Genomic DNA, 57,671 nt, shown 5'->3' with positions numbered 1-57,671 from the left:
TGAGGTTAAACCTTTCAGTCTGTATTTCGTGATGCCCGGCCAGATCCACAGCTGGGCGCTTACAGAGATTCCCAAAGGTTTTGTGATCATGCTGCAAAAAGATTTCCTGCTCAACCAGCCTTTCTACAACTCTCTTTTCCAAAGCTTTCCACCCATTTTTAAAAATGGATATGAGCTGGAACATGTGGATAAGAAGATTTGCGAGCTATTCGAAAACATAGAAACTGAATACCAGGAGCAGCAGGAAAATTATCTCGCGGTGATCCAGACTTACCTGCAATTATTATTCAATCTGTTAAAAAGGGAAACCGATACGCCGCAGCCGCAGGTTTTACCTGATCAGCTGACAGCCTTTTTCGGCCTGGTCGATGCACATTATAAAACCAATCATGAAGTAGGTTTTTATGCAGACAGCCTGCATGTTACTACCAAAACACTCAACAATACCTGCCGGAAGGTCCTGGACAAAACGGCGGGCGAGCTGATCAATGCCAGACTGAACCTGGAAGCCAAAAAGCGGCTGCTCTATTCGGAGGATACATTGTCCGAGATTGCCTATGAACTGGGCTTTACCGATCCGTCACACTTCAACAAGTTTTTTAAAAGGCAGGTGGGTGTGCTGCCCGGCATTTACAGGAAAGGAATTTCCTGAATGTACCAGTTTTTGGACTTATACTACCAAGTCTACCAGGTTACAGGGTATAATTTTGCCTGATCAACAACTCCGATCCGGCGAAATTTACTTTTGATGAAACTCTTTACATTGCTGTTTTTAGGGCTGTGCAGCTTTCTCAATGCATCAGCGCAAATTACTTTTGGTATATCCGGAAAAGTGACCGACCAGCAAACCGGCCTGCCACTTTCATTCAGCTCGGTTACATTGTACAAAAGCAGCGACTCGACACTCGTCAACGGCGTGGTCGCGAACGAGCAGGGGGCTTACCAGTTCAGCGATATCGCGCCAGGGACTTACTACATTCAGGCGCAGTATATCGGCTACTATAATCAGCAGCAGACTTTGCTGGAAACCGGCGGCAACCAGGTCGTCAACATCGCCTTGCGTGCCGACTCCCGAATGCTGGAAGAGGTGCGTGTGCGTGGCACGCAGGGAGTTGTGGAGAATAAAGTCGACAGGCAGGTATACAAGGCAGGCAGTTTCCTGAACAGCAAAGGCGGCACCGCAGTGGACGTTTTACGAAACACGCCATCTGTGACCGTGAACAGTGAAGGTGCGATTACATTAAGAGGATCTTCGGGCTTTCTGGTGCTGATCAATGGAAAGCCGGTACAATCCGACCCTGCGCAGGTATTGAGCCAGCTACCAGCCAATCTCATCGAAAATGTGGAGGTAATTACTTCTCCTTCGGCCAGGTTTGATCCCGACGGCAAAGGCGGGATCATCAATATTGTGACGAAGGCTGCTGTGGCCGGAGAGCGCTATTTTTCTGCCAATGTAATGGGCGGACTGCCCGCTGTGTTCACTTATGATAACCTGAAAAATCCACGGCGTTTCGGTGCAGACGCGTCGTTCGGTTTCAGGAGTGCCAAATGGGATTTCCAAATGAGTGGGAGTTACCTTAGAAACGATATTGCTGGCAGGAGAGTAGGGGACGTGCGCACGACCATCGGTAACATCCAGACTACCTTTCCTTCCAACGGGGAGCGCAGTTTCGACAGGTACAATTACACCGGCCGCGCATCGCTCTCATTTATGCCCAATCAGAATAACAGCATTTCAGCAGGGATTTACAAAGGATACCGCTCACAGTCGCGCCGCGCGGACATTGTTTACAACAACACAAAAACCAACCTGACAACAGGTGAAGTAGTAGGAAGGATCACGTATTTCAACAGCAACATTGCGCGGAAAACGGCAGATATCACATTAGGTAACCTGGATTATGTACACACTTTTACGAACAAATCGTCCCTATCCATATCCGGTTTGTACGAGCAGGCCGAGCTGGATGGACTGACAACCAACCTGAATACCGACCAACCCGCGCGCCTCAAAGTATTGCAGTACACCCGCAACCCAAGCGAGAACCCGCTGAATGCGTACCGTTTTCGTGCGGATTATGCAGTGAACCTTGGCAAAGGAAAGCTGGAAGCAGGATACCAGTACCGCAACCAGGTCCAGAAAGGAGCGTTTCAGTATCTAAACCAGAATATAGAAGATGGTACGCTGGAACTTGTGCCTGAATTCAGCAGCCGCACTCGGGTAGCAAATCAGATCCACGCCACGTTTGTGCAGTACGCAGGCAAGCAGGGGAAAATCGAGTATGCGGGCGGTTTGCGGTACGAGTATTCAACCCGCGCATTTACAGCTGGAACGGATGCAACGCGACACCTTAATTTGTCCAACCTTTTCCCGACAGCCAGCCTGCAGTACCAGGCAGGCAAAAACCTCCGGCTGAAAGCAAATTACAGCAAAAGGGTGCAGCGGTCTACCAATGCGGAGCTCAACCCATTCCCCGAACGCGAGCATTCCGAAACGCTTGAATCCGGCGATCCCAACATCCTGCCGGAGTTTATTGACCTTTCTGAAATTGGTATTATCAGGGATTTTGGTAAAAACACGGTGTTTGCCACAGTCTACAACCAACGGATCAAAAACGTGGTCAACAGGGTCAACAGTGTTTATAATGACACGATCCTCAACCGCATTTATACCAATGCGGGACTCGCCACTTCCTGGGGCATTGAGGCCGGTACCAGCTTGCAGCTGACCAGCTGGTGGCAGTTTTACGCGGGCGGAAATGTTTATAACTACAAGATCAAAGGTGCATTGTTTAATCAGGATGTGGCTGTTAATCAGCGCAGTATTGTATTTTCTGTTAATGCAAATACCAGCTTCCGGCTTGCTCCGACGTGGAATGTACAGCTGACTTACAATTACCTGTCGCAACGGGTTACAGCCCAGGGCGAAGATTCAAGGTTCCTGAACCCGGCCCTGGCCCTGAGAAAGACGTTTTTAAAAGGGAAACTATCCGCATTGCTGCAATGGCAGCAGATCGACCTGGGCTTGCTGGGCTCGAACAAGCAGCGCATTACCACTTACGGCAGGGACTTTTACACTACCACCAACTACATCCAGGAAACGGATATGTTTACAATTAACCTGACTTACAGCCTCAATTCACTTGCGAAAAAAGCGAAGCTGCCTGTCAGCGAATTTGGTGAAAAAGAGTTCTAATACCCTGTCCTGTCCAGCTGCTTGTCAATTTCCAACGCCGCGCTGATCAATGCGAGGTGGGTGAAAGCTTGCGGGAAGTTGCCCAGGTGCTCCGCCTTGTGGCCGATCTGCTCACTGAACAAGCCGAGGTGATTGGCATAACCTACCATTTTCTCAAAGCTATCAAGCGCTTTCGATACCTGCCCGCTTTTGGCGAGCGATTCGATAAACCAGAACGAGCACATATTGAAAGTACCTTCCTCGCCTTCGAGTCCGTCAAATTGATCCGGTCCGTTCTTGTAGCGGTATAGCAGCACATCAATGCCCAGCTGCTCTTCCACAACATTCAGGGTAGAAAGCCAGCGCGGCTCGTGCGGGGAAATAAAGTGCATCAGCGACATCAGCAGTACACTTGCGTCCACGTTTTTGGCGCCTTTGTATTGTACCCATGCACCCACTTCATCATTCCAGAAATTGTGGTAAATGTCCGCGTAAATGGCATCTCTTACTTCCTTCCATTGGTTTTCGGGAAAAGGGAAGGAGCGGTGCTGCCCGATCTTGATCGCACGGTCCATAGCAACCCAGCACATCAGCCGGCTGTGCAGAAACTCCTTCTCCACATTGCGTATCTCCCAGATCCCGTGATCGGCAGTCTGCCATTTTTCAATTACCTCATTCACCTGCTCCACAATCGTTTCCCAAAACTCGAAAGTAATGGGCGCATGCTGTTTGTTATAGATATAAATGGTATCGATCAGCTCGCCGTAAATATCCAGCTGGTACTGGTCCTGTGCAGCATTGCCGATGCGCACGGGCTTGGATGCTTTGTAACCTTCGAGGTTTTCGAGCTCGCGTTCGGCGAGATCGTGTGCTCCCGAAATAGTGTACATCAGGTACAATTTGTCTTCGCGGCAGCGATCGTGGATCCATTTAAGAAACGCGGTCGCTTCATCATTATAGCCGAGGCGAAGGAATGCGTACATGGTAAATGCCGCGTCGCGTATCCACATAAAGCGGTAGTCCCAGTTACGTGAGCCACCGATCGTCTCGGGCAAGCTGAATGTCGGTGCAGCTACCATTGAGCCGAGCTCACGGGAAGTAAGCAGTTTCAATGTGATCGCCGAGCGGTTCACAGTACCATTCCAACGGCCCTTGTAAGTAGATTTTTTAGACCAGTTTCGCCAGAATTCAATGGTTTCCGGGTAAGTGTCAGTCTTGTAAGCATCAATGGGATTTTCGTGCTCAACTTTGCTTTTGCCGCATTCAAGGACGAGGCAGGCAGTTTCTCCCTGCTTTAAGGTAAATTCAGCGGTACCTGCGAGTTCTTCCATTCCGAGCGGCACGTCCGCGATCAGTCGCAGTACATTGTTTTCTGCGTTATCAGGATTAAAGTATACCGCATCATCCCGCAGCTCACAGGAATGCGTGCTTTGTGCGTAGTCAAATGCCGGCTGGCATCTCACATGGAATTTGATATTGCCGCGAACCGTTTTGATCTGCCGCACGATCGCAGTTGAATTGTCTTTGGCATCTTCATTAATGGGCATATAGTCCGTCACTTCCGCAATTCCTTCTTCCGAAAAAAAGCGCGTCAGCAGCACAGCAGTTGCGGGTAAGTAAATCTGCTTGGTGTTGTAGTTTTCCATTTGAGGGAATACCTCAAAGCTCCCGCCTTTCCTGTTGTCGAGTAATTTGGCAAAAACGGTAGGAGAGTCAAACGAGGGATAACACATGAAGTCGATCGATGCGTCGACAGAGACCAGTGCTACTGTTTTCAGGTTGCCGATCAGGCCGTAATCTTCAATGCGGTGGTAGTCGGGTTTATGCATTAATGTGGTCGTGTAATGTCAAAAAAGGAAGATTCTAAATTATCACGCCAGCATTACCGACCTGGTTTTTGCCGGTAAGTTGAGTCAGCCTCTCTCAATGGTATAATATTTGGTAAAACGGAAAATATTAACACTACATAACTAATGGAAAACTACACTCAAGTGATAATCCACGCAGCCAGACTGGGGAATGTTCCTGTTCTGCAAGAGCTCATGGACCTGAAAACAGATGTAAACTGCCGGGACGAAAAAGGCTACACGCCGTTGATCGTGGCTTGTTACAACAACCAGCTGGAAGCAGCCAGATTTCTCATTGATTCCGGCGCAGATGTAAATGGTGCGGACTATGGAGGAAATACCGCATTGATGGGAGCCGCATTCAAAGGCTATGCAGATATCGCAGATCTCCTGATTGAAAAAGGCGCTAACCTGGACCTGCAACACGGAAACGGCGGTACCGCATTGATGTTTGCGACCATGTTTGGGCGCAATGATCTCGTAAAGTTGCTGATCAGCCGGGGTGCCGATACAAGTATCCTCGACGCGCGTGGCCTGTCTGTATATGATCTTGCTGCCCAGCAGAATAACCAGGAAGCGCTGGACATACTCGAAAAAGCCTGATAGCTCATTTCTTTAAGCCTTACCTGCTTTAAAGCAAAACACCCGGACTCACAAAGTCCGGGTGTTTTTATTATGGGTTAATGCACGATTATGCAGGAACGCGTCTTGGTTTCTCGCGCTCCCAGAAACGGTGCTGCGAAATCGCCAGAATGAACTTGTCCGCCAATGCTTCCGCATCATCAAGTACAACTAATCCCTCCTTGATCACCGTTGCATCGGAGAAATCTGCCGGTAGTTTCTTGCTGAAATAAGTTGCTTCCAGCACCTGAATAGCCCCGGCATCAGCTGCAATAGCCTTGCAATGTCTGAAAGCTTCATTCAGGAAGTGTACCGCGTCGGCATCTGCTTCTATAGTTGCTACGCTGTTTGTTCCGCCAGGTACATAAATCGCATCGAACAATACGGATGCAGCTGTCAGGAACGTGTGATCCACAGTGATTTGAGTATCGTTTTCAGCGATAAGGTAGCTGTGGCGCGGCGCTACAATTTCCACTACGGCACCTGCACCTTCCAATGCGTTTTTCACCGTCATCAATGATTTCTCATCAACACCGTCTGCCGCCAGGAATGCGATCTTACGTGTAGCGATCGTATCTTTTACCGTATTCGCCATGCTCAAAGCAGCAGAAGATTTCAGGCTTCCCTCTGCCATAATGGAATCATAATCAGCAGGATCTGCGTCCGCCGGAATGCTCCTGTTTACAGGCAGCTCGGGATCTTCCGGTACAGGAAGACGAAGTGCGAAAGCTACTTCTGCCGCCAGTGCCTTATCTATCAGCGAGAGGATACCCAGCATCCGGGTACGGATTTCCGGTGAAGTAACCTTCCCGAGCTCAAAGCTGAGCGCGTCAATTAAATGGTCTTTTTCAGGCTCAGACTGGCTGTTGAAGAACAAACGCGCCTGACTGAAATGATCGAAGAAGCTTCTGCTTCTTGCACGCACTTTGCGTGCGTCAACCCTTTCCGGGTAACTGGTAAAACCACCTTCCGAAGCTTTCGCCTGGGCAGGGTAGTTGTTGCCGATCGTATTCGGTCCGTAGCTTGATTTACCACGGTTGATCGTCTGCCGCATGAAACCGTCCCGCTGGTTGTTATGCACCGGTACAATCGGTCTGTTGATAGGTATCTCGTGGAAGTTAGGTCCGCCAAGACGCAGCAGCTGGGTATCTGTATATGAAAACAGCCTTCCCTGCAAAAGCGGATCGTTTGTGAAATCGATACCAGGTACAACGTGACCGATATGGTACGCCACCTGCTCTGTTTCTGCAAAGAAATTGTCCGGGTTGCGGTTCAATGTCAATTTACCAATGCGCTGCACAGGTACCAGTTCTTCCGGGATGATCTTTGTGGGATCAAGCAGGTCAAACTCGAATTTGAATTCGTCTTCCTCGGGAACGATTTGCACACCCAATTCCCATTCCGGGAAGTTTCCGCTTTCGATCGCATCCCAAAGGTCGCGACGGTGGAAGTCAGGGTCTTTTCCTGAAATTTTCTGGGCTTCGTCCCAGGCTACCGAGTGTACACCCAGTAATGGTTTCCAATGGAATTTGACAAAGTGCGATACCCCTTCTGCATTCACAAAACGGAATGTATGTACACCAAATCCTTCCATCATCCGGTAGCTGCGCGGAATTGCCCGGTCGCTCATGGTCCACATGATCATGTGCGCTGACTCCGGCATCAATGAGATGAAATCCCAGAAAGTATCGTGTGCCGAAGCTGCCTGCGGAATTTCATTATCCGGCTCAGGCTTTACAGCGTGCACCAGGTCAGGGAATTTGATTGCATCCTGAATAAAAAACACGGGCATGTTGTTTCCGACAAGGTCGAAATTACCTTCCTGTGTATAGAATTTAACAGCAAATCCGCGTACGTCCCGCGCCAGGTCGGTAGAGCCGCGCGATCCTGCAACCGTCGAAAACCGGACGAAAACAGGTGTTTCCAAACTTGGATCACTCAGAAAGTGCGCCCGCGTTACATTCGCCATCGACTCATACACCTTAAACACACCATGCGCGGCAGAGCCTCTGGCGTGCACAATGCGCTCAGGAATGCGCTCGTGGTCAAAATGGGTCATTTTTTCGCGGAAAATAAAATCTTCCAGCAAAGTAGCCCCGCGTTCTCCGGCTTTCAGGGAGTTCTGGTCATCATTAATCCTGACGCCGTGGTTCGTTGTAAGCAATGTCCCCTCATCCTCGATGGTATGTGGGGCAAGATTTTCAATTTTATCGTTGTCGGGCTGTGCCGGTTTTTCCTGATCCTGGTTAGTCGCCATAGTAATAAATTATGTGGTTAGATTCAGGCTTCCTCGGCAGCCTTATAATTGACTTCATTTTCTGCAACTTCTGTAAGCAGCTCGTCAGCCTGCTTTTCTTCTGCCAATGTTGTGGCAAGGATCTCGGCTACATCGTCAAGACCGAGCGTTTTTGCAAGCTGGGTAAGTCCGCCGTAAGTTGCGATTTCATAATGCTCCACTTTCTGGGAAGCGAGAATAATACCTACATCACGTGTTGCAGTGCCTTCGTCGGTGCTTTCAATGATACCTTCGCCTTCTTTGGCAAGTCCTTCCATGGCATCGCACTTCTTGGCAATGGCCTTTTCACCCAACAGGTCGAAAATCACTTCCAGTCGGCTTACATGCTCCACTGTCTGTGCCAAATGCTCCTGTATAGTGCTCGAAAGCTTCGGCGAGCTGGCCGATTGGATCATTTTAGGAAGTACTTTAACGAGATGGTTTTCAGCCCAGTAAATATCTCTAAGGCTGTCCAGGAATAATTCGGTAAGAGCCGGTTCGGCTTTAACGGATGTCTTTGTTTTGAACTTTGGCTCTGAGCCTGTTTCGGTTTTCATAACAGTAAGCGGTTTAAAGTCTGTGCGCTGTACTTACAAAAGCCGTTCCAACAGCAGTCGGAATACTCAGAAATGTGGTTAGATAAAGGAAACCGGTTTGTGCCGGATCGGGAAATTGCAGGAGTTGGCGATAAAGCAAAACTGATGCGCCTTGTCGTGCAATGCGTCCGCTTTCTCCTGCATATGCGCTGCAAGTACCTGCACCACGGGATATAGCACCACTTCTGTGAACCGCCCGCTTCCATTATTCGTCTCTTCCATCGTGCCCACTGCCTGATCGGTGTAGCTGGTTACAACTACGCCCACCTCCGTGCACAGGTGCAGATACCATAACATGTGGCAGGAGGCAATGGACGCTACAAAAAGCTCTTCCGGATTGTGGCGCGCGGGATCTCCCCGGAAGGCAGGGTCTGAGGAAGCTGCGATATCCGCTTTTCCATTCACTTTCACGATGTGACTGCGCTCGTAGGACCGGTAATCGGTAGTGCCGTTTCCCGCATTGCCAGTCCATTCAATGGTGGTTTTGTATAAATGCTGTTTCATAAAAGCTGCATGATTTTCATTGTAAAAGCCTGTTCAGCCCTTTAACCAAAAATATACAAAACCCTGAATGGAATGCATTCAATGGCACAATTTTTAGAACGAAGTCGAAACTTTCAACAAAACTAAAATGGAAAAAGCCACAACAATGAATGCGTCGCATTTCAAAGTAGCGGAGGGAGTATGGGGGCTGAGGGACATTTTTGTCAATGTGTTTTTCGTCGCCAATCCCGATAAAAGCTGGGTGCTTGTAGATGCCGGCCTCAAAACCGCATACCCTAAAATAAAGCAGGCAGCAGCGGAAATATTCGGCGAGAATATGCCGCCGGAAGCGATCGTACTTACACACGGGCATTTTGATCACGTGGGTTCGCTCAAAAAATTGCTCGAAGATTGGCATGTTCCTGTCGTCGCGCACTTTTTAGAAGTACCTTATTTGTCGGGCAAATCAGCCTACCCGCCGGCTGACCCGAGCGTGGGAGGTGGGTTAATGGCGTACATGGCCGACCTGTATCCCAACGATCCGATCGACGTAGCCGAATATATACAGACATTGCCCGTCACAAGTTCGGTACCTGTTTTACCCGAATGGAAATACTACCACACTCCCGGCCACGCACCCGGACACATCAGTTTGTGGAGGGAAAAAGACAAGCTGCTCCTGTCTGGTGACGCATTTGTAACAACCCGCCAGGAATCAGCACTTAGTGTGGCTACGCAGCGAAAGGTATTATCCGGTCCGCCGAAGTATTTTACATACGACTGGGAACAATCGAAAGAATCGGTAAACCTGCTGGCCGAGCTCAATCCGGAGATCGTAGCATCCGGCCACGGAAAACCAATGTCGGGCGCAGAAATGCAGCAGGCATTGCGCGAGCTGGCCTACCATTTTGAAGAGACAGCTGTACCGAAGTCGGGCCGGTATGTAAATGATCCCGCTGTGGCAAACAGGGAAGGGGTTGTGTACCTGCCTAAAAAGAAAACAGTTTCCATTGCTGCCGCAGTGGTTATCGGTGTAGCGCTGCTGGGCATTTCGCTTGCAGTAGTAGCCAGCAAACGCGGCCAGCTGTCCTGAAAAGAACATTTATTCATCAATCTAAAAACAAGTATCATGAAAAAGTCAATGAACATTACATTAGCAGTCTTGCTGTGTACCGCAACAATATCCTATTCGCAAAGCACGTCGGGATCCGGCGGCGCAGGGAATGGGGCTGCAAAAAGCAGCACATCGGCCAGTCCCAAACAAACCCAGAGTGGGCAATCTGCTTCTCAGTCAACGCGTGGCAGCCAGGATGGAAACGACAAAAAGCTGAATGCAAGTGAGCAGCAGGGTGTAAAAGCCAATGAGGTAGGTTCCAGCACAAGGCCCGGCGGAGAGTCGAATGCGAATGCCAATTATGTAGGATCGAACCGGGAGAGTGAAGGCGATTCCAAGTCAATGCTCAACTCCAAAGAGGCGCGCGAAAAACGCAGGAAAAATATGACGGAGGCTGATACTACCATGAAAAAAGGCAGTGGATCTGCGCGCAGAAACACGAAGGACCACACAGGTGTTACCGGCAATTACAGGAATGAAGAAATTAAGCATAACCAGAAAACCCAGCCAAGACCGTCGACCAAAAAAGACTGACATCGTTGGGAATACATCAAAAAAGCAAAGCCCCCGCAGATTTCTGCGGGGGCTTTGCTTTTGCATTACAAGAAAGCTGTTCTAGTTATTATCTGAACCTGAACCGCCTTTGCTTTTATTTTTCCTTTTCTTCTTGCCATCCTGGTCAGACTGGCTTGTTGTTCCGGAAGTTCCTGAGGTAGAATTGTCGCTGCCTACACTCGACGTACCTGAGTTGGTAGAGCCGGGAGTACCGCTGTTCTGCGGGTTAGCTGTGGCGCCGGAGCCGCTGCTTTGAATGTGCGTCGGTGGTGTACCTGTGGTTGTCTGGCTGCTCGTATTTGAACCGCCGGTAGTACCGCTTGTGCCACTGATTCCGCTGGTACCTGTGGATCCGCTGCCGGTTGTTCCGCTCGTACCTGCGCCTTGTGAGCCGGTAGTTCCCTGTCCAGTGCTTTGCGGCTCAGTGGTTTCAGCTCCGGTAGTACCGGTTGCCTGTGGCCATGCTGATGTGCCTTGTGCACTGCTGCCCTGTGTCTGGGTGGTAGTACCTGTACTATTTTGTGTTGTGCCGGATCCCTGGGTTCCGGTAGTTGTTCCGCTTTTTTGCATCTGAGAATTGCTCTGTGTGCTTGTTCCCTGCGTACTGCCCGTTCTAGGCGTACTTTGTCCTGTCGTCGATTGTGCGTACAATGATCCTCCTGCTAACAGGAGCAATGCGGCTACGCTAAAAGTCAGCTTTTTCATAATTCTTAATTTGATTGATGAATAAAATTGTTGATCCGGCCTGAGCTTCATTTAGTTGCTAATGCAGGCTGGCTTGTATTAATAATAATTATGCCAATGCACAAAGACCACAGGCTTTTTCAAAAATTAATGTTTGTGAACTGCTGAATCTGGCTTATTTGTAATTACAAACTGGCGTATCTCACCTTTCTCCCAGGCATTTGCGCCGGGGATCAGCGCGGGCATGGGTATATCTGCCCTGTTTTTCTTGATTTCCTCGGTAGACACATTGAAGCGCTTATCGCGGTCACTTAGCATTTCTTTATGAAGCTGCCCGTCTTTGGTAAAGCCCATCATGATCATAGGCGAACCTACCGGCAGTTCCCTTTCCTGGTCTGTGTGCCAGGTGTGGATCGTTTTGCCGTAAGTCGACACCAGTTTCTCCATGAGTTCGTGCTCCGCAACTTTCGGGATACCAGGGGCGATGAGCGATCCCGACTTTACCTCGTGGTGGTGGCTGTGCCACAGCTTTTTCTCTTCTTCATCCAGCGACTTGAAAGCCTCCGCGGTGACAATGTATTCCACGCCCATCAGTTTCGCATCTTTCCCGTTTCCGTCAAAAATGACTGCCTGGTAAAGGTCATCGTTGAGCTGACTTACATAATGATGGGCTTCCATTTGTGCATTAATGTTGCCGTTGTAAAAATGAAAACCGTCGAGGTACGCATCAAAGTGTTTGAGCGGAGTTTTGTCCTGCAATATATCCGCGCCCGTATTAAGCAACCGGTCTTTGGCATTCAGGGAATCACCCGGCGAGGTAACCTGCGAGCCGGAGTTCTTACCGCCGCAACCGGCAGCAATGATCAGCAGTACAAGCAATGTATTTCGCGTCATAACAGTATGTTTTAATTGAACGGTAAGGTATATAGGTCATTTCCAGGTATTCAAGGATTGTCCCTCCAAAAACGCCGCAATGTATCCGTTCACAAGCCCAGGCTCTTCGTGGTGAAGCCAGTGTGAGGCATTTTCAAGAAATAGCAGTTGACCGTGCGCACATCTGGCCACGCTTTCCTCTGCCATTTTACGCGACAAAAACATATCCTTTGTTCCCCAGAGCACCAGCACAGGTACTTCAATGTTCTGGTTGATTGTAGCAGGAGGCGACTGGGCAAAAGCCCGGTACCAGTTGATCATCGATGCAAGCGCATTCGGCTGGCGCCACGCACGCTTGTAGTCGGCTATATCACTTCTGGAAAACGTGCCCCGCCGTGCCGTTTTGATCATGCTCGCGGCCAGCCATTTAAAATTGAATGCGCTGCAAAGCTGCTCAGGAACGAACGGAAGCTGAAAGAATGCCACGTACCAGCTTTTCAGCATTTGTTTCGGGTTTTTACGAAGATTTTGCAACATCACCCCGGGGTGGGGCATGTTGAGGACAACCAGTTTTTTGATCAGCTGAGGATGCTGCTGCGCTAGTGTCCAGGCAACACCTCCACCCCAATCGTGCCCGGCTACTGCAACCGGGCACGTGGTGAGGGAGGTAATCAATGCGGCAATATCGGCCACCAGGATGTTCAATGCATAGTCCTTTACGGCCGCGGGCTTTTTGCTCAGGTTGTAGCCCCGCTGATCGGGAACGATTACGTGGTACCCGTTTCCCGCGAAAAACTCGGCCTGCTTTTGCCAGCTCTCACTGAACTCCGGAAAGCCGTGCAGGAACACGATCTTCTCGCCGGAAGCCGGACCCATATGTCCCACGTGCAGCATCAGCCCGTTGACATCATGGTATTGGTACCTGAACTTAACCTGTGCCGTACTTTGCATGCTAATACCTGAATACAGCAGCTATTGCGCTTTCAGCGGGCATTTCTTCTCTGTCCAGCACGTACACTTCGCCGCCTGTCTGAATGGTTTTAATCAGTGCCTGATCAAGCAGGTCTTCCGAATCCTGGCCTTCCTGTAAGTTGAGCACATTGTTGGCTTCATCAAAAGTCCCCCAGATATGCTCCGCTTTTTGTACAAAAATGTGCGAAACCCTTCCGTAATAAGCACCCGGAATAACTTCGTTCGCGCTCGATGAAGTCAGCTCGGTCGCAGACTGGTTGGCGTAAATCGTCAGCGCCTTTTCAAGAGGCTGTCTGAAATACGGCTGCATAACCTCTTTCGCCTTTTCATACAAAGCATGCGTTTCATCATGTTCGTGGCTGCCGGTAAGTGACTCACTGCAAATATTATGATAGTCGCACACGGACCGGTAGATCGGGATCAGGTACTCGACTCCGGCAAGCAGCAGCGGCACATTTTCCGTATTCAGGATCTGCTTGTACAGAATGTCGTCCACATGTTCGAAATAGGTAGCGATGTTCGCCTTCTCATCGGGATTACCGCCGCCCATTCCATGGAAGTTGGCGCCACCTCCGGAGCTGTTTGCCACGCGTACAGTGCTGGCGTCCTTTTCAGAAATGCGTTTCACATCCATCATATCCTCGGGCAAATCTTCCACAGGCACATACTGCATACCGAATGCATCCGCTTTGAAAAGCTTGCATTTGGCCTTGCTGATCACCAGCAGATAGAAATATGCTTTGGAAGCCATGATCGGGATCAATGGAGAAACATAAAACGTTTTCTCGCACATTACCTCGCTCTCCGGCGCTACCGGCATTTTAATGTATTTGAAATAACCTTCCGAAATGAACACAGCAAGTCCGTTATCCATACCAGCCCAGAAAGCATCATCTTTCAGCAGCTCGTAGCCTGGTGTCAGCATCTGTTCTATCGTTGCCACAGGGATCTCTTTTTCTGCAAACCTTTTGGCAAGATCCTGCAATGTATTTTTAAATACGATCGCATCCTTTTTCTCATTGATAGCCGCTCCCGCTTTATGGGTAGGGATGTATACAGTTGCACAGCAGGAAGAGGTGTAGTTTGCCAGTTCTATAAACAGCTCCTTGCTGAGTACCTGCGGCAGTTCTTCTGGTTCTACATCCACAGTTTCAGCCGTAGCGATATCTGCGGTTTTGTCGCTTTCCGGTTTGTTTTCCTTGCCTTTAAAGGAGTTTTCACCTTTGGAGGTATTTCTGTTCGGATGGCGGATTGGTATCGACGGATCAAGGGTCAGGTCATCTTCGACATACTGATCGTCCAGTTCCAGAAATTCTTCCAGCTTGTCAGCCGGTGCATTGGATACACCCAATCCTTCTTCCTTATTAACCACTGAAGGTTTTCCTTTCGGCGGATGAAATCCGCCTGACTGATCTTTTCCCATAATTTGAACTGATTTTGTACTAAAACTTAATTTACATTGTGGCTCCGTTCGAAGGCATTTTCTTCTGCCCCGTGTGCAGAACGGGAAGTCATTAACCCGGCTGCTGTTTCAAACAGACCCAGTAGCAAATGGGGGAGGTAAACCTCGTCTGCGAAGCCAAGGATCCATGGGGAAGCCGCCAGGAATAAACCTGTAATCACGTCGACATTCAGGTGTACCGACATGGGAATGCTTCTCACCATTCCTCCCTCGTAATCTGTAAACAGCGACATCAGGATCGACATTGCGCCTACTGCTACCAGGGTCCAGGTAGCGGGCAATACTCCTTCAAAGTTCGCGATCCACGGCATTGCAATAAACAATGCGCTTGTCAGATAGTCGATTTTGCTGTGGAACTTTGTGCTGATGAATCTCATAATAGTTCCTGTTTAAATAGTTTGTTGATGAACTGCAAGATTTCCCGCCTGGTAAAAATTATGCCAAAAACTATTTCAAACTGTGGAGATCATCCCATTGAGGCCAAACCGACGCACAGTTACGCAGCTTATTCAGGTTTCATCATAAACCGGATTCGCACAAGGGTACCTTTGCCGGGCTGACTTTCAATATCCATGGAAGCTTTCATCAGCTCGCAGAGCTTTTTGACGATAAACAACCCTAAACCCTCACTTTCCTTGGATTTTTCTTTCTCAGCTTTGCCAGGTGGGAGTTCCTCCATTAAATGCGGCTCCTGGTGGCTGGCGCTGGTAAGTACGTTGGGTTTAAGCTGTTCAGCCAGCAATGCAGCCGGACTGTTGGCAGTAAACCCTGGGCCGGTATCCTGGATACTCAAGCTCCACCTGAGCTGGTTTTCCAACGTCCAGGTAACATACACACTGCCATCGCGCGTGTATTTCAATGCATTGTAAAGCAGATTGATCAGTATCCGCTGCACTTTCACACGGTCGCCTGTTACTTCCAGCTTTTCCGGCCCGTCTCCCTGCAACACCAGCTTGTTGTGCTTCGCGAGCGGCTGGGCCGTTTCCAGCGTTTCCTTTACAAGCTTGGCCACATCAAACCGCTGGATATCCAGCACATCCTGGCCCGCCTCTATCTTGGCATAATCCGTCAGTTGCAGAAGCATTTCCCGGATCGACGACAGGTTGCGGTTGAGCATATCCATCAGGTCTGTCCGCTCTTTTTCAGTTTTGGGATATTCAAGCAGCTGAGAGGCTACTGTCATAATGCTGAAACTGGTACGCAGGTCGTGGGAGCTTTGCCGGAGATGTTCGCCTCGCTTCTCGCCAAGCTGGTGCAGCTGATCCAATGCAAATTGCAGGCTGCGCGCACGCTCGGCCGCGTCATTCTGCAAAAGCTGGTGATAGTACAGCAGGCTGCCTCTGTTTGCCTCCCCGTACATCCTGAAAACCTGCTGCTGAACAAAAAGCAGTGACTTGGTACCCAGTTTTCCCGAGGAAGTTTCAAAAGCTTCCACTTCGTCCAGAATCGTTTTAAAAAGGTGCTCCATTTCAGAAATCAATTCGGGGAGCGAGTAGCCCGACTGCCAGCGATGCAGCCCGTGTTCACTGGCTACTGTGGCAGGGTCGAGCTTCAAAGGTTCATTTCTAAGTCTGAGGAAGAGCAGTGTGATCAGCAATGGTACCTGATCATTGAATTCTTCCCGTGAGAAGCTGCTTTTGCTGCTCATTGTAGCATCGGCCTCGCAGGCAAGCCGCCAGTTGGCCAATATGGTTTCAAGCCTTGCCTGCAGGTAGTCTACCAGCTCGTCGATCGGAGCCTCCGTATCTGGATTTTTTTTGCCCATAAATTTTCATTGATAATTTACAACCAAGTCAATGCGGCTACTAATACCATTCCAGCCGCATGAACAATCCATACATACTTACCGAACCAACTCTCCGATTGCACAATTCTGTTCTCTCCGGTGAGTAACCGTTGTTATATTTGGGGTTATATACAGTATCCACATCAAAGTTATTTATGAAGAAACTGACACTTGGTCTGCTATTGCTTTCACTGGTACAACTTGCAAATGCGCAGCGTGCGGTAGTACGTGGCGATTTTGCCGATCCTTCCATTATTCAAGTGGGAGATACTTATTATGCTGCTGCGACCAGCTCCAACTGGGGGCCTGCGTTTCCGGTCATGAAATCGAAAGATCTCAAAAACTGGCAACAGACAGGCGCGATCTTCCCTGATCTTACTTCCTGGGCAGATTTTTACTACTGGGCGCCTGAGCTCAGCTACGAAGACGGTAGAGTGTATGTGTATTACACTGCCCACAAAAAAGGCGGTAACCTGTGTGTTGGTGTTGCCAGCGCCGATTCCCCGGAAGGTCCGTTTAAAGACCATGGCCCGCTGGTATGTCAGGAGGTAGGCTCGATCGACGGATTTCCGATGCGTGATGAAAATAACAAGCTGCACCTGATCTGGAAGGAAGACGGGAACAGTGTAGGAAAGCCGACGCCGATCTGGATACAGGAAATTAATGCGGAACGCACTGCATTGATCGGAGAGAAGAAGGAGCTGTTCAGGAACGATACACCCTGGGAAGCGAATCTCGTGGAGGGTGTTTCGGTGATCAAAAACAATGGGTACTTCTATGCCATATATGCTGCCGCAGGCTGCTGCGGGCCGGGCTGTACGTATGCAACCGGTGTAGCGCGCTCCAAAAATCTGATGGGACCGTGGGAGAAATTTCCCGGTAACCCGATCCTCACGGCGCAGGGCGACTGGATGTGCCCCGGCCACGGAACCGCTGTCCGGTACAATGATAAAAACTACTTTATGTACCACGCCTATGATAAGGTGTCTAACAAATACACAGGTCGCCAGGCGCTGATCCGCGGATTTGAATTTACGGCCGACAACTGGCTCCGCTTTACAGATGAATTCCTTGAACCGACCGGGAAAGCAGGTCCTTATACGGTGACTGAAAATTTTGACAAAAAAAATCTCGATTTACAGTGGAGCTGGTCTGTTTTTAATAAGCCGGAAATTGAAATGAAAAACGGAAGGCTGGGCATCCGGATCAGCGATGACCGCGAAGCATTCATCGCCCGCAGGATAGATAGCCGCAGCTACGAGGCTGTTGTGGAAATTGTGCCGGGTAAAAGTGTGAATGCAGGAGTCGCATTGATAGGGGATGACAAGAATATGATCTATGCAGCAGCGAAGCAGGACAGCATTGGCATATCTATTGTTAAGGACGGGGCAAAAAGCAGTTTGGGCAAGTTTCCCGTTGCTGCCGCAGGCAAACACGTGTTCCTGAAAATGACGGTGAACAATAACACGGATATCCGTTTTTCATACAGCTTGAATGGCAAGGATTTTAAAGCTTTGAAAATCGACAGTCCCGACATCACCTATCTGCCGCCCTGGGACCGCGCAGTACGTGCCGGCATTGTGGCCAAAGGGATAGAAGGAGATGTTGCTGTTGTTGAGGGGTTTGTATTTAAAAGTTTGTAATACGCGATCGTTTAACAAATCAATAAAATAGTTTACTCATGCAAAAGATAAGGCTATTTTCTCAGTATGATCCGGATGCACTGATCCTGAAAACCAGGAAGGAAGTTCAAGATCAGGTGGGCCAGTGGCCGGAAGAATATCTGTCTTCCGAAAAACTCGGGGAGCACGTGGATGCGCTGAAACAAAGGCACGAAATGTTTCTTCCCGATATTGATTTCGCAAATGGGCGGGCGGTCATGATTGAGCGCATTTACCCGCTGTCGGTGTACCAGCCCGGCTCCAAGCCCGACGTGAAAGTGCGGGTGAATGTGCTGATCTACAAGTACCCGTTCAAGGCGCAGACCTACCTGCTCGGCTGCCGGCCACCGGTACCTGTGCCGGATTGCGAGGGCGAGTGGTATGCAGACCAGATCAATCAGGAAATTTACCTTGAATACCCGCAATACGACAAACGTCCTAAAAAGACGATCATAGCTCATAACAACTACATTGCCCAGCTGCAACCCTGCTATGTGGCTTTACAGGACGAAGCCCGGCGGTTTAATGCAGGACTGGACAGCATGATAGAAGAGGCTGTACTGCAGCGGAGAAATGATATTGATCACATGAAACGCCTGCTATCGATGCTCAGCTAAGACTATTTTTATCTACCACTTCACAATCAACTGAAAAATGGAAAACAAAAATCACACTGACGCAGTACCTGAAAACAGGAGCGGTGACGAGGTGAATACCGAAACCGTTAAAGAATGTAAAAATGCAGCCGAAGCAAACGCGCTTTATCAAACAGCCCGGGGCAGGTTGCTGGACGTGAACAGCTGGCACCGCATTTCAGGAGAGCACCTGGCGCATTTCATGCTGGCCGATCAGGCCGGTAACCCGGTAGCCGGACCGGTACAGCAAGGTTTGATGATCAGGATTGACATTCCGGGACCTGGTACCAGGGAAGGCGACGGGTACGACTGGGTGGTTGTGGAGGAGGTAAAAGAGGAAACATCGGAGCAGGTTGAATCTGTGGCAGTTCGTGTGCGGCCGGCTTCTGATCCTACCTCAGATGCGGAGGAAACTGCGCACTTTTATGCACCCAAGGCAACCAGTACATTCACGGTGTCCAGAAATCACCTGACGGTATCCGCCGGCGTGTACGACCGTAACCTCGCACCCAACCAGGAAGCCGATGGATTGCTCGACAAGATCAGGAATGCAATTGTTGGATTTATGGGTGAAAATGCCTTGTCAGCAGTGCAGTGGAAAGCGTTCACAGACGGGCTGCTGGTCAGTTAGTATATACTTACTTTGAATTTGAAAAAGCCGGCACACATTGCCGGCTTTTTTGCTGTTAGCTGGAATGCTTTTTATAACTAGGAGTCACTTCTTAGCGTGTCAAATTACACTTCATCCACTTTGCTTCCCATTGATTTTTTAGTGCCGAAAAGAGCTGATATCAGGCGGGTAGGGGTGGTTTATCAACAACAAAAAATCAAATGGAAATTACAATCAAGAAATCGCGGTTCTACGAGCTTTTTCTTTCCGAGCTGAGGGAGATGCTTTGGGTAGAACAAAAAATGTGGGGTATGCTGAGAATGATGCAGAGAGTTGCGCAGTCACAGGATTTTTCAAGAACATTGGCACAAAGCAGGGTGCATGCGTCGGCGCACATTGACAGGATCAGGCATTTGTTTGATGCGCTGGATGAACCGGCTTCGGGCATTGAGTCAGCGGCAATCGGCAAGCTGCTCCAGAGTGTAGAAGCGACTGTCAGCAAAAACAGGGAAGGCGCAGGAACGGGCGATTTCGCATTGATCATTGCCGCTCAGAAAGCGGGACAATACAAGGTGGCCAGCTATGAAAATCTGATCACGATTGCTCAGGTGCTAGGGGATAAGGAGCTGGAAAAAGTATTGGAAGCGAACATTATCGAGGACGCAGGTACAGACCTGTTGCTGCGGGAGCTATCCGAGCGGTTTATTTACCAGGAAGCAGCATCCAGGGAAGCACATCGCCTCCCTGCATAATTTACAGCCTGGCCTGATATCAGGCCAGGCTGCTTTGTTTTTCTTTCAGTAATCTGGATAATTCAGGCAGGTCGACGGGTTTGAGTAAATGCACATCGAAGCCCGCCTCTGTACTTTTCTGACGGTCTTCATCGGCTCCGTAGCCGGTTAATGCAACAATAAGCGCTGATTGTCCCCAGGCAGTATCACGAATGAGGCGACAGGCTTCATATCCCGTTATATCGGGCATTCCTATGTCCAGCACAATCGCCATCGGTCTATACGATTCGGCAGCAGCAACCCCATCCCGGCCGCTGTAACAAGCTTTTGTCTCATAGCCGGTCAGCTTGAGCATCATCGCCAGGGTGTCCGCAGCGTCGCGGTTGTCATCGACCACCAGTATCCGGCGGTTTTCTGAGTTGGTTACTGTTTCCATATCTGCTCTCGGTTAGTTTGTCAAGGCAAGGCTTTATACAAATTCACTGCCAGAGCCACCGTTTCCCGGGAATTAACCAGCGCATTATTTTACAGCCGCTATAAAACGGTCATTGCCGCAATTGCTGCACTTTTCATCAGCATGATTGCCGACTGCCTTATTCCCGCATTGATCACAAACCTGCTCGTTACTGGTCTCGCTGATCTCACTTTGGTACTCTTTATCCCATATCGGCAGAATGGGCAGGCCGGGCACTACCTCATAATTTTTGATCAGGGTAAAAGCGCCGCCCGCTTCAAAGTAGAGCCTTTTTACCTCCCCCAAATGCCTGATACTGCTTCCCCGAAGCTGCGCAAATGCCCGCTCGCGGGTTATACCCGTTTTCTGCATCATGTCGAGGTTGAGGCGGCTATCTTCTACGATCGGTGTGATGTTTCCCTGCATCAGGTTTTCCAGTTTCTGGTTCCTGGTGGAAAGTCCTGCGATCAGCTGCTGAATGGAAACCACGATCGCGGCTATGACCACTGCGGCAAGGATACCACGGTCAGGAGATTGGAGCGGCACCCCGATCGCGGCGGCCAGCGATACCATCGCGATCATTTCGCTGCGGCTCAGCTGTGACGCCATTCTTTTTCCCATCAGCCGCATTGATACCATCAGAATAAGGTAGATCACGGCGATCCGCAATATCACTTCCAGGTAAAAACCGCCCGGGACATCACCAATGAAGATCCGCTGCCAATCAGTTATGTGGATATCCTCGGGTTTCATGAGGTTACGAGTTGAGATTTAATGGAGATTGTGGCCGGTAACCAGTCGTTTGAGCCACATACCTTGCAGGATTGCTCATTGCTGGCGTCGTAGATCACTTTCCCGCAGTTTGCACACACCGTCGCGCCGTTTACAGGTTCCTGGTAAAAACCTGCAATTGCCTCATCGTGCGGAGGAAAGATCTGCAAGCCGGGCTGTGGCTCGTCTCTTCTGTAAATGCTGAACATACCGCAGGCTTCCAGGTAAACGCGCCCTACATCCCCCAGATTAAGCACATCCTTACCTCTTAATGCCGAAAACAGCTGCTGCCGGGAGACCTTTGATTTACCCATCTGTTCCAACTGGATCACGCCATTCTTCACCACCATTTCGGTACGTCCCTGTGTGGCACGCTCAAACTTCCGGCTTTTAAATTCGGCCATGTTGAGGCCGCGCTGGAAGATTAATGCGCAAACGAGGATCATAATGCCCATTAATAAACCCAGCTGCGGTATCTGCATAGCCGGGGATACAATAGCACCGAGGGTGATCATCACCGCCATTTCAGAAATGGTCAGCTGACCGCCCATTCTTTTTCCCATTAACCTCACTACAATGAGCAATGCAATGAAAACGAGGGTTGTACGAAGAAATACCTCAATCAGGAATTCAGGGGGAGCTTGCCCGAATAAAATCCGCGGCCAGTCCCAGGGTTGTATTTCATCTTTTTTCATGATCCTTTTCGCTGGGTTATCCTATACGCTGGCCGATTTTTCATTCGGACATTTCAATACCATTACGCTCCGGTCGGGGATGGAAAGTACTTCTCCTGGCTTGAAATCGTCGCCTGATTCCGCGATCATACACGCGTCGGTATCGATGACAATGCGCCATTCGTCGCCGCAATCGTCAGACGGAAGTACGAAGTCCACCGCTTCCTGCGTGCAGTTGAAAATGAGGAAGAAAGTATCGTCTACAATCCGTTCATTGTTCATATCGACGCAGCGGATACCGTTTCCATTCAGGTACACACCAAATACACCCGCAGCCGCTGAATCCCATTGATCATCCGTAACCTGACTTCCGTCCGGCAGCATCCACATAATATCCTTTACTTCGGAACCGTGGAGCGGCAAGCCCTGGAACCAGCGGCGGCGGCGGAAAGTAGGGTGTTCTTTACAAAACCGTATGAGCGATCTGGTGAATTCAAGAAGCTTTTGATCTGCCTTGTCCCAAAGTATCCATGAAATTTCGTCGTCCTGGCAGTAGCTGTTGTTGTTACCTCCCTGGCTGCGCCCCAGCTCGTCACCGGCAACCAGCATCGGAACGCCCTGTGAGAGAAACATGGTCGCGAGGAAGTTGCGTTTCTGTTTGTCTCTGAGCTGAATGATGCTTTCGTCGTCAGTTTCTCCTTCCACGCCGCAGTTCCAAGACCTGTTATCGTCAGATCCGTCCTTATTGTCTTCTCCGTTTGCTTCATTGTGTTTTTCATTATATGAAACAAGGTCGTGCAATGTAAAGCCGTCGTGCGCGGTAACGAAGTTGATGCTGGCTGTGGGCCTGCGGTAATCGCCGCGATAAAGATCGGGACTGCCTGTGAAACGGTTGGCGAAAGTGCTTAAAGATACCTCTTCCCCACGCCAGAAATCACGGACTTCATCCCGGAACATATCGTTCCATTCTGCCCAGCCGGGAGGGAATTTACCCACCATATAGCCAGAATCACCAATGTCCCAGGGTTCCGCAATCAGCTTCACGCGGGAGATAACAGGATCCTGGTGAATGATGTTGAAGAAAGAGCCCAGGTTGTCTGTCTCGTGCAGGGTACGTGCCAGTGTAGACGCAAGGTCAAACCGGAAGCCGTCAACATGCATTTCAGTGATCCAGTAGCGCAGGCTGTCCATGATCAATGCGAGTACATTGGGCAATTGTACATTCAATGTGTTGCCAGTACCCGTGTAATCCATGTAATAACGCTGGTCTTCCGGGGTGAGCCGGTAGTACGAAGCATTATCAAATCCTTTGAAGCACAGGGTAGGGCCCATGTGGTTGCCTTCCGCAGTATGATTGTACACTACGTCAAGGATCACTTCAATTCCTGCCTTGTGCAGTTCCTTGACCATATTCTTGAATTCCGAAACCTGCTCGCCGTTCTTGCCGGTGCTGCTGTAACGCGAGTCCGGTGCAAAGAAGCCAAGCGTGTTGTACCCCCAGTAATTGGTAAGTCCCTTTTCAAGCAGGTGCTGGTCTGCTACAAACTGGTGCACCGGCATCAGCTCAATAGCGGTAATGCCCAGTGATTTCAGGTAATCGATTGTAACCGGGTGTGCTACTCCCGCGTAAGTACCCCGGATCTCTTCGGGAATGTCTGGGTGTGTAAATGTGAGCCCTTTTACATGTGCTTCGTAAATGATCGAATCATGATAAGGAATGTCGGGGCGTGTGTCGTCTTCCCAGTCAAACTGACAATCAATGACCACCGATTTGGGGATATAGGGGGCACTGTCGCTTTCGCTGAAACTCAGATCTTCCTCTTTATCGCCAATCTTGTATGCAAACAGCGCCTCATTCCATTTCAGCTCACCAGCCAGCGCGCGGCTATAAGGGTCCACCAGCAGCTTGTTGGGGTTGAACCGGTGTCCGTTTTCCGGCTCAAAGCGGCCGTGCACGCGGTAACCGTAAAGTTGGCCGGGTTGCAGCCCTGGTACGTAAACGTGCCAGATATGGTGTGTTACTTCTTCAATCTTAATCTTGATATCCTCCTCACAATCGTTTTCAGCTTTGAAAAGGCAAAGCTCCACGCCATCTGCATTCTCTGAGAAAACTGCAAAGTTGACGCCGTTTCCGTCAAATGAAGCGCCCAGTGGGTAAGGTCTCCCCGGAAGTACTTTTATCTGTGCCGAGGAAGGGGATTCAAGCAGCTCATTTTCTATATGTCTGTCCGCCATAATTGATCAAAAAACCGTGTTAATTAATCTTGTAACCGAAATAAGCAGCCGGGGTTCAGATCCGGCTGCTTGCACTAATAGAACATTACTCGTCTTCGTACTTGTCGTCGAACTCGTCATTGGGGTTTCTGTCCCCGCTGTTTGCCCCGCGTCCGCCCTTGTTGGTAATGCGCGCTTCCAGTTCTTCTTCTGCGCCGGGCTTGCTGTAATCGATCCCGTAATCATCCACCTCGTCCTCATTGAAGTTGTCGGTGGCATTCCGCCCGCCTGAGGTCGGGTCATTTTTGAGGACCCTTTCCTTATCGGATTGTGCTTTGTCGTTTTCCATGATTATTGTCTTTTAAAATGCACCTTACATTTTATCATGCATCATTTCCGCCATTTCAAGATGGTGTCTCAGAGTAGGCAGCTTTTGAGAAGCCCATGATTTAAGCTCGGCATCCTGACCTGTGTTTGACTGTTTTTCAAACAGCGAAACGGTTTCCTTGTGAGAAGCAACCATCATACGTACATACATCATATTGAATGCAGCACCAGAGGCAGTGTTCAGGCTGTCCAGCATTTTTTGCTTGACCGCGCTCAGTGTCGCAGGGATTTCCACTTTCTTGGGATCTGCAATTCCTTTCAGCTCATTATTGGCTTTGGTGTGGTCAGTTATCATCATTTGCCCGAAAGATTTGATGCTCATTGTATCCGATCCCATTACCATACCTGTTCCGGCCGTGTCGCCTTTTGCAACCGCCATCTCTCCCGCTTTCACTTCAAACATTCCCCCGTCTGCTGCATTTGTTACAAACATCCTGTCGGCTTCGGGTACCATAGTCCCCACATTATCATCGTCATCATCATTACAGGATACGGCCACGAACATTCCGGCGGTAAGCATCAGGAGCAATTTCAACTTTTTCATAAGACGCATTTTTAAGTTTGTTGTTGATAAATTTTCGCCGGTCGCTAATAAAAAGGCATGCCAGTAGCCGCTCACCTCTTTTTTCAAAAGTGTGGAAGCAATTTTTTGGCACGATTTTTATAATCGCGCTCAAAGTTTTATCCCATATCCATGTCAGAGAGTTCAAGAGATATCGTCAAGTGTACCGCCCGCGTTTGGAGGCTGATTAAAAAGCAGGAAGAGCTTTTCAGGTCTGTAATGGGGTTGGAGATCTCTGCTGCGTTGCGAAAAACGTGCAGCAATGGCTTTATGATTTCCCTTTTGTACAAAAAGGAAATGGGTGCGCTTTACGAGTCGGTGAAGTGCAACCTGAATGATGGTGATCTGGCGAGTATTACTAGAAGTAAAAACGACGATTCAATGGACGCTGATAACCTTGCTGGCTTGCTTTCCGATCTGATCCGGGGAGAGCAGCAGCTGATCAGCGCATACGAGCTGTTGCTCTCACATATAGATGAAGATAGCGAGGCCGCCCTGGCCTGTCACGCGCACATCAGCCAGCTGGCCTCCCTGAGCCACACGCTGGCAGCCGAGTTGACCGAATTTTCTGATGATACCCAGGATGCTTATACGTCGGTAGCGTAGTCTGGTAACCTCATTTACCTGTTTCTGAGTCAGGCGCATCTACGGGTTTGGATTCGGGAGAACCTTTCTGACGAAGGAAAATGGTAAATACTACAATGCTCGCAATGGAAAGGAATTCGCTCTGCCAGTTTTGAAATGCCTCAAACCAGAAGTTAGCCTGCGTCAGGTAGTTTCCCATCGTATCCGCCGGCATTCCGTTTAAAACCTGCTGTTCATTATGGTCCACCCAGCTTCCGTAAAGGTGCAGGTACCAGCTGATCAGGAACAGAACCAGGAACATCGCGAACAGTGAATTTTCATATAGTTTCAGTATCCACCCTCCTTTATTAACCGCCCAGGGCGCGTCTTTTCCCGGGCGTGGCTCACGGTCTACCTCTTCTTTTTCATCAAGAGACTTGGATTCCGCGGAGCCTTTCTGGCGTAGTCCCACGGTGAGTACCACGTACAGGGCCATTTGCAGGAATTCACTTTCAAAGTTTTCAAATGTGGCAGAAATGAAGTGCCCGCTTTGCAGGTAAGCTGTAAACCCGATTGCGGGGGCATTGTCCTGTTCAAGCTCCGAATTATGCTCGTGCCAGCCGGTAATGGCCTGTCCCGCGAGCGTCACCAGGAACAAGGTGATAAATACGATACTTAAACTGTTCCGATAGAAGAAGGAATGTTTTGTCTCTGCTGTTTTCATGATGGGTTTTGAGAAAACGTGGGAATATTCAGACTCATTTTGGTAAAATCGTTAATTGTACAACCGCAGCCTGCGAACCATCGGCATTGGAACGCTGCCAGCCGAGTGAAAGCGGGAAACGCTCTGCCAGGAAAAGCTCGATACCGGCGGTAAGGCGCCCTTTGTTATGTGACCCCGAGATCCAGTCAGCAAGAAAATGGATTTTTTTATACCAGAATCCAAGATCAACCCCGCTTTGAACCCCGTAAACGGGACCGTCGCTCAGGTAACGGTGGTTACTAATGTACGGCCCGGCCACAAACTGGTACTGGTCCCGGCTCCCCACTGTCGCAAGCAGGTTGGCATATCCGTAATAAACAAACCTGTGCCCGTGGCTGCCTGTGAGATTGGTGCCCGCCACAGCGCCGAAACCTGTGGAAAAATGATCGTTCAGCTCAAAAGATTTCTGCGCATTGGCCAGCAGGAGTGGCGCGAATGGAAGTATTGTTGTTGTATCGTTGACCTCAAAATGCCTCGTTTTATAATTGTAATCCACATTAATGAGGTTAAGTCCTGCTTCCCAGCCTTTTCCAAGACCATAAGTGAGCGTTGTGGAGGACTCGATCTGATCATTGATCTCGAATTGTTGCTGAATGCTGATCTGCCGCGCGTCGGCAATATCGGAGGAAGAAACGTTGAAAATGGTTAATTGTGCAAAAACGGAGCTGCACGCAAACAAAATGAAAATTGCTGCGAGGCAAGTTCTGGAAAGTGTGGTCATACGATACTATACTGTGAAGACTGTGATGCAGGCAATAAGAGAAAAAACTGTTCCACTCAAAACCAGAGGTTGTAGCGCCCGGATTGTGCCTGATTTCCGGTCAGTTTTTGGGATAGATGAAGGCAGTTGGAATAATTTTTGTTCAAACCCGGTGCCTGCAAACGGGTGCAGGCTTAAATCAACAGATATGAACGATCAAATTAATCCGCAACACCGCGAAGGAAAAGTAGCAGAAGCCATTGAGGAACAAACCGCGAAGTTGCCCTCAGACATCTTTTTATGGGCGGCGATCGCTTCAATGGGCGCGTCACTTACATTGAAAATCCTTGGACGAAAACATACTGCATTGTTTGTTGGACAATGGGCGGCTCCATTCCTGCTGCTGGGAACTTACAACAAGATTGTAAAAACACAAGGTCACGACTCTACCGACCACGAGTAGAATATCAGACTACCAGGCAGAGCGGCCTGATTATGCGGACTGTTATAAACAGCAGCGCGTAATCGGGCCGCTTTCTTTTTGAGTACCGCCAGCGCTATACTTCCGTGTCACTGGCATGCATTTTTACAAAGACCGCACGCTAAATCAGTAACATTTAAACAAAACATTTATGAAGACGATCATCGTGTGGGCAAGTTGCTTCACCACAGTTATCATGCTCGCAGCAGTGTCGGGCCTCCGGCTGGATTCACCAGACCAGCAATTTGTTCTTAAAGCTGCGGAAGGAGGGATGCTGGAAGTACAGCTGGGTAACCTGGCTGCTAAAAACGGTGTTTCCCCAAAGGTTAAGGAATATGGTAAAATGATGGTAAAAGACCATACCAAAGTAAATGACGAGCTAAAAGCACTTGCTAAAAAGAAGCAGATCCAGATACCAGCCGGTCTTGGCAAAGCGGCAAAGCAGCAGTACGATAGTCTTGCAGCAATGAAAGGCGAGCCATTCGATATGCTTTATATGAACATGATGATTGCCTCACACGAACAAACAATCGGGCTTTTCCAGACCGAGTCCAATAAAGGCCAGGACAATGAATTGAAAAGTTGGGCAGATGCAAAGATCCCTGCATTAAAGCATCATCTCGAAATGGCTGAAGAGTTGTTCAAACATTCGAGTAACTCCCCCGCATCTCACAAATCCCACAAATAAGATCTGCTAATTTCCTGCTCGATCCGGAGCTAACGTGCCCCTGAGAGAGCAGGAAATGCATTTTTGCTCAATTGTAGATGAACTTGATGAGTGCCTTTGAGCGCGATTTCAGCTCATCGGCTTTTCCATAAAGTTCTGTCGAATTCAGCTCGTCGCCCTGCGAATCGTAGTGCGTAGCCGATTGTTCCAGGAAAATGATACCTTCTTCCAGGCTTCGCACAGCCTGCCACAATTTGGTCTCGATGGATTCATTAATGGAGAGCCAGAGCGACTCAGAAGAGAATCCGTGGCCTGTGTGGCAGCGGTACCGTACCGAAGTTCCCTCACGCAGGCTAACCAGTGCGCCTCCGCATTCCGGGCATGTCAGGTTTGTTTTTTCTCCCATCTCAGTAATGCCTTTTTCAAGCGCGTTTTCTTCCGCTGCAATTTCTGTTTCGATCTTCAACAATTCTTTCAGGGGTTCATCCGTCTTTTTTAGCTGATCAGCAGATTGGCCGACCAGCTCTATGATCAGGGGTCCTATTTCCTGCAATGGTACAATGTGATGCACATCAATATGTTTGATCACATTATTGGGCATATCGGCAAACATCGAATCTTCGGGAGCCTGAACAATCGTAGTCCCGCCCATTTCCTTTACAGACCATAAACCGGAAGTGCCGTCGGTAAGTCTGCCCGTGAGCACAATGCCGATCGCCCGCCCGCCGAACTGACACGCAACGGAGCGCATGGTAACATCAATGGAAGGGCGGAAGCGGTTTTCCTTCGGGCCTTTTTTTACAGATATGGTATTATCCTCAACAATCATGTGATAGTCGGGCTTTGCCACGTAAATGCGGCCTGCCTCGATTATTTCGCCATCTTTCGGGTGCGCCGCAGGAAGGTTCCCGGCATAGGACAGGATTTCGGGTAGATAGCTTTTTGTTTCGGGGGATAAATGCTGAACAATAAATACAGCTGCTTTCAAATCGCCTGGCAAACAGGCCACTACTTCTTTCAATGCGGTGACCCCACCTGCCGAGGCCCCAATTACAACAATGTCACGGTTCTCCATTCGGAATACAGAATTTATAGCTGCGAATTTTAAATTGCAGCACCCTGTAAAAAGTTATTCCCGAATGAGCCTGTTAATCTGTTTTTCCCGGGATTAATTCGCCGTAACCCTGCCGAGCCAAAAGTTACAGATTCCCTGCAGCGTGTTTTTGAGGTTTTCGAGCTCCATAGGCTTAACAATGTAAGCGTCAGCGCCGAACTGGTAACATTGATGGATTTTGTCCGTGCGTGTCTCGCTGCTCATCACCACCACGGGGATTTCGTTGAGGTAGGTGTCGGTTTGGGCTCTCTGCTGGCGGAGTGCTTTGAGCAGGTCGAGTCCGTTCATGCCCGGCATGTTGAGATCCACAATAATCAATCCCGGCAGCTGATCACTCTTTTGTTGAGTGATCAGCGTATTCAGGTGTCTGTGCAGCACTTTGCCGTCTTCAAAAAATTTCATTGCATACTGCCCGCCAAATTGTTTGAACGCTTTGTAAAGCAGAAAATGAAAATCGGGATTGTCGTCGACAATGTACATTTCTCTAATCATATCAGTCATATTTTTCGCCTCCGAGACTACACTATTCAACTTATGCCACCCGGTTTCCTTGGTTAATATGTTTTTGGAAGACTAACTACAAAGGTTGTACCCGCTTCACCACTGGTGATCTGCAAGTCTCCTTTCAGCAGCCTGATCAGGTGCTTAACAATAAACAGCCCAATACCTTCCCCATTATTTTCTTTCTTGTCGCGTCCTTTTTCCTGCTGGTCTTCGTCGCCGTCATCGCCCAGAATGCGGTCGATCAGTTTTGGGGAAATCCCCACTCCGGTATCCGCAATACTGAACTGCCAGCCCGGATTGTCGCCAAAACCGGCTTCGTTCCAGCTCACATTCACACTGCCGGCTGCTGTATACCTGATTGCATTCAGCAGTAGATTTTGAGCAATGCGCCTGATTTTCACTACATCTCCGTTAATCACCAGCTCGGCTGGTCCTTCACATTGAAGCGACAGATTTTTGGTCGCTGCCATTGGGGAAGAACCATCACACAACTCCCGCAACAACTGGGAAACGTTGAATGAAGTGATTTCCAGTCTTTCCTGTCCTGATTCCAGTCTTGCAAAATCGAGCAGCTGGTTCATCATCTGCGCAACCTGGCCCAGGTTACGCTGGATCATATCGACGGTCTTCTTCCTGTCCTCTTCCGTTTCCATGATATTCATCAGAGATGCTGCCCCGCTGATAATGCCAAAGCTGCCGCGCAGGTCATGGAAGGTCGACCGCAGGAAAGAGCCCCGCTGGCGCACATATTCCTTCACTACCGAAAGCGACTCGATGATCTCTACGGATCCGTTCAGCTGCTCGATCAGTTCGTCCTGGTGGGATTTTGCTTCTTTCAGGGAGCTGATATCCAGTTCCGTGATCGCTACGCCGTGGTCGTGCTGGGATATGGAAACACCCGCCCATTTGCGTTCGGGTTCCTCACTTAATATTTCTTCGTAGCGGTACTCTTTTTTGGCAAGTACCTCCGTCATTATCTTCACTTTTTCCGCCGGATAAAGTTCTGAGGCGAGCATTCCCAGCATTTCACCAACCTGCTTGCCCAAACCGGTCGCAAATTTCTCATTGCAAACAGCCAATCTGAAATCAACAGGCTCGTCGCCTTCGTATATCCCCTTGAAAAAGCCGATAGAAGCAGGGGAGCTGTTGAGCACAGCCTGCAAATTCTCGGCAGTTTGTACCAATCTCGTTTCTGCCTGCTTGCGGTCTGTAATATCCAGTACAGTCACCACTATACCCGCCAGATCCACTTGCCGCGTGATCAGGAATGCGGCCGTTTTTCCGGGAGCAATCCTCAATCCGCTCACTTCGCGATAGGCTGTATTTCCTGTGGTAAGTACTTCGGTATAAAGGTCAAACAGTCCGGTGTCGCGGAAGTCGGGATACCATTGCAGCAGCGTTTTCTCGGTCAGGTCCGACTCGCTCATTCCGGTGAGTTCGAGCGCTACGTCGTTGTAAATGGAAGTAATGAAGTCAACCACTTTCCCCTCCGGCGAGTACACCGCTTCCATTAAGGTCAGCGCGGCGGGTACGCCGTTCAGTACACTCCGCAGTCGGGCGGCCGTGCGCCTCAGTTCTGCATTGGCCCTTTCGAGTCCGGTATTGGCATTGGTAAGTTCTCTTGTTCTTTCCTCCACATGCAGGTTGAGCTGCTGGGTTAGTGTTTTTTGCAAATGAACATTGGTGCAGGTGGCTATATACCCGGAGAAAACCCCGTTGCTGGAAAACATCGGTTTCGTATTTTCCAGTATCCACTGGTACTCGCCATCACGCCTCCGCAACCTGTATTCAGCCGTGTAAGGCGATCTGTCGTTCATACTTTTGACAGAAAGCTCCTTGTACCAGTCCCGGTCTTCGGGGTGGATGCTTTCCGCCAGTAAATGTCCCTTTTCTTTCTCGTAAGATTGTCCCGTGAAATCCAGCCACGCTTTGTTCAGGTAATTGACCTTCCCGTCAGGCCGAGATACCCAGATCATGGCGGTTGCATTGTCGACTAGCTCCTCAAACCATTGCTGGCGCTCTTTGAGCAGACTTTGCGCTTTGTGGTGCTCCGTATTATCTTCGAATACAAGCAGGATCGTCTGCTTGCGGTGCAGCAGGACTTTCCGCGCGTGGATCAGCATGATGCGTTCGTCTCCGGAGTTTACTTCCAGCTTGACCTCAAATCCGGTGATCGGGGCATTTCGGCTGATCAGGTTATGCATTAAGTCGCTGAATCCGCTGAAATCGAGTTTGCGGTTGCCCAGCTCATAAACTGTACTTCCCACTGTACTCTCCGGATTGGTACGGAACACGCGGTAAAACGCTTTGTTCGCCACCTTGATCCTGAGCTGATCGTCGAGTACGAGGGTGGCTTCATTAATGGTATCCAGGATCGCTTCCGAATAGTCGTAGGATTCGCTGAGCTGGTCGTTTCTTACCTGCAGCTCCTGGTTGATCGTCTGCAATTCCTCATTTGCAGATTCAATTTCCTCCTTGCTGGTCTCGAGTTCTTCATTGATGCTCTGCAGCTCTTCGTTGCTGCTGACAATCTCTTCATTCGCCGATTGCAGCTCTTCATTGCTGGCCTCCTGTTCTTCAATGATCGAGTGCATATCCTGCCGCAGCGCTGCCAGTTCTGCTTCCAGCATCAGAACGCGCTTGTCCGCTTCCATTTCCATGACACCCAGGGCGGCTGGATTATCCTTCAACTCCTCAAAAAGGATGAGGAACAACTGCTGATTGGCCGAGCTCGTAATTGGCACCGCCTTGATCTCGACGTAATGTACCACACCATCTACGATCACTTCCAGGCCCGACTTGCTGGTCGGCTGGGAGGTCTTTCTTGCCTTGTGTATCGCATTACGCAACTCGAAAACAAGTGACGGCCGCGCCATTTTCGAAAGGTTCAGGCTGGCTTTGCCTGTGGCGTGTTCAAGGAAGAGACTCGTAGAGCCGCGGAACTGGAGAATCTCCATATCCTGATCTACAATAATACTTGGCGGGATAAAATTGCTTAGCAGCCAGGTGTCAACAAGCTTATCCAGATCTTGTGGGGGTAGCATTTCCTGGCTCTTAGAGGTAGAAGTTTTGGTGTCAATTACGAAAGCGTTTCTTTTAATACTGATGTCCGATGGAATCCGTGCAACCGTATTGTTTTTTCTTGCAAAAACCTTGTATTCCTTTTCAATCTGCGAGAAATGCGAAGGCGAGCTGCCTACTGCCTCCGATTTTCCGAGTACCAGCACGCCGCCCGGGTTCAGGGAATAATGGAAAGTCGCGAGCGCTTTTTTCTGCAGCATATCATCCAGGTATATCAGCAGATTGCGGCAGGTGACCATATCCAGCCTTGAAAACGGCGGGTCGGTAAGCAGGTTATGCGGTGCAAACACGCACAGGTCACGGATAGGCTTGTTGATCCGGTACTGCTCGTCGGTTTTGGTAAAAAAGCGGTCTAGTCTTCGTACAGAGATATCCTTTACCTCACTCTGGGTATATACGCCAACCCGCGCTTTGGCAATAGCAGTTTCGCTCAGGTCGGTTGCAAAGATCTGGATCGGAATACTGGCGGTACGTTCACCAAGTATTTCCATAATGATCATGGCAATGGAATACGCTTCCTGTCCCGTGGAACAAGCCGTTACCCAAAGCCTGACAGGATCCCCCGCATTTTTGTTTTTGATAATGGCAGGAAGGATCTGCTTTTTAAGGTAGTCCATTGTCTGCTCATCCCGGAAAAAGCTGGTTACGTTAATAAGCAGGTCATTGTAAAGGATAGTGGCCTCGGCAGGATGCTGTTTCAGGTAGTCCATATACTGGCTCAGCTTGTCCAGCTTGTACAACAGCATTCGCCTGATGATCCGCCTGCGGATCGTGCTTTTTTTATAATGACCAAAATCTATCCCTACCGATGACTTTACAAATGCGAGAATCTTTGCAAGGTCTTTGTCGGTGGAATCTTCTTCTATATTTTCCTGTGTCTCGTTCGTAAGCTGGAATATATCGGCATGCTGGCTCAGCCGCACCAGTTCGGCGGCAATGTCTTTCGGGCTCAGCACCATATCGACCACACCCTCACTGATCGCCGACTGCGGCATTTCGGAAAATTCTGCACTTTCATCCTGCGCGAAAGTGATGCCTCCCGCTACTTTAATTGCTTTCAGTCCCAGCGTTCCGTCACTCGCCATACCCGACAATACAATACCGATTGCACCGTCCTTTTGTCTTTCCGAAAGAGATATAAAAAACTGGTCGATCGGAAGATGAATGTGCGGGCGCGGCTTTCTGGGTACCAGCACCAGTACGCCGTCTATGATTTCCATTCCCTTGTTCGGAGGGATGACGTAAAGGTGGTTGGGGGAAATCTGCATCAGTGGTGCTGCTTCCAGCACTTTCATCTGCGTAGCCTTCGCTAGAATGGACGAAAGCCGGCTTTCAAATTCGGGGGATAGATGTTGAATATATACAAATGCCAGGCCGGTATCCGGCGGAAGATGCTGCAAAAGCTCGGTCACAGCAAGTTGCCCTCCCGCAGATCCTCCAATCGCTACCACGGGCACCGGCTTGCTGCCAGGTGTCAGATTTACGTATTCATCATTCGCATCTTCAGACATTCAGATTTTATTTACGGAGTAAGGTTTTTTTTGTTTGTTTCTAATAAAGGAGGTAGGTAAAAGTAAAAGTTTTAAGCCTATATAAAAACAAAGAAATGGTAGTCTACTGTGTTACAACCATGATTATTCGGCAGGTACTATTTCAAAATTGGCATGATTGTTGCTTTTCGCCTTAATTCTTTGCTCATATCAACAAATCCTTACCCGACCAGCGAAACCATGAGACCCGTTTTCATTGTCGACGACTCTGCCGATTACAGGTTCTTGCTGAACCATTTCCTGGGGAGGTTTTTACCGGAAGGAAAGATAGAGTTCTTCGATGGCGCCAGGTCATTTTTGGAAAGAGTGGCCGCCATAGATGGTACCGCAGGGGACGAGGAGTTTCCTGCATTGATCATGCTCGACCTGAATATGGCGGAAATGGATGGGTATGAGCTCCTGCAAATCCTTAAAAATTCCGGCAACCGGATGAATCCAAAGTGGAAAGATATTCCGGTTGTGATCAACAGTGCCGATTATACAGACAGTGTGGCCACTAAAAGCGTTGAACTGGGCGCAATGACCTTTCTGCGAAAATCTGCCGACCTTACTGACCTCTACGGCCTGAAAGATTTTCTGGCAGCGCATTTGCAAAAATATGGCTCAGATTAGCCACATTGCTTTTACTATGGTGCGGTTCTGGTTAAAGCGAACTGTCCAAACAGACTTCCATTTATGACAAAATCCATTTTTATAGCTTCGGCAGAACCATTTACAGGCAAGTCGGTGCTGGCCCTCGGCCTCGTGAATATGTTACTCGGCAAAACCGAGAAGGTAGGGTATTTCAAACCGATCATTTCCGAGCAGCCGCCGGGCAAGAAAGAGCGGCATGTGGAAGCGATACTCGACTATTTTGCGCTCCCCGTTCCTTACGAGGATACCTTCGCATTCACCAGGCAGCAGGTACTGCAGTTCACCGAGTCAGAAAACCAGGGTGAAATGCTGGATACCATCATCAGCAAGTACAAAAAGCTGGAAGATACCTACGATTTTACTGTGATCGAAGGCAGCGATTTTCTCGGCGAGGGTATTGCATTCGAGTTTGAATCCAATGCGGCAATCGCGAAAAACCTCGGCGCGCCCGTGCTCGCCATTGTCGGCGGACAGAATAAATCTACTTCGCAGATCGTAAGTGCGGTACTCAATATCCTGCACAATTTCGAAAACAGGGAAGTGCAGGTGGTCGGTATTGTTGTAAACCGTGTCAAGCCCGAGCAGCAGGAAGATATTACTGCATTGCTGCAAATGCAGGTGCCTGCGCATGTAATGCTGTCGGTTATTCCCTGGAACAAGGATTTACAAAGTCCTACAATGCGCGAAATATGCGATGCATTGCAGGCCAAGCTACTTTTTGGTGAAAGCCTGATATCGAACCAGGTTGATAATTTCGTGACCGGCGCAATGATGCTGCCCAACTTTCTTAATCACATCAAGGAGAATGTCCTCATCGTAACACCAGGCGACAGGGGCGACATTATCATCGGGGCTATTCAGGCGAACCTTTCTACTAATTACCCGAAAGTGGCAGGTATCGTGCTCACCGCAGGTACCTTGCCCGACGAACCGGTGGTGCGGATGATCGAAGGTCTGCAAACCGTGATCCCGATCCTGGCAGTGGAAAAGGGTACTTTCGAAACAACTACCGCAATCGGCGCCATCAACTCCCGGATTACGGCAGATAATAAGAAAAAGATCGGTCTGGCTATCGAGACTTTCGAAAAATATGTGGACGTGAAAGCGCTGGACGAGCGGATCATTACTTTCCAGCCGCAGGGTATTACGCCGCATATGTTCCAGTATCAGTTGGTGAAATGGGCTAAAAATCAGAAAAAACACATCGTACTGCCAGAAGGAAACGATGACCGGATCCTGAAAGCCGCCACGCGCCTGGTGAACCAGCAGGTGGTGCAGCTGACCATTCTGGGCGACCCTGCGGAGATCACCGCGTCTTTCAAGCGGCTCGGCCTCAATCCCGATATGAATGAGATCCGCATTATTGATCCGGCCAATTCGGATAAGTATGAGCTGTATGCTGAGAAGCTGTACGAGCTTCGTAAAAACCGGAACGTGAACCAGGAAATGGCGCGTGACCTGATGCAGGATGTTTCCTATTTCGGAACCATGATGGTGTATATGGGAGAGGCGGACGGAATGGTTTCGGGCGCGATACACACTACTCAGCATACGATCAGGCCGGCATTGCAGTTTATCAAAACCAAACCCGGCGTATCCATCGTGTCGTCTATTTTCTTCATGTGCCTGCCCGAGCGCGTGTCGGTGTTCGGCGATTGTGCAGTGAATCCAAATCCTACCGCCGAGCAACTGGCCGACATTGCGATTTCGTCAGCTGAAAGCAGCGCAAGGTTCGGCATCGAGCCCCGCATTGCGATGTTGTCCTATTCGTCCGGTTCTTCCGGGGAAGGGGAGGATGTGGAGAAAGTAAGGGAAGCGACCCGCATTGTAAAACAGAAAAGGCCCGACCTGAAAGTGGAAGGCCCCATTCAGTACGATGCTGCCGTAGACCCGATCGTCGGAAAGCAAAAGCTGTCTGAATCGGAAGTGGCCGGAAAAGCCAGCGTGCTGATTTTCCCGGATTTGAATACCGGAAACAATACCTACAAGGCGGTGCAGCGGGAGACAGGCGCATTGGCAATTGGTCCGATGCTGCAGGGGCTGAACAAGCCGGTCAATGATTTGAGCCGCGGCTGTACGGTAGATGATATTTTTAACACAGTAGTGATCACGGCAATTCAGTGCCAGGAAGGCTTGCAGCCTGTTTAAAACAAGCCTATGAACATACTTGTCATCAATGCGGGCAGCAGCTCGCTCAAATACCAGTTTTTTAGAATGCCCTCTGAGGCGCCTCTTTGCACAGGTATCATTGAGAAGATAGGTGCGAAAAATGCATTTATCAAACACAAAACGCTCAATGGCGGCATCGAAAAGGTGCTGGAAAGCGAGGAACATATCGCTGATCACGCGGTTGGTTTAAACAAAGTACTGCGGCTGCTTTCTGATCCGGCAGACGGTTTGATCCAAAACACGGACGAGATTGCGGCGGTAGGGCACCGCGTGGTACATGGAGGGGATTATTTTTCAAAAGCCACACGCATCACAGCCGACATCAAAGAGAAGATCAGAGAACTCTCGGACCTGGCGCCCTTGCATAATCCCGTCAGCCTGGAATGCATTGAAGTAGCGGAAGCCACTTTCCCGAAAGCGGTACAGGTGGCAGTTTTCGACACTGCATTTCACCAGACTATCCCGGAAGTGGCGTACCGGTATGCGATACCCGAGAAGCTTTATGAGAAGGATAAAATGCGTGTTTATGGTTTTCATGGTACAAGCCACGGTCACGTAACACAAAAAGCAATGCAGTGGCTCGGGAGGCAGGATGCCAGGATCATCAGCATTCACCTGGGTAACGGTTGCAGCATTACCGCCGTGGATAGTGGCCGCTCGGTGGATACAAGTATGGGGTTCGGCCCGTTAAGCGGCCTGATCATGGGTACCCGTTCCGGGGATATCGATCCCTCGGTGCTGCTGCATCTGATGGATAACGGAACGTACACACCCGATGAAATCAGCGACATACTGAACAAGCAGTCGGGCCTGCGCGGCTTTACAGGATCGAATGACATGCGCGACGTGCGCAGAATGCAGCAGGAGGGCAGCCGCCCTGCAAGCCTGATCCTGGATATGTATGCCTACCGGATCAAAAAGTATATTGGCGCTTATGCAGCTGTTTTGAACGGACTGGATGCCATTGTTTTTACAGCCGGGGTAGGAGAGAACGACGTCGCGATCCGTGAGGCGGTATGTACGGGAATGGACTACCTCAACATCCATCTTGATAAAGAAAAAAACAGCATACGCGCAGGTAATATCCGTGAGATCAGCCGGGTGGGGGATGGTGTAAAAATTCTGGTGGTACCTACGAACGAGGAGCTGGAAATCGCCCAGCAAACGCTTGAATTGCTATAAAGATGTTATTGGACCGGAGATTGTAAGGCTGCAATCTCCGGCCTTTTTGTTTGTTAAAACATAATCTGGTAACGTACCGAAACTGCTCTTCCCGGGAGGTTATAGCCTCTTTTTTCGTAATAATTTTCATCCGTTACATTGGCTACTTTCATGGTTAACGAATGCATTGGATTGATCTTGAAAGAGGCGGCGAGGTCGAAAACCATATACTGCGGGTATTCGATTTCGGGATTGACCGGGTCGCTGTAGTCAATATCCTTCCGCGTTCCCACCGACCTTCCCGAGAGCCGCACACGCAGCCACTTCCGGTTGTCATATTCCAAACCATAATTGAATGTATTTCTGGCCACATTCTGGATATCGCGGTTTGTAGCGGCGCCATCTGTGTCAATGATCAGCTCGCGCGCTTTGAAGATCGACGAACCGTTCCAGTAAGCGCGCAATGCATATCTGAAATCATTCAATGCGCCCAGATCGTACGAAATTTCAATTTCAAGTCCGGATATATCCGCGTCGGCCGCATTCACGAAAGTGGCCCGGGACACGATTATGTCGCCATTTGCCTGCGGCTCGCTGGTCGTTTTAATGATCTTGGCAATCCGGTTATCCACCTTGGTAGAGAAATAGGTAACACCGGCAGAGAAGCCCGACCTGGGTTTGGTATAATGCAGGCCCAGGTCCCAGCTGAGGCTGCTTTCATTTTTAAGGTCGGCATTCCCTGCTGTTACCGCGATCCTCCCTTTGGCATCCCGTACCTCATTGTAACCAGCCACACTGTAAGCATCGGTAGTTACGAATGCGCGGCCTAATGCACCTTTAATCTGGAAAAACGGCAGCACCTGGTAAGTCGCACCCAGGCTCGGACTGGTAAATGGGTTTGTTGTTTTGCCTGCTTTATAGGAAGGTAAAAGGGCCGTCTTGCGCACATCAAATGTGATCTGATCGTACCGAATTCCGGGTTGTAAAGTCAGTTTGTTGAAGGTAAGCAGCGCCTGCGCGTAAAATGCGGAAGAAATGATCGCATAGGCCGGCTGCGTGGGGCCGCGCTCGGTGGTGTCGTTTGTCCATCTTCTGCTTTTGGTAGCCGCATTCAGGTAATCGTAGCCGAGGATCAGCGCGTGATTGCCCAGCTTCCAGACATCTTTTACCTGTAAACCTTTCCATGAATTTTGTAGCTCAGCCGAGCGGAATGGTACCACCGGCTTACCGGATACATTCAGGGTGAAATTGCGGGTATTTTCTTCGGAGGTAAACACTTTCAGCGACGGACTGTGGTTGCCGATCTTGCCGGAAACTGAAAAGTCAATGGCAGCGCGGTCCACATTCTTGGTACTGGCTTCCGAACTTCCCGAAGAGATTTCGCCGGGCGATTCCACATCTTTCGCCTGAAAACTTTCCCCGCTCACATCCACGCGCCAGTTTGTGGCAAGCTGGTATCCCGCGCGCAGCCTGCCGGAGTAATAATGTAATTTTGTAAAAGGTCTTCTTTGTCCGTCAGTAACACTTTCATCCACATTTTCACTTACGCCGGAAGCATAATTTTTCTGCGCATTATTGAAGCTAAATGCATCACGCAGCCAGTTGTTTTTGCCGATTTTATAATCTTTTGCACGTTCCAGATAGTTGAAAGAAAGGTCGTAATCAAGCTTTTTGGTGAGGTTACCTCCCGAATTCAGCCCGGCCTGAACAGTCTGGAAACTGCCGTATTCAGCGAATGTGGACCCCCTGTGGTCCCCCTTCGAACGCGCAGTAATTACATTGATCACCCCTCCCATTGCCTGCGAGCCATAGAGCGAAGACGCGGGACCTTTCAACACTTCAATCCGCTCAACGCCATTGAGGTTAATTTGTGAAAGGTTGGTCGCGCCGGCAGGCCGGCCATCGATCAAAAGCAGCGTCCGCTGGTTTAGTCCCGAGAACTGCGGCCGGAAACCCCTTATCCCGATACCGGAAGACAAATTGGGATACTGAATCACATCCACAGCAGCCGTTTTCCGCACAATATCAGTCAGGTCCGCCGATGGTGTCAGTTCAATATCACTCTTCGAAATCAAAACCATCTTCTGCGCAATAGCCTCCACCTTCGTCTCAAACCGCGTAGCAGTAACCACCACCGGATTCAACACATTCTGCCGAATAGAATCCGAACCCTGACCAAAAGAGAGGAGCGGAAGAAAAAGCGAAGCAAGGAACGCCAGGTGTGAAGCCCGCTCCACACCATTGCGCTCCCACCTTGTCACACTAAGCGCACCGGGCTGCCGGGCAGTCGAAGTGAACGAGCGTGACGCTATTTTGCTTCGACCGCCCGGCGACCCGGTCCGCTCAGCATGACAAAGCGAGTGGAATTCAGGCGAAGTAGACAAGCGTGACGCCCCTATGCTTCGACTGCGCTCAGCATGACAAAGGGGGCAGACAACATGAAACGAAGAATGCAGAGCATTCAAAGTGAAGAAGTGCGCCGCCCTCGCCACAACACCGCTTCCCAGCTTTGTCACACTGAGCGGACCGGGCCGCCGGGCGGTCGAAGTGAGCCGGCGCGACGCCCGCTCCACACCACCGCGCCCCCACCTTGTCACACTGAGCGCAGTCGAAGTGAGCCGGCGCGACGCCCCTATGCTTCGACTGCGCTCAGCATGACAAAAGGAATGGACAGCTTGACGGAGGAAAAGGATAGCATGACAAAGCAATTCAACAGCATGAAAAAGCCAACAAGCAACATAACAAACACCCCAAAAGGGAAAATACAAGTACCTCATTTAAAATAAATTAACGTAATAAATCAAAAGAATACAGCTACTACAATCCCGCCGAGCCTGCCAGCGTAATCGCTCCTATGATGATGGAAAATGCCCCTACCAGGTAGTTGACGAGGCGCAGGAAGCTTTCGCGGTGGGAGACGAATTTGCTGATTGAGAATGCGAAAAAGTAGCCGTAGGCGGACATAGACAGGATAATGCCCAGACTTTGAATGACGATGATCCATACTGCCGTGCGGGCGTCACTTGCGGCGAGCGTTAATGCCACTGCGCAGGCACCGCCGGTACCAGCCAGTCCGTGCACCATACCTACCCAGAAAGAGCGGCTGAACTTTTGAGAATGGACAACAGGCGGGGCAGAGGAGCTTCTGAAATTCCGCATCACTGCCATAATGCCCAGCCAGATCATCAGCGGTCCAACGAGCAGCTCGACTTTTCCGGAAACTTCCAGCGAAAAGGTGGATTTGAGCAGCAGTACCAGCACTGCGAAGAGGATGAGGGTAAAAGAATGTCCCAAGGCCCAATGCGACGATCGCCAGATCAGTTTCCAGCGTTGGCCGGGACTGCGTTTTTCATCGGTAGCCAGTACGGAAACCGCCGCCATGTGGTCGGGTTCGAAGGAATGCTGCACACCAAGCAGCAGGGAGTCAATAAGCAGGAAATTGATCATCGAATAAAATTTAACCCTGCAAGCGCAGGCTGACTGATTTTATCCGGATTGGAACAGGGAAAACAGGGAAGAAGGCACGACGAAATAACGCCTGCCAAAATCCTCTCGCCTTTCTTCCCGAAAGCAAAACGGATATTTTCAAATGGCAGGTCTTCTGACTCGTTCAGTAGCTAACGCCTTCCCGGAAGAATAATGAATGAATGATAGAATGATTGAATGATAGAATGGTTTATTCACTCATTCAATCATTCAAAATTTAACATTCCTCTTCCAGTGGCAAATTGTTAGCTCCTTTTTTGTGAACTTACAGCAGCGGGTACTGCTCCGGATTTACACCGGATTCCCTTTTAATCACACCAGCGGCGTGAACCAAATGAGCCGCAAAGCTATATCTTTTTGAATGCCGTGAAGCAAAAATTTCCTTCCTGATAAAAAATGTCCCTCTGCCGCGCTGCCTTCCGGGATTTCTGCAAAATCGTGCTACATTTGCCACAAACAAGTTCTTTGCTATCTTTTTCCAACAGGAAAGGTTTTACTAACCAGTGAATTAATAGGGGAATCGTGTGAGAATCACGAGCTGTCGCGCAACTGTAAGTAACGTTTGAAATTTTTAACGTTACGAGTCAGAAAACCTGCCTTTTCTTTGTTGACAATGCTTTCGCGGAATGAAGCTAGTCTGATCTGGATATTGCGTTTCAGGGTTAATGCCCTGTACTCTCCATTGGGTTTTCTTCTTAATCCATTCTTCCTGTCTTTTCTTTTTTCTGCCGATTGCATTGTGAGATTTAGCTCGGGCTCTCAACATTTTTGTTTGCCACGAATGCACGAATGGACACGAATGCGTGTACAGCCGGATAGGAGTGGCGTTAGCAGCAGAACCAATGACCCAGTCTCATTTTCTTATTTCTGCCCCGGCGAGCAACTCGGGTAAGACGACCCTCACGCTGGGTTTACTGCGCGCGCTTACCAGACGCAACCTGAAAGTACAGCCTTTCAAGTGCGGACCTGATTATATTGATCCCATTCACCACACCGAGGCAGCGGGGAACCAGAGTATCAACCTCGATACATTCATGTCCTCCAATGCGCACGTGCAGGCGCTTTACGAAAAGTATTCGGCTCAATCCGACGTATCAGTGACCGAGGGTGTAATGGGACTTTTTGATGGCGCTCAGAAAATGGACGGCAGCAGCGCGGCAATTGCAGAATTGCTGGGTATCCCGGTTGTTTTGGTAGTCGACGCCAGGTCGATGGCGTATTCGGCTGCGGCTTTGCTGTACGGATTCAAAAATTTTTACCCGCAAATCTCTATTGCAGGAGTGATCTTCAACTTTGTCGGGACAGAATCGCATTATCGCTTTTTGCAGGATGCCTGTGCAGATGCAGGCGTTGAGGCGCTTGGTTATTTGTCTAAAAACAGCGCACTGGCAATCCCGTCGCGACACCTGGGCTTGCATATTTCCGCGGAAACAGACTATGAGCAGATCATCGAAAGTGCAGCTCACTTGGTGGAGCAGACGGTGAACCTGGACCGGCTGCTGGAATTGACCAGGGTTAACATCAACCCCGGTGAAAGCAGCCCCGTTGTGTCAGTAAAAGAACCAGGCAGCAGGTTGAAAGTTACCATTGCCCGCGATGAAGCATTCACTTTTACTTACCATCAAAATATTGAAGCACTGGCCGGTTTAGGTCATATTACCTGGTTCAGTCCGATTCACGATCACGTACTTCCCGAAACGGATTTCCTCTATATCCCGGGCGGCTACCCCGAGTTGCATGCGGCAGAGCTGAGCGAAAACGAATCAATGCGGGCGAGTATCAAAGCTTACTGTGACGGGGGCGGTCTGGCCTTCGCCGAATGCGGCGGACTGATGTACCTCGGCGAGCAGCTCACGAATGCGCAGGGCGACACATTTGAAATGGCAGGTGCGCTCCCATGCAGCACCAGTATGCTGCATTCCAAAATGGTACTGGGTTACCGCACCGGAAACTGGGACGGGGTGCAGTTCAACGGCCACGAATTCCATTATTCCGGATTTACAAACAACAGCTTAACCGCCGACAACGCGCTGATTACGAATGCAAGAGGCATTGAAACAGATACGAAGCTCTACCGGAAAAACAACACCTTCGGCACCTACATGCACATCTACTGGGGCGAAACCCAAAGCTTTTTAGAAAATCTAATATCAAAAAGCCGACAGCCGACAGCCAACAGCCGATAGCCAAAACATGATCCAGCACAAACGCCAGCGTGTCACGCGCTCTGATGGAAAATCCATAAACCTGGTGCAGCGCAGGGGACATTTGTCCTACTGCTATAATGCCTGCTGCTGCGGCCGGGTTGACCGTGGCTATGCAGCTATACCCGTCGAGCTTTACAAGAGCGAGTGGCTGAAACGAAAGCTGCGGAATACAGTGCACCTGACCAAAGGCGGCTGCCTGGGCCCGTGTACACTCGCCAATGTGGTTACCCTGCTTTTTGACGGGCATTCAGTATGGTTTCACTCGATCAATAACGACTGGCAGATCGTCGCGATTTTCGATTATATAGAGAGCATGGTCAAAGCGGACAGGTACCTCGTGCCGCCGGCAGACCTGGCTGAGTATGTTTTTCAATTTTATACCTGGAAAGGATCTGAAAATGCGACTTTGTCCGGACAGACCGCTCTGCCAACAGAAGGAATCGTATTCCTTACTCACGCCGATACCGACCTGTTGGCGCTCAGCCGGGCTATGGAGTTGCTGCCTGATGAGTTTCCCAAAACGTCGGGAATGAGTTTGATGAGTATTAAAAGCGAGGAGCAAATGGCGCAGCTGCTGGAAAGGGAAATTGCTGAAGCCAAAATTATCGTGATCCGCATTCACGGCAGGTTGAGCAGTATCCCGGGCTTTAGCGAGCTGGTGAACCTGGCCAGGCAACGGCAGCAACACCTGATCGTGGTAAGCGGGACAGGTGAATTGAACCCTGAATTTGCAGCAGTATCCACGGTATCTCCCGCGATTTTGCAGGATACATTGAGCTACCTGCAAGCCGGAGGATACAACAACCTGGCTTCTCTGCTGTTTTATCTGTCGGACCATTTACTAATGACCGGCTTTGGCGCCGAGCCGGCAGCTGCATTGCCTGAGCACGGTATCTATCACCCCGACCTGCCCGATAATGCCGATATAGCTGATTGGCTGAAATGGCACAATCCATCGCGTGCGACCGTGGCTATTACATTCTACCGCGCGCATTGGATCAGCGGGAATACCGCCTTTATTGACGCGATGATAACGTCGCTGGAAGAACGCGGGCTGAATGCATTGCCTGTTTTTACATCTTCCCTTAAATCCACCGATGCGGGGAGCGGCAAGCCGGCTGCATTCCGGTTCTTTGAAGCGCCTGTGCGTGTGGATGTTTTGATTAATACGATCTCATTTGCAATTACAGATATTCAGCCTGCGGGCACGATCAGCAAACCTGTGGCTGCGCTTACTTCACTGGATGTTCCTGTTTTGCAGGCCATAACCAGCGGGATGGCGCGTGGTCCTTGGGAATCGTCGGCGCGGGGACTGAACCCGCTGGATACCGCGATGAATGTGGCTATACCCGAATTTGACGGTCGTATTATTACGGTACCTGTATCTTTCAAAGAAAAAGGCAAGGAGACAAAAGGCTACGAGCCACTGGCCGAGCGCGTCGACAGGGTTACCGGTCTCGCCCTTCGTTTCGCAAGACTGAAACATTTACCTAATCAGGACAAAAAGGTTGCCTTCATTTTCACAAACTCCAATACAAAAGCCTCACAGGTAGGAAATGCGGTTGGACTTGATGCGCCGGCCTCTCTGATGCATATTCTGCACGCCATGCAGGCAGAAGGATACCGGATCCAAAACCTTCCTGCAACAGGCGACGAGCTGATCCACAGTTTGATAGATCGCTGTTCTTACGATGAAAATTATCTTACACCTGCGCAGCTGGGCAATGCAACCGGGCGCGTTGCAGCGGCACGATATCAAGGCTGGTTTGAGGAATTGCCTCCTTTGATCCGTGATAAAATGACCAAACAATGGGGGCCGCCTCCCGGTGAAACCTACGTACACAACGGGCACATTGCCCTCGCCGGACTTGAACTTGGAAATGCATTTGTGGCCTTGCAGCCGCCGAGAGGCTACGGAATGGATCCCGATGCCATTTATCACCAGCCCGACCTGCCCCCGACACACCATTATTATGCATTGTACCGCTGGCTTCGCGACGAATGGCGAGCGGATGCAATCGTGCATGTAGGCAAGCATGGTACATTGGAGTGGCTGCCGGGTAAAGGGATCGGTTTATCAGAAAACTGTTTCCCTGATGCTATCCTGGGCGATTTGCCACTGTTTTATCCATTTATTATCAATGACCCGGGCGAAGGTTCGCAAGCCAAACGCCGTGCGCATGCCGTAGTGGTCGATCATCTTACACCGCCTATGACCTTGGCTGACAGCTATGGCGAGCTGGCGGAACTGACTCAACTGGTGGATGAATACTATCAGGTGGAAAGTCTTGATCCGGCGAAGCTGCCGCTGCTGCAAAGGCAGATCTGGGATCTGATCAGACAAACAAACCTGGATGCTGATCTCGCCGCGATGCTAAGCCGCGACCACGGCGATCACAAGCACGATTGGGACGACGAGATGACGCCGGAAGGGGTGCCGGTAAGTCTTACCGAAATGGACGGAAAAGATATTGCGCACTTGATCGAAGATATAGACGGTTACCTCTGCGAGCTGGGTGCCGCGCAGATCAGGAATGGACTGCATACGCTGGGTGAAATGCCCGCGGGACAGGCGCTGACAGATATGCTGCAGTCGCTCACCCGCCTTCCCAACGCGAACATACCCGGCCTGCAATCCGAAATGATGCGGATTTTTGGTCTGGATACCGACGCAATTTTGACCAGAAAAGGCGAGCGTTTACAGCAGGTACCCAATGCATTGCAGTCGCTTGCCGGCACGCAGATTGTGACAGGCGCGGATGCATTGGATGCCATTGATGAGTTGAGTAACCATTTGTTCAGCCTGCTGGGAAGTTATGGTTTTGATGTAAAATCGGTGGATCAGGTCATTTTTGAAACGATGGACTTTGTTCCTGAAAAACCTGGATTAGCAGGTATCAGGCGCATTCTGGAATTTGCTTGCGTGGAACTTGTCCCTAATCTTGCCAAAACAGATGAAGAAATAACAAACCTGCTGCACGGACTTTCAGGAGGATATATTCCTGCTGGCCCAAGCGGTGCTCCCACGCGGGGAATGGCGCATATTCTGCCCACGGGCCGGAATTTCTATGCAGTTGATCCGCGGGTATTGCCTTCCAAGGCCGCCTGGGAAGTTGGTCAGCAGCTTGCGCGGGAAGTTTTGGAGCGCCATTTGAAAGAAACAGGCCGCTATCCCGAGAGTGTGGGAATCAGTATCTGGGGTACAAGCGCCATGCGGACGCACGGGGATGATGTAGCGGAAGTTCTTGCATTGCTCGGCGTGCGTCCGCTCTGGCAGGCGGAGAGCCGGCGCATTACCGGTGTGGAGCTTATCCCGCTTGCGGAACTGGGCCGTCCGCGTATCGATGTAACTACCCGCATCAGCGGCTTTTTCCGTGATGCATTCCCGCATTTGATAGAGCTGCTCGATGAGGCTGTGCAGCTGGTGATTGCCAGTGACGAGCCTCTCGACCAGAATTTCGTCCGCAGTCACTACCTGAAAGATCTTGCCGAATTACATAAAGACCAGGAACTCTCTCCCGAAGAAGCCGAAGCCCGTGCAGCATACCGCGTTTTCGGCGCGGCGCCGGGCACTTACGGTGCGGGTATATTGCCATTGATCGATGAGAAGAACTGGCATTCGGACGCGGATTTTGCGCAGGCTTATGTGAACTGGGGCGGGTATGCCTATTCCAGAAATGCGCAGGGTGTGGATGCAAGAAGCGAATTCAAAAACCAGCTCGCCGGCGTGGAAATCGCTTTACATAACCAGGATAACCGGGAGCACGATATTTTCGACAGCGACGATTACCTGCAATTTCACGGCGGGATGATCGCTACCATCAGAAACCTCACCGGCCAGCAACCGCGGCATTACTTCGGCGATTCTCAAAATCCTGGTAAGCCCGTCGTGCGCGACCTGAAAGAAGAAACTTTGCGCGTCTTCCGCTCGCGCGTGGTAAACCCGAAGTGGATTGACAGCATCAAAAAGCACGGCTACAAAGGCGGTCTCGAACTTACCGCCACAGTCGATTACCTTTTCGGGTACGATGCGACCGCCAAGGTAGTCGACGACTGGATGTACGAAAAGGTGACAGAGACTTACGCGCTTGATCCTTTCATGCAGCAGTTTTTTGAAGAAAGTAATCCCTGGGCACTGCACGCGATTTCGGAGCGGCTGCTGGAAGCGGTGCAAAGAGGTATGTGGGCCAACCCTTCGCCGGAAGCATTGGAAGATTTGAAAGCGCTTTACCTGAAAAGCGAAGAGCTGGTCGAAACCAGGAGCGAATAGGCGCATTTGAAATACATGAATTTGAACACACCCATGCATTATTATCCGTTTTCTGCCATTGTGGGACAAGAAAAGTTGAAGCAGGCGCTGCTGCTCTGTGCGGTTAACCCTGCTATCGGCGGCGTGTTGATCAAGGGTGAAAAGGGTACCGCCAAAACAACTGCTGCGCGTGGGTTGTCGGCTGTAATGCCGCTGGTAGAACGGGAGCCTGATCCAATAGTTAACTCCATTGAAACGGAACAATCTGACAATAATCAACCGGCTGAAAAAGATCACGAGAAGATCGCTCCGCCATTTGTGGATCTTCCCCTCGGCGCTTCGGAAGACCGGCTGATAGGTAGCCTCGATCTGGAAGCGATCCTGTCAGAAAAGAAGCGAAAGCTGCAACCCGGACTGCTGGCGGCCGCGCACAGGGGTATTTTGTACATCGACGAAGTGAATTTACTCGCCGATCATCTGGTCGATGTGCTCCTTGACGTGGCTGCATCCGGCATCAATACCATTGAACGCGAAGGCTTGTCGGCGAGTCACCCAGCCCGGTTTGTGCTCATTGGTACCATGAACCCCGAAGAGGGTAATCTCAGGCCGCAGTTCCTGGATCGGTTTGGACTGATGGTGGAGGTTGCCCCGCCGCAGGATATTGCAGAAAGGACAGAGGTGGTCAGGAGGAGAATGCAGTTTGAAGCGGATTCGGCGGCTTTCGAAGAGAAATGGCGCGTGTCTCAGCTGGCTTTACAGCAAAGGATATACCGTGCTCAGTTGTTGCTGCCGACTGTACAAATGCCCGATGGTTTGCTCACGCTGATCAGTCAGCTTTGTATAGAATGGGCTGTCGCGAGCTTGCGGGCGGATATTGTGATGTATAAAACGGCGGTTACGCTGGCCGCCTGGGCGGGAAGATCCGCTGTCATTGCCGATGATATTAAACAAGCTGCCCAGCTTGTCCTCATTCACAGATCATCTAAGGTCCCCGGGATGAATCCCGGGGCAATGGATTTTGCGCCTGGGCTTGCGCCTGGGCTTGCGCCTTCGGCTGAGCCTGAGCTTGCGGCTGCGCCTGAGCTTGGGCTTGGGGCTGCGCCTGAGCTTGGGGTTGCGGCTGGGCTTGGGGATTTGGAATTTTTGGGCGAGGGCGAGGGGGCGGGGGGTGGTGATGAGGAGGTTTTTGGTGTGGCGGGTTTGGGGAATGTTCAATTGAAGTCGGAGGCGGCTGTGGTGGTTCCGGAGATTTCGGGTGGACGGAGGAGCCGGGCCTGGGATACTGTTAAAGGAATGCAGGTGCGGACGGAAAAGGATGTTTTTGCAAAAGATATTGCGGTGACTGCAAGTGTAATGCATGCCGTTTCGCGTGATCCCGATCGCATTGCGCTTTCGCGGGAGGATTTGCACAGGAAAGTGAAAAATGGCCGGGCGGGGCATCTGATCCTTTTTGTTGTGGATGCTTCCGGTTCCATGTCGGCCGGGAAGCGAATGGAGGCGGTGAAGGGAAGTGTGCTGAGTTTGCTGGAAGATGCTTACCAAAAGCGTGATATCGTTGGTGTGATCTCTTTCCGTGGGTTGAAGGCAGAAGTTTTGCTGGAACCTACCGCCAGCACGGAGCGCGCCGGGCTGGCTATGCAGTCGCTTCCTACCGGCGGCCGCACGCCGCTTGCACATGCCCTGCAGCTGGCGCGGGAACTGCTGGAGTCCTATAAAAGCAGACCGGGGATCAAACCCTTTCTCGTCATTTTAAGTGATGGAAAAGCCAATGTGCCACTCGCGGGCGGTGGTGATCCGTGGCTGCAAACCGTACAACTAGCCACGCAGATCGCCAGCCTGAACACTACTTCTCTGGTACTCGATACAGAGAAAGGATACCTCCGTTTTGGTCGTGCGGCTGAGCTGGCGCAGGCACTTGGTGCAGAATGCGTGGCGCTGGATGATCTGTCGCAGGAAGGAATTACGGCGTCGGTTACCGGGCGTCTTGGCTAATGTCCATTGCGTGGTGGTTTTTTGTTTTGTAAAAAGATAATGTAAATGCTGAATAGCGCTTTCAGGACTGAATTTATACTATGTCGATAATCACACGGTTGCGCCCGATCATGTTTGCCGGTACCGGCTCCGATGTCGGTAAAAGCGCCATAGCAGCTGGATTTTGCCGGATTTTCAGACAGGATGGTTTTCATCCCGCTCCATTTAAAGCGCAAAATATGTCGCTCAACAGCTACGTAACTGCGGACGGACTTGAAATGGGCCGGGCGCAGGTGATGCAGGCTGAGGCAGCTGGTATCCCGTGTCAGTCGGATATGAACCCGGTGCTCCTGAAACCTACGAGCGACAAGTCTTCGCAGGTGATTTTGAATGGAAAATCCATTGGTAACCAGTCTGCTTACGAGTACTTTATGGCCAATGACAAGCAGGCGCTTTTTACTTCTGCGAAGGCTGCTTTCGACAGGCTTTCGGTTAAATATTCACCGGTTGTCATGGAAGGCGCGGGTAGTATTTCCGAGCTGAACCTGAAACATCGGGATATCACCAACCTTCGCATGGCGGCCCACGCCGGCGCTGCTACTTACCTGGTCGGGGACATTGATAAGGGTGGGATTTTCGGGAGCGTTTACGGGACAATTACGCTTCTGACACCGGAAGAACGTGCCTGTATGAAGGGCATTATCATCAATAAATTCCGCGGGGATGTCAGATTGTTTGAAGATGGAAAACGAATGCTAGAAGATCTGACCGAGCTGCCCGTCACCGGCATTTTGCCTTACTTTCGCGACATCTACCTGGAACAGGAAGATTCGGTCTCACTTGAATCCAAGTTCCGCAATGCAGCGCAGGGAAAGATCAATATCGCCGTGGTACTCCTCCGCCGACTCTCTAATTTCACCGACCTCGACCGCCTCGAAAATGACCCGCGCGTCCATTTGTTCTACACCCAGGATCCGGCCGAATTGGAAAAAGCATCCATTATCATCGTGCCCGGAAGCAAGAATACGATCGCTGATCTGCTCGTGATCAAGAATAACGGAATGGCGAAAGCGATTGTGGCGGCGCATAAAGCAGGAAAAACGATAGTAGGCATTTGCGGCGGCTATCAGATGCTCGGAACAAGTATAGAAGATCCTTTTCACGTAGAAGGCAGCCTTGAAAGGATTCCCGGGCTCGGCATTTTACCGGTATCTACCATTTTACAAAAAGAAAAAACAACCCTGCAGTGCCAGTTTACCTTTTCTCAAAATGGACAGCCCGCAACCGGGTATGAGATTCATATGGGAACTACCGAAGTGAAAGGTACACCGTCGCCTGTTGTGACCTTTGCCGACGGCAGGACAGACGGTCATTACCTCGATCATAAAACCTGGGGGACTTACATTCATGGTATCCTGGACAATGATCACGTGATCGATCACCTGCTGGGTCAGTATACCCCGGAGCTCGTGGATAAGCAACTGGATTTTCAGGCATTCAAGGAGCAGCAATACGATAAGCTTGCGGATTTGATCCGCGCTAATGTGGATATGTACCAGATTTACAATACCCTTAAATACTAGCAGAAGATGTTGAGCGGACACGGAGATGATGGTTACACTTTTGGGAAAGATATCGTTGCTGATTTCAGTACAAACGTCTGGTACGGCGGCGAGCCTGCGGGAATGAAGGAGTTTGTATGGGATAAATGGAAAGAAGTGAACAGGTACCCCGAGGTAACCGCAGAGCGGCTTTCAGAGAAAATCGCCGCGCACCACGGACTGCAAAGCGGACAGATTCTGGTGAACAACGGGACTACCGAAAGCATTTACCTGATCGCCCAGCTGTTTTCCGGGCGCGCTACCACCATTCTCACTCCTGCATTCTCCGAGTATGAAGATGCGTGTCACATTTTTGGTCACGAGCTGAGGTTTTTGCCCTGGTCAGAAGGCCTCGATCTGCCGCAGCTACGCGCTGATCTGGTTTTTATCTGCAATCCCAATAATCCTACCGGAAAAGTCTTTCCCGACCTGCTGTTCTGGATCAAAAGGAACCCCGGCTGTCTGTTTGTGATCGACGAGGCATTCATCGATTTTACCGTCGGCGTCGAAAGCGCATTCAGTCTTTTGAAGACTTTCCGGAATGTGGTCATCCTGCGGTCGCTCACCAAGACTTATGCGATTCCGGGCTTGCGGCTGGGTTATATAGCCGGCCAGGAGGAGCTTGTATCCCAGCTGAGGAGTATCAAGCAGCCGTGGACTGTGAATGCATTGGCGCAGGCAGCCGGCCATTTCATTTTTGATAATTACGACAAAATCAAACCACCTGTGGAACAGCTGCTTTCCGACAAACTGGATTTTTTAAAACAGCTTAGCGCAAACGAGGCCATTGAAACCAGTGAAAGCGCGACGCATTTTTTTCTATGTAAAACACTGGTAAGAAGTGCGGGGCACCTCAAACAGTTCCTGCTAGATCAACACGGCATTCTGATAAGGGACGCAGGAAATTTCCGCGGGCTCACACGTCAGCACTTCCGGGTGGCAACACTTAGTCCGGAGCAAAACAGCTTGCTCGTTCACGCATTGGAAGAATGGAAAAAGCTGTACTACTGATTGTCCCGTTGCTCGCGGGCTACATGCTGGACCTGTGGCTCGGTGATCCCGAAAGCTGGCCGCATCCCGTGAAGCTGTTTGGTAACATGATCGCGTTTGGTGAAAAGAGGCTTAATAACGGCAATTACAGGTTTGTAAAGGGGATGCTCCTGACTGTATTGCTGGTGGTTTCAGTCTTTCTTTCATTTTGGTATATAAACAAAATCACCGCAGCTGTTCCCTGGCTTTACCTGCTGCTGAACAGTGTGCTGGTATGGTACGGGCTCGCCAACAAAACGTTGATCCGGGAGGGTAGGGAGGTATTTCAAAAGCTGGAAATGGAAGGTGTAGCTGCGGGCAGAATGCAGCTTTCGCGTATTGTGGGCCGCGATACTTCCCGCTTATCCGCGCAGCAAATACGGATTGCGGTACTTGAAACCATGTCGGAAAACCTCAGCGATGGCGTGGTGGCGCCCTTGTTTTTCTATTTGGTAGCAGGTGTGCCGGGTATGATGGCTTACAAAATGGTGAACACGCTCGACTCGATGATCGGCTACCGGAATGCACGTTACGAGCAATTCGGCAAGTTCGCGGCCCGGCTTGATGATGTTGCCAACCTCATTCCTGCAAGGCTGACCGCATTTTTAATGGTATTCGTTACAGGAAGCTGGCGCGGACTGGACTTTATGCTCCGGTTCGGGAACAAACATAAGAGTCCCAATGCGGGCTTACCGGAAGCAGCGCTTGCCGGCATTCTCAATTGTCGTTTCGGTGGGCCGAATGCGTACCACGACGTACTCGTCGACAAACCTTACATAGGTGAAACGGAGCGCGAAATAGCTCCCTGCGAAATCGCAAATGTAAGCCGGATCAATCATCTCGTGTGCTTTGCGATGATACTGCTGGTGTGCATTATCATGTATTTAACAATTAACTGATGCCCTCAATTATCATAACAGGCGGTCCTGGTTCAGGCAAATCAACCTTGCTGGATGCATTACAGGAGCAAGGATTCAATACGGTGCCCGAAGTATCACGCGGGCTGATCCGCGAGCAGGTTGCATTGCAAAGTACCTGTTTGCCCTGGCTGGATCTGAATGCATTCGCAGCCCTTTGTCTGGACAGAATGGAGGCAGATTTCAGGTCTGCTGATGCAAATGCGATTACTTTTTTCGACCGGGGTATCCCCGATATTGTGGCTTACCTGCGGGTGGGCGGCCTGGAATCAAGCCCGGTACTTTCGGCGGCTGTGGGCCAATGGAGGTATGCGCCCACCGTTTTTGTCGCGCCGCCCTGGGAAGCGATCTATATCAATGACGACGAACGCTGGCAGACGTTTGAAGAGTCGGCGGTTTTGTATGAGGCTGTTTGTCAGGTGTATCAGGAGGCTGGCTATCATGTCGTTACGCTTCCATTTGGTACAGTTGAAGAGCGGGTCAGGTTTGTATTAAAAATGTTGATCAATGAATTTTAAACAAAACATCCTGCTTGCTTCCCTGCTTTTTTCGCTCCTGCTTGGCTGTAGCAGCTCGTCTTCGCTTTACGAAAGAAATGAAATCCGCCGGGGTGGAAATGAGCGCTTTTCAGGCGAATTGCAGGTGAAATATGCAAAAGGTTTCAGGATCAGCTACCATAAAACATTCAAGGTGGTCCAGATCGCCAGCCCGTTTGAAAAAGCGGCTGACACGATCACCTACCTGCTGGTACCACGTGGTTCAAAACGGCCCAAAGTTTATCCTGAGGCGCAGGTGATAGAGATTCCGGTACGAAGTCTTGTGGCAATGTCGTCCATGCACATCGGGCTGGCGGGATTCCTGGAAGCGGAGGATGTGCTGGTAGGGCTGGGGAATGTACAATATGTATCGTCGCCGCGCGTGATTGAGCGAATTAAAGCGGGCCGGATCGTGGAAGTGGGAAAAGACCAGGCCTTGAACGAGGAAAAGCTGATCACCATGCACCCCGACCTGATCATGGCGACGGGAAGCCCAGTATCCAAAATGAACCATTACGCAGCATTGCAGGCCGCGGGTATCCCGGTACTGATCAATTCGGAATGGGTGGAAACCACGCCGCTCGGCCGCGCTGAATGGGTGAAGCTGATGGGCGCACTGCTCAATAAGGAAGCCGAGGTAAATGCAAGATTCGCGATCGTGGAAAAGGAGTATAACCGGCTTGCCGCAATGGGCCGGAATGCAGCTGTAAAGCCAAGTGTAGTCACAGGAATGAGCTCGCGGGATGCGTGGTTTGTACCCAATGGAAACAGTTATGTCTGTCAGTTTTTGCAGGATGCGGGGGCTACTTACCACTGGTCGGGAACGAGGGCCACGGGGAGTTTGCCGCTAAGTTTTGAAGCAGTATATCCCATTGCACTGCAGGCCGATTACTGGCTGAATGTGAGTATAGGGAATATCACAAAGAAGGAGCAGATCCTGGGAAAAGACACGCGCTATGCTGATTTTAAGGCATTTAAGTCAGGGCAAATTTTTAATTATAACAAAAGAACAAACGAACAGGGCGCCAATGATTACTGGGAATCCGGCGCAGTAAACCCCCACGAAATACTAGCCGATCTCATCCAAATCCTCCACCCGGAACTGATGCCGGGAAGGGAGCTGGGGTATTATAGGAGGGTGGAGTGAAGACTTTGGCTAATAGCCAACAGCTAACAGCAAAAAACATGAAAATCTACACCAAAAAAGGAGACAAGGGAACCACGGGTTTATTTGGCGGGAGCCGGGTATTTAAGGATGATGTGCGCGTGGAATGCATTGGGACGCTCGATGAGGCCAATTCGACGATCGGGCTGCTGCGCGTGAAGCTGGGTGAGACGCATGAATGGCAGGGTAACCTGCAAAAGATCCAGAAAGATTTAATGGATATGATGTCGCACCTGGCGCGGCCTTCGGATGCGAAAAAGGAGAATAAAAACCCGATGCCGGTAGACGGAGCGGAGTTTTGTGAACAATGGATAGATGCGCTCGAAGCGGCAATGACTTCACCTTCGGACTACTTCCTGCTGCCAGGCGGAAATGAAGTTTCGGCGCTTTGTCACGTGGCGCGTACCCAAATGCGCCGGGGAGAGCGGCGGCTCGTATCCCTGATCAAAACCGACGAAGTGCACGAGGCGATACCTGCCTATATCAACCGACTGTCCGACCTGTTTTTCACATTGGCCCGGGCAGAAATGGACAAGGCTGGTGTGGCCGAAGAAAAGTGGCAGCTCTTCCTGTACAAACGATTTAAAAGCGCCGAATAAATGATCATTTACGTAAGTGGCGGAGCCAGGAGCGGGAAGAGCAGCTATGCGCAGCAAATGGCATTGCAGCTCAGCGAAAATCCCGTTTATGTAGCCACGGCAAGGATCTGGGACGAAGATTTTGCCCGCCGCGTGCAGCTGCACCGGAACGAACGCGGCCCGGAATGGGAGCTGATGGAGCAGGAGCAACACATTCATTTGCTGCCGCTGCACCACCGCGTAGCGGTGATCGACTGCGTGACCCTCTGGCTGACTAACCTGTTTATGGCGCATGAGCAGGACATTGAAGCAGCGCTGCAAGCTTTCAAGGCTGAGATGGATGCGCTCGCCTCTATGCCGGGAACATTTATAATTATTTCGAATGAGATCGGAATGGGGTTGCATGCGGATACAGAAGTCGGCAGGAAGTTTACCGACTTGCAGGGGTGGGCCAATCAGTATGTTGCTGGAATTGCTGAAAAAGCCGTATTCATGGTTTCGGGACTGCCGCTTTTTTTGAAATAACAATTGGAACAAAATATTACAACACCAAAGATGCAGCAGGATTTAGATGCCCGGATCAGGGAGAAAATTGATTTTAAAACCAAACCGACAGGTGCACTGGGCTTACTGGAAGATCTGGCTTACCAGATCGCCTCGGTACAGAATACGCTCAGTCCCCGCCTGGTTTCGCCACATATCATTGTTTTTGCAGCCAGTCACGGTATCGCTGCAAGCGGGGTAAGTGCCTATCCGACCGAGGTAACTGCGCAAATGGTACTGAATTTTCTGAATGGAGGCGCGGCGATCAATGCATTTACCCGGCAGCACCGGATTGAACTGACGGTCGTGGATGCTGGTGTGGATTATGAATTTACGCGTCATGATATGCTACTTGACCGCAAAATCGGTTTTGGAACAAAGAACTTCCTGGAAGGTGCTGCTATGACGGCAGACGAATGTTTGCGCTGCCTAGATGAAGGTGCCAAGCTGGTGGAATCCATTAGCCAAACAGGCTGCAATGTGATTGGTTTTGGGGAAATGGGCATTGGTAATACGTCTTCTGCGGCAATGATCATGAGCCGGTTGCTGGGCCTTCCTCTGGAAGATTGTGTGGGGAAAGGTACCGGGTTAGACAATGCAGGATTGGAAAGGAAAATCCAGATTCTGACGGAGGCTGCCGAAAGGCATAAGCCTGGCGGGAATGATCCGTTGCAGGTATTACAGACTTTCGGGGGATTCGAAATCGTGATGATGTGCGGCGCAATGCTGGAAGCGGCTGCCCGGCAGATGCTTGTGCTGGTCGACGGGTTTATAGCTTCGGCTGCTTACCTGGCGGCTTTGAAAATGAACCATCGCGTGCGACAAAATGCTGTATTCTGTCATCAATCCGAAGAAAGGGG

49 protein-coding genes and 2 riboswitches (2 of these 51 running past the window's edge) are annotated in these 57,671 nt (G+C 50.2%); of the genes, 26 read left to right on the top strand and 23 right to left on the bottom strand.

From position 1 onward, the window contains the following. Positions 1 to 652 carry the 3' portion of a helix-turn-helix domain-containing protein gene (locus ASG33_RS11455; RefSeq protein ID WP_056284681.1) on the top strand. Its footprint begins 164 nt before the window's first position, so 652 of the gene's 816 nt are visible here — the last part of the coding sequence; its start codon lies off the left edge, out of view; its stop codon occupies positions 650 to 652. A gap of 96 nt (positions 653 to 748) precedes the next feature. Beyond that, positions 749 to 3,196 carry a TonB-dependent receptor domain-containing protein gene (locus ASG33_RS11450; protein ID WP_056284677.1) on the top strand — a complete coding sequence of 816 codons (2,448 nt, stop codon included), beginning with the start codon at positions 749 to 751 and terminating at the stop codon, positions 3,194 to 3,196. On the opposite strand, the gene ASG33_RS11445 is transcribed toward ASG33_RS11450, so the two are convergent. Further along, positions 3,193 to 5,004 (bottom strand): glycoside hydrolase family 15 protein, encoded by a 1,812-nt coding sequence (locus ASG33_RS11445; protein ID WP_056284674.1) that lies wholly within the window; start codon positions 5,002 to 5,004, stop codon positions 3,193 to 3,195. The two genes, ASG33_RS11450 and ASG33_RS11445, sit on opposite strands and share 4 nt — an antisense overlap. A 144-nt stretch (positions 5,005 to 5,148) precedes the next feature. Between ASG33_RS11445 and ASG33_RS11440 the strand changes: the two genes are divergently transcribed. Next, a complete protein-coding gene (locus ASG33_RS11440) occupies positions 5,149 to 5,625 on the top strand; it encodes an ankyrin repeat domain-containing protein (RefSeq protein WP_056284671.1) in 477 nt (158 codons plus the stop codon). Positions 5,626 to 5,713: 88 nt separating this feature from the next. Here the strand turns inward: ASG33_RS11440 and ASG33_RS11435 are convergent, their stop codons facing one another. The 3 genes from ASG33_RS11435 to ASG33_RS11425 all read right to left on the bottom strand — a co-directional run bounded on the left by ASG33_RS11435 (position 5,714) and on the right by ASG33_RS11425 (position 9,018). After that, on the bottom strand, positions 5,714 to 7,900 hold the full coding sequence (locus ASG33_RS11435) for a catalase (protein ID WP_056284668.1): 2,187 nt from the start codon (positions 7,898 to 7,900) through the stop codon (positions 5,714 to 5,716). 23 nt (positions 7,901 to 7,923) lie between these two features. Next, positions 7,924 to 8,475, bottom strand: coding sequence for a ferritin-like domain-containing protein (locus tag ASG33_RS11430; protein ID WP_056284665.1), 552 nt, complete (start codon positions 8,473 to 8,475; stop codon positions 7,924 to 7,926). Between the two features lie 78 nt (positions 8,476 to 8,553). After that, positions 8,554 to 9,018 carry an OsmC family protein gene (locus tag ASG33_RS11425; RefSeq protein ID WP_056284662.1) on the bottom strand — a complete coding sequence of 155 codons (465 nt, stop codon included), beginning with the start codon at positions 9,016 to 9,018 and terminating at the stop codon, positions 8,554 to 8,556. Between the two features lie 127 nt (positions 9,019 to 9,145). On the opposite strand from ASG33_RS11425, the gene ASG33_RS11420 reads away from it, so the two are divergent. Together ASG33_RS11420 and ASG33_RS11415 are read left to right on the top strand one after the other, a co-directional pair. Further along, on the top strand, positions 9,146 to 10,090 hold the full coding sequence (locus ASG33_RS11420; protein WP_056284660.1) for an MBL fold metallo-hydrolase: 945 nt from the start codon (positions 9,146 to 9,148) through the stop codon (positions 10,088 to 10,090). A gap of 36 nt (positions 10,091 to 10,126) precedes the next feature. Then, complete coding sequence (locus tag ASG33_RS11415) at positions 10,127 to 10,645, top strand: hypothetical protein (RefSeq protein WP_056284656.1); 519 nt, start codon at positions 10,127 to 10,129, stop codon at positions 10,643 to 10,645. 81 nt (positions 10,646 to 10,726) lie between these two features. Here the strand turns inward: ASG33_RS11415 and ASG33_RS11410 are convergent, their stop codons facing one another. From ASG33_RS11410 to ASG33_RS11385, 6 genes are all read right to left on the bottom strand, one after another. Further along, positions 10,727 to 11,371: a hypothetical protein gene (locus ASG33_RS11410; protein ID WP_157474722.1), complete on the bottom strand. Its 645-nt coding sequence runs from the start codon at positions 11,369 to 11,371 to the stop codon at positions 10,727 to 10,729. A gap of 126 nt (positions 11,372 to 11,497) precedes the next feature. Further along, on the bottom strand, positions 11,498 to 12,244 hold the full coding sequence (locus tag ASG33_RS11405; protein ID WP_056284651.1) for an OBAP family protein: 747 nt from the start codon (positions 12,242 to 12,244) through the stop codon (positions 11,498 to 11,500). A 36-nt stretch (positions 12,245 to 12,280) separates the two neighbouring features. Beyond that, a complete protein-coding gene (locus ASG33_RS11400) occupies positions 12,281 to 13,174 on the bottom strand; it encodes an alpha/beta fold hydrolase (protein WP_056284648.1) in 894 nt (297 codons plus the stop codon). 1 nt (position 13,175) lies between these two features. Next, a complete protein-coding gene (locus tag ASG33_RS11395; protein WP_056284644.1) occupies positions 13,176 to 14,618 on the bottom strand; it encodes a hypothetical protein in 1,443 nt (480 codons plus the stop codon). Between the two features lie 26 nt (positions 14,619 to 14,644). Next, on the bottom strand, positions 14,645 to 15,034 hold the full coding sequence (locus tag ASG33_RS11390; RefSeq protein WP_056284641.1) for an SPW repeat protein: 390 nt from the start codon (positions 15,032 to 15,034) through the stop codon (positions 14,645 to 14,647). A 128-nt stretch (positions 15,035 to 15,162) separates the two neighbouring features. Then, positions 15,163 to 16,422: a HAMP domain-containing sensor histidine kinase gene (locus tag ASG33_RS11385; protein ID WP_056284639.1), complete on the bottom strand. Its 1,260-nt coding sequence runs from the start codon at positions 16,420 to 16,422 to the stop codon at positions 15,163 to 15,165. A 176-nt stretch (positions 16,423 to 16,598) separates the two neighbouring features. Here ASG33_RS11385 and ASG33_RS11380 point away from each other — a divergent pair, with 176 nt between their 5' ends. The 4 genes from ASG33_RS11380 to ASG33_RS11365 all read left to right on the top strand — a co-directional run bounded on the left by ASG33_RS11380 (position 16,599) and on the right by ASG33_RS11365 (position 20,101). After that, complete coding sequence (locus tag ASG33_RS11380; protein WP_056284636.1) at positions 16,599 to 18,086, top strand: family 43 glycosylhydrolase; 1,488 nt, start codon at positions 16,599 to 16,601, stop codon at positions 18,084 to 18,086. Positions 18,087 to 18,124: 38 nt separating this feature from the next. After that, positions 18,125 to 18,721: a hypothetical protein gene (locus ASG33_RS11375; protein ID WP_056284633.1), complete on the top strand. Its 597-nt coding sequence runs from the start codon at positions 18,125 to 18,127 to the stop codon at positions 18,719 to 18,721. A 37-nt stretch (positions 18,722 to 18,758) separates the two neighbouring features. Beyond that, positions 18,759 to 19,370 (top strand): hypothetical protein, encoded by a 612-nt coding sequence (locus tag ASG33_RS11370; protein WP_056284630.1) that lies wholly within the window; start codon positions 18,759 to 18,761, stop codon positions 19,368 to 19,370. A 200-nt stretch (positions 19,371 to 19,570) separates the two neighbouring features. Next, a complete protein-coding gene (locus ASG33_RS11365) occupies positions 19,571 to 20,101 on the top strand; it encodes a ferritin-like domain-containing protein (RefSeq protein ID WP_056284626.1) in 531 nt (176 codons plus the stop codon). A gap of 19 nt (positions 20,102 to 20,120) precedes the next feature. Here ASG33_RS11365 and ASG33_RS11360 read toward each other — a convergent pair whose 3' ends face one another. The 6 genes from ASG33_RS11360 to ASG33_RS11335 form a co-directional block, all read right to left on the bottom strand. After that, positions 20,121 to 20,516, bottom strand: coding sequence for a response regulator (locus ASG33_RS11360; RefSeq protein ID WP_056284623.1), 396 nt, complete (start codon positions 20,514 to 20,516; stop codon positions 20,121 to 20,123). An 84-nt stretch (positions 20,517 to 20,600) separates the two neighbouring features. Next, positions 20,601 to 21,287, bottom strand: a complete 687-nt coding sequence (locus ASG33_RS11355) for a DUF421 domain-containing protein (RefSeq protein WP_056284621.1) — start codon at positions 21,285 to 21,287, stop codon at positions 20,601 to 20,603. Continuing rightward, the gene (locus tag ASG33_RS11350) at positions 21,284 to 22,000 is read right to left on the bottom strand and encodes a DUF421 domain-containing protein (protein ID WP_056284618.1); all 717 of its coding nucleotides are present in this window, start codon (positions 21,998 to 22,000) and stop codon (positions 21,284 to 21,286) included. Before ASG33_RS11350 ends, ASG33_RS11355 begins: the two co-directional genes overlap by 4 nt. Before the next feature lie 21 nt (positions 22,001 to 22,021). After that, positions 22,022 to 24,214 carry a glycogen debranching protein GlgX gene (glgX, locus tag ASG33_RS11345; RefSeq protein WP_056284613.1) on the bottom strand — a complete coding sequence of 731 codons (2,193 nt, stop codon included), beginning with the start codon at positions 24,212 to 24,214 and terminating at the stop codon, positions 22,022 to 22,024. A gap of 85 nt (positions 24,215 to 24,299) precedes the next feature. After that, positions 24,300 to 24,542: a hypothetical protein gene (locus ASG33_RS11340; RefSeq protein WP_056284608.1), complete on the bottom strand. Its 243-nt coding sequence runs from the start codon at positions 24,540 to 24,542 to the stop codon at positions 24,300 to 24,302. Between the two features lie 24 nt (positions 24,543 to 24,566). Further along, positions 24,567 to 25,124 (bottom strand): DUF4142 domain-containing protein, encoded by a 558-nt coding sequence (locus ASG33_RS11335; RefSeq protein WP_056284605.1) that lies wholly within the window; start codon positions 25,122 to 25,124, stop codon positions 24,567 to 24,569. A gap of 150 nt (positions 25,125 to 25,274) precedes the next feature. Here ASG33_RS11335 and ASG33_RS11330 point away from each other — a divergent pair, with 150 nt between their 5' ends. Continuing rightward, a complete protein-coding gene (locus ASG33_RS11330; protein ID WP_056284603.1) occupies positions 25,275 to 25,748 on the top strand; it encodes a hypothetical protein in 474 nt (157 codons plus the stop codon). 10 nt (positions 25,749 to 25,758) lie between these two features. On the opposite strand, the gene ASG33_RS11325 is transcribed toward ASG33_RS11330, so the two are convergent. Together ASG33_RS11325 and ASG33_RS11320 are read right to left on the bottom strand one after the other, a co-directional pair. Continuing rightward, positions 25,759 to 26,430, bottom strand: a complete 672-nt coding sequence (locus ASG33_RS11325) for a DUF6766 family protein (RefSeq protein WP_056284600.1) — start codon at positions 26,428 to 26,430, stop codon at positions 25,759 to 25,761. A gap of 34 nt (positions 26,431 to 26,464) precedes the next feature. Then, positions 26,465 to 27,190, bottom strand: coding sequence for a hypothetical protein (locus ASG33_RS11320; protein ID WP_157474718.1), 726 nt, complete (start codon positions 27,188 to 27,190; stop codon positions 26,465 to 26,467). 187 nt (positions 27,191 to 27,377) lie between these two features. Between ASG33_RS11320 and ASG33_RS11315 the strand changes: the two genes are divergently transcribed. Continuing rightward, on the top strand, positions 27,378 to 27,632 hold the full coding sequence (locus tag ASG33_RS11315; protein ID WP_056286411.1) for a hypothetical protein: 255 nt from the start codon (positions 27,378 to 27,380) through the stop codon (positions 27,630 to 27,632). Between the two features lie 169 nt (positions 27,633 to 27,801). After that, positions 27,802 to 28,338: a DUF4142 domain-containing protein gene (locus ASG33_RS11310; RefSeq protein WP_056284593.1), complete on the top strand. Its 537-nt coding sequence runs from the start codon at positions 27,802 to 27,804 to the stop codon at positions 28,336 to 28,338. A gap of 67 nt (positions 28,339 to 28,405) precedes the next feature. On the opposite strand, the gene ASG33_RS11305 is transcribed toward ASG33_RS11310, so the two are convergent. From ASG33_RS11305 to ASG33_RS11295, 3 genes are all read right to left on the bottom strand, one after another. Next, positions 28,406 to 29,392 carry a chemotaxis protein CheB gene (locus tag ASG33_RS11305; RefSeq protein ID WP_056284591.1) on the bottom strand — a complete coding sequence of 329 codons (987 nt, stop codon included), beginning with the start codon at positions 29,390 to 29,392 and terminating at the stop codon, positions 28,406 to 28,408. Positions 29,393 to 29,485: 93 nt separating this feature from the next. Continuing rightward, the gene (locus tag ASG33_RS11300) at positions 29,486 to 29,923 is read right to left on the bottom strand and encodes a response regulator (RefSeq protein WP_162242743.1); all 438 of its coding nucleotides are present in this window, start codon (positions 29,921 to 29,923) and stop codon (positions 29,486 to 29,488) included. A 62-nt stretch (positions 29,924 to 29,985) separates the two neighbouring features. Continuing rightward, positions 29,986 to 34,527 (bottom strand): CheR family methyltransferase, encoded by a 4,542-nt coding sequence (locus ASG33_RS11295; protein ID WP_056284586.1) that lies wholly within the window; start codon positions 34,525 to 34,527, stop codon positions 29,986 to 29,988. A 219-nt stretch (positions 34,528 to 34,746) separates the two neighbouring features. Between ASG33_RS11295 and ASG33_RS11290 the strand changes: the two genes are divergently transcribed. From ASG33_RS11290 to ASG33_RS11280, 3 genes are all read left to right on the top strand, one after another. Continuing rightward, positions 34,747 to 35,178, top strand: coding sequence for a PleD family two-component system response regulator (locus tag ASG33_RS11290; protein ID WP_162242742.1), 432 nt, complete (start codon positions 34,747 to 34,749; stop codon positions 35,176 to 35,178). Positions 35,179 to 35,241: 63 nt separating this feature from the next. Next, positions 35,242 to 37,347 carry a phosphate acetyltransferase gene (gene pta / locus ASG33_RS11285; protein WP_056284579.1) on the top strand — a complete coding sequence of 702 codons (2,106 nt, stop codon included), beginning with the start codon at positions 35,242 to 35,244 and terminating at the stop codon, positions 37,345 to 37,347. A gap of 9 nt (positions 37,348 to 37,356) precedes the next feature. Then, entirely contained in the window at positions 37,357 to 38,550 is a 1,194-nt protein-coding gene (locus ASG33_RS11280) for an acetate/propionate family kinase (protein WP_056284576.1), read from the top strand. Positions 38,551 to 38,603: 53 nt separating this feature from the next. Here the strand turns inward: ASG33_RS11280 and ASG33_RS11275 are convergent, their stop codons facing one another. After that, positions 38,604 to 41,126 carry a TonB-dependent siderophore receptor gene (locus ASG33_RS11275; protein ID WP_229238621.1) on the bottom strand — a complete coding sequence of 841 codons (2,523 nt, stop codon included), beginning with the start codon at positions 41,124 to 41,126 and terminating at the stop codon, positions 38,604 to 38,606. Positions 41,127 to 41,346: 220 nt separating this feature from the next. Then, positions 41,347 to 41,976, bottom strand: coding sequence for a hypothetical protein (locus tag ASG33_RS11270; protein ID WP_056284574.1), 630 nt, complete (start codon positions 41,974 to 41,976; stop codon positions 41,347 to 41,349). Between the two features lie 126 nt (positions 41,977 to 42,102). Continuing rightward, positions 42,103 to 42,365: riboswitch (cobalamin riboswitch) on the bottom strand. A 121-nt stretch (positions 42,366 to 42,486) separates the two neighbouring features. Beyond that, positions 42,487 to 42,631: riboswitch (cobalamin riboswitch) on the top strand. A gap of 226 nt (positions 42,632 to 42,857) precedes the next feature. Here ASG33_RS11270 and ASG33_RS11255 point away from each other — a divergent pair. From ASG33_RS11255 to cobT, 11 genes are all read left to right on the top strand, one after another. After that, a complete protein-coding gene (locus ASG33_RS11255) occupies positions 42,858 to 44,201 on the top strand; it encodes a cobyrinate a,c-diamide synthase (RefSeq protein WP_056286404.1) in 1,344 nt (447 codons plus the stop codon). Between the two features lie 7 nt (positions 44,202 to 44,208). After that, positions 44,209 to 48,492 (top strand): cobaltochelatase subunit CobN, encoded by a 4,284-nt coding sequence (gene cobN, locus ASG33_RS11250; protein WP_056284566.1) that lies wholly within the window; start codon positions 44,209 to 44,211, stop codon positions 48,490 to 48,492. Between the two features lie 15 nt (positions 48,493 to 48,507). Further along, positions 48,508 to 50,463 carry a magnesium chelatase subunit D family protein gene (locus ASG33_RS11245; protein ID WP_056284563.1) on the top strand — a complete coding sequence of 652 codons (1,956 nt, stop codon included), beginning with the start codon at positions 48,508 to 48,510 and terminating at the stop codon, positions 50,461 to 50,463. A gap of 80 nt (positions 50,464 to 50,543) precedes the next feature. Continuing rightward, positions 50,544 to 52,025: a cobyric acid synthase gene (locus ASG33_RS11240; protein WP_056284559.1), complete on the top strand. Its 1,482-nt coding sequence runs from the start codon at positions 50,544 to 50,546 to the stop codon at positions 52,023 to 52,025. A 6-nt stretch (positions 52,026 to 52,031) separates the two neighbouring features. Next, positions 52,032 to 53,054 (top strand): histidinol-phosphate transaminase, encoded by a 1,023-nt coding sequence (locus ASG33_RS11235; protein ID WP_056284555.1) that lies wholly within the window; start codon positions 52,032 to 52,034, stop codon positions 53,052 to 53,054. After that, positions 53,033 to 53,971 (top strand): adenosylcobinamide-phosphate synthase CbiB, encoded by a 939-nt coding sequence (cbiB, locus tag ASG33_RS11230; RefSeq protein WP_056284551.1) that lies wholly within the window; start codon positions 53,033 to 53,035, stop codon positions 53,969 to 53,971. Before ASG33_RS11235 ends, cbiB begins: the two co-directional genes overlap by 22 nt. Further along, entirely contained in the window at positions 53,971 to 54,507 is a 537-nt protein-coding gene (locus ASG33_RS11225) for an AAA family ATPase (protein ID WP_056284548.1), read from the top strand. The genes cbiB and ASG33_RS11225 overlap by 1 nt, the downstream gene beginning before the upstream one ends. Beyond that, positions 54,497 to 55,672 carry an ABC transporter substrate-binding protein gene (locus ASG33_RS11220; RefSeq protein WP_056284546.1) on the top strand — a complete coding sequence of 392 codons (1,176 nt, stop codon included), beginning with the start codon at positions 54,497 to 54,499 and terminating at the stop codon, positions 55,670 to 55,672. The genes ASG33_RS11225 and ASG33_RS11220 overlap by 11 nt, the downstream gene beginning before the upstream one ends. 38 nt (positions 55,673 to 55,710) lie before the next feature. Beyond that, complete coding sequence (locus ASG33_RS11215) at positions 55,711 to 56,289, top strand: cob(I)yrinic acid a,c-diamide adenosyltransferase (RefSeq protein ID WP_056284544.1); 579 nt, start codon at positions 55,711 to 55,713, stop codon at positions 56,287 to 56,289. Next, positions 56,290 to 56,793, top strand: a complete 504-nt coding sequence (locus ASG33_RS11210) for a bifunctional adenosylcobinamide kinase/adenosylcobinamide-phosphate guanylyltransferase (RefSeq protein WP_056284541.1) — start codon at positions 56,290 to 56,292, stop codon at positions 56,791 to 56,793. A gap of 30 nt (positions 56,794 to 56,823) precedes the next feature. After that, positions 56,824 to 57,671, top strand: partial view of a nicotinate-nucleotide--dimethylbenzimidazole phosphoribosyltransferase gene (gene cobT, locus ASG33_RS11205; RefSeq protein ID WP_056284539.1) — the 5' portion only. The gene runs 175 nt beyond the window's last position; only the first 848 of its 1,023 coding nucleotides appear in the window; the start codon lies at positions 56,824 to 56,826; its stop codon lies off the right edge, out of view.

This window comes from Dyadobacter sp. Leaf189, from assembly GCF_001424405.1.
Taxonomy (GTDB): domain Bacteria; phylum Bacteroidota; class Bacteroidia; order Cytophagales; family Spirosomataceae; genus Dyadobacter.
This window is presented reverse-complemented; position numbering and strand designations above follow the sequence as displayed.

Coding starts and splice junctions, on each gene's coding strand:
- ASG33_RS11450 (WP_056284677.1), top strand. CDS start 749: ATGAAACTCTTTACATTGCTGTTTTTAGGGCTGTGCAGCTTTCTCAAT.
- ASG33_RS11445 (WP_056284674.1), bottom strand. CDS start 5,004: ATGCATAAACCCGACTACCACCGCATTGAAGATTACGGCCTGATCGGC.
- ASG33_RS11440 (WP_056284671.1), top strand. CDS start 5,149: ATGGAAAACTACACTCAAGTGATAATCCACGCAGCCAGACTGGGGAAT.
- ASG33_RS11435 (WP_056284668.1), bottom strand. CDS start 7,900: ATGGCGACTAACCAGGATCAGGAAAAACCGGCACAGCCCGACAACGAT.
- ASG33_RS11430 (WP_056284665.1), bottom strand. CDS start 8,475: ATGAAAACCGAAACAGGCTCAGAGCCAAAGTTCAAAACAAAGACATCC.
- ASG33_RS11425 (WP_056284662.1), bottom strand. CDS start 9,018: ATGAAACAGCATTTATACAAAACCACCATTGAATGGACTGGCAATGCG.
- ASG33_RS11420 (WP_056284660.1), top strand. CDS start 9,146: ATGGAAAAAGCCACAACAATGAATGCGTCGCATTTCAAAGTAGCGGAG.
- ASG33_RS11415 (WP_056284656.1), top strand. CDS start 10,127: ATGAAAAAGTCAATGAACATTACATTAGCAGTCTTGCTGTGTACCGCA.
- ASG33_RS11410 (WP_157474722.1), bottom strand. CDS start 11,371: ATGAAAAAGCTGACTTTTAGCGTAGCCGCATTGCTCCTGTTAGCAGGA.
- ASG33_RS11405 (WP_056284651.1), bottom strand. CDS start 12,244: ATGACGCGAAATACATTGCTTGTACTGCTGATCATTGCTGCCGGTTGC.
- ASG33_RS11400 (WP_056284648.1), bottom strand. CDS start 13,174: ATGCAAAGTACGGCACAGGTTAAGTTCAGGTACCAATACCATGATGTC.
- ASG33_RS11395 (WP_056284644.1), bottom strand. CDS start 14,618: ATGGGAAAAGATCAGTCAGGCGGATTTCATCCGCCGAAAGGAAAACCT.
- ASG33_RS11390 (WP_056284641.1), bottom strand. CDS start 15,034: ATGAGATTCATCAGCACAAAGTTCCACAGCAAAATCGACTATCTGACA.
- ASG33_RS11385 (WP_056284639.1), bottom strand. CDS start 16,422: ATGGGCAAAAAAAATCCAGATACGGAGGCTCCGATCGACGAGCTGGTA.
- ASG33_RS11380 (WP_056284636.1), top strand. CDS start 16,599: ATGAAGAAACTGACACTTGGTCTGCTATTGCTTTCACTGGTACAACTT.
- ASG33_RS11375 (WP_056284633.1), top strand. CDS start 18,125: ATGCAAAAGATAAGGCTATTTTCTCAGTATGATCCGGATGCACTGATC.
- ASG33_RS11370 (WP_056284630.1), top strand. CDS start 18,759: ATGGAAAACAAAAATCACACTGACGCAGTACCTGAAAACAGGAGCGGT.
- ASG33_RS11365 (WP_056284626.1), top strand. CDS start 19,571: ATGGAAATTACAATCAAGAAATCGCGGTTCTACGAGCTTTTTCTTTCC.
- ASG33_RS11360 (WP_056284623.1), bottom strand. CDS start 20,516: ATGGAAACAGTAACCAACTCAGAAAACCGCCGGATACTGGTGGTCGAT.
- ASG33_RS11355 (WP_056284621.1), bottom strand. CDS start 21,287: ATGAAACCCGAGGATATCCACATAACTGATTGGCAGCGGATCTTCATT.
- ASG33_RS11350 (WP_056284618.1), bottom strand. CDS start 22,000: ATGAAAAAAGATGAAATACAACCCTGGGACTGGCCGCGGATTTTATTC.
- glgX (WP_056284613.1), bottom strand. CDS start 24,214: ATGGCGGACAGACATATAGAAAATGAGCTGCTTGAATCCCCTTCCTCG.
- ASG33_RS11340 (WP_056284608.1), bottom strand. CDS start 24,542: ATGGAAAACGACAAAGCACAATCCGATAAGGAAAGGGTCCTCAAAAAT.
- ASG33_RS11335 (WP_056284605.1), bottom strand. CDS start 25,124: ATGAAAAAGTTGAAATTGCTCCTGATGCTTACCGCCGGAATGTTCGTG.
- ASG33_RS11330 (WP_056284603.1), top strand. CDS start 25,275: ATGTCAGAGAGTTCAAGAGATATCGTCAAGTGTACCGCCCGCGTTTGG.
- ASG33_RS11325 (WP_056284600.1), bottom strand. CDS start 26,430: ATGAAAACAGCAGAGACAAAACATTCCTTCTTCTATCGGAACAGTTTA.
- ASG33_RS11320 (WP_157474718.1), bottom strand. CDS start 27,190: ATGACCACACTTTCCAGAACTTGCCTCGCAGCAATTTTCATTTTGTTT.
- ASG33_RS11315 (WP_056286411.1), top strand. CDS start 27,378: ATGAACGATCAAATTAATCCGCAACACCGCGAAGGAAAAGTAGCAGAA.
- ASG33_RS11310 (WP_056284593.1), top strand. CDS start 27,802: ATGAAGACGATCATCGTGTGGGCAAGTTGCTTCACCACAGTTATCATG.
- ASG33_RS11305 (WP_056284591.1), bottom strand. CDS start 29,392: ATGGAGAACCGTGACATTGTTGTAATTGGGGCCTCGGCAGGTGGGGTC.
- ASG33_RS11300 (WP_162242743.1), bottom strand. CDS start 29,923: ATGATTAGAGAAATGTACATTGTCGACGACAATCCCGATTTTCATTTT.
- ASG33_RS11295 (WP_056284586.1), bottom strand. CDS start 34,527: ATGTCTGAAGATGCGAATGATGAATACGTAAATCTGACACCTGGCAGC.
- ASG33_RS11290 (WP_162242742.1), top strand. CDS start 34,747: ATGAGACCCGTTTTCATTGTCGACGACTCTGCCGATTACAGGTTCTTG.
- pta (WP_056284579.1), top strand. CDS start 35,242: ATGACAAAATCCATTTTTATAGCTTCGGCAGAACCATTTACAGGCAAG.
- ASG33_RS11280 (WP_056284576.1), top strand. CDS start 37,357: ATGAACATACTTGTCATCAATGCGGGCAGCAGCTCGCTCAAATACCAG.
- ASG33_RS11270 (WP_056284574.1), bottom strand. CDS start 41,976: ATGATCAATTTCCTGCTTATTGACTCCCTGCTGCTTGGTGTGCAGCAT.
- ASG33_RS11255 (WP_056286404.1), top strand. CDS start 42,858: ATGACCCAGTCTCATTTTCTTATTTCTGCCCCGGCGAGCAACTCGGGT.
- cobN (WP_056284566.1), top strand. CDS start 44,209: ATGATCCAGCACAAACGCCAGCGTGTCACGCGCTCTGATGGAAAATCC.
- ASG33_RS11245 (WP_056284563.1), top strand. CDS start 48,508: ATGAATTTGAACACACCCATGCATTATTATCCGTTTTCTGCCATTGTG.
- ASG33_RS11240 (WP_056284559.1), top strand. CDS start 50,544: ATGTCGATAATCACACGGTTGCGCCCGATCATGTTTGCCGGTACCGGC.
- ASG33_RS11235 (WP_056284555.1), top strand. CDS start 52,032: ATGTTGAGCGGACACGGAGATGATGGTTACACTTTTGGGAAAGATATC.
- cbiB (WP_056284551.1), top strand. CDS start 53,033: ATGGAAAAAGCTGTACTACTGATTGTCCCGTTGCTCGCGGGCTACATG.
- ASG33_RS11225 (WP_056284548.1), top strand. CDS start 53,971: ATGCCCTCAATTATCATAACAGGCGGTCCTGGTTCAGGCAAATCAACC.
- ASG33_RS11220 (WP_056284546.1), top strand. CDS start 54,497: ATGAATTTTAAACAAAACATCCTGCTTGCTTCCCTGCTTTTTTCGCTC.
- ASG33_RS11215 (WP_056284544.1), top strand. CDS start 55,711: ATGAAAATCTACACCAAAAAAGGAGACAAGGGAACCACGGGTTTATTT.
- ASG33_RS11210 (WP_056284541.1), top strand. CDS start 56,290: ATGATCATTTACGTAAGTGGCGGAGCCAGGAGCGGGAAGAGCAGCTAT.